Origin of the sequence: Epibacterium ulvae (assembly GCF_900102795.1) — a bacterium.
In the GTDB taxonomy this organism is placed as follows: Bacteria; Pseudomonadota; Alphaproteobacteria; order Rhodobacterales; family Rhodobacteraceae; genus Epibacterium; species Epibacterium ulvae.
Map to the genome: position 1 here is coordinate 1 of NZ_FMWG01000017.1, position 50,411 is coordinate 50,411.

Annotated in this window: 65 protein-coding genes and 1 pseudogene; 36 read left to right on the forward strand and 30 right to left on the reverse strand. The window is 52.1% G+C overall.

Annotated elements, in window-relative coordinates:
• The 6 genes from BLP79_RS17880 to BLP79_RS17910 all read right to left on the reverse strand — a co-directional run.
• Positions 1-336 (reverse strand): hypothetical protein (locus BLP79_RS17880; protein ID WP_139163235.1); only part of this gene is annotated, 336 nt, incomplete at its 3' end.
• Between the two features lie 369 nt (positions 337-705).
• Positions 706-1,110: a hypothetical protein gene (locus BLP79_RS17890; RefSeq protein WP_090221062.1), complete on the reverse strand. Its 405-nt coding sequence runs from the start codon at positions 1,108-1,110 to the stop codon at positions 706-708.
• A complete protein-coding gene (locus BLP79_RS17895; RefSeq protein WP_090221063.1) occupies positions 1,107-1,322 on the reverse strand; it encodes a hypothetical protein in 216 nt (71 codons plus the stop codon). Before BLP79_RS17895 ends, BLP79_RS17890 begins: the two co-directional genes overlap by 4 nt.
• Positions 1,323-1,343: 21 nt before the next feature.
• On the reverse strand, positions 1,344-1,778 hold the full coding sequence (locus BLP79_RS17900) for a hypothetical protein (protein WP_090221064.1): 435 nt from the start codon (positions 1,776-1,778) through the stop codon (positions 1,344-1,346).
• Positions 1,771-1,995, reverse strand: a complete 225-nt coding sequence (locus tag BLP79_RS17905; protein WP_090221065.1) for a helix-turn-helix domain-containing protein — start codon at positions 1,993-1,995, stop codon at positions 1,771-1,773. Before BLP79_RS17905 ends, BLP79_RS17900 begins: the two co-directional genes overlap by 8 nt.
• Before the next feature lie 434 nt (positions 1,996-2,429).
• Positions 2,430-3,230 carry a hypothetical protein gene (locus BLP79_RS17910; RefSeq protein WP_139163236.1) on the reverse strand — a complete coding sequence of 267 codons (801 nt, stop codon included), beginning with the start codon at positions 3,228-3,230 and terminating at the stop codon, positions 2,430-2,432.
• Between the two features lie 386 nt (positions 3,231-3,616).
• On the opposite strand from BLP79_RS17910, the gene BLP79_RS17915 reads away from it, so the two are divergent.
• The 6 genes from BLP79_RS17915 to BLP79_RS17940 all read left to right on the forward strand — a co-directional run bounded on the left by BLP79_RS17915 (position 3,617) and on the right by BLP79_RS17940 (position 7,309).
• The gene (locus tag BLP79_RS17915; protein ID WP_090221067.1) at positions 3,617-3,925 is read left to right on the forward strand and encodes a hypothetical protein; all 309 of its coding nucleotides are present in this window, start codon (positions 3,617-3,619) and stop codon (positions 3,923-3,925) included.
• A 147-nt stretch (positions 3,926-4,072) separates the two neighbouring features.
• The gene (locus tag BLP79_RS17920) at positions 4,073-4,252 is read left to right on the forward strand and encodes a hypothetical protein (protein WP_090221068.1); all 180 of its coding nucleotides are present in this window, start codon (positions 4,073-4,075) and stop codon (positions 4,250-4,252) included.
• Positions 4,221-4,799 (forward strand): hypothetical protein, encoded by a 579-nt coding sequence (locus tag BLP79_RS17925; protein ID WP_139163237.1) that lies wholly within the window; start codon positions 4,221-4,223, stop codon positions 4,797-4,799. Before BLP79_RS17920 ends, BLP79_RS17925 begins: the two co-directional genes overlap by 32 nt.
• Positions 4,799-5,176 carry a hypothetical protein gene (locus BLP79_RS17930; protein ID WP_090221070.1) on the forward strand — a complete coding sequence of 126 codons (378 nt, stop codon included), beginning with the start codon at positions 4,799-4,801 and terminating at the stop codon, positions 5,174-5,176. The genes BLP79_RS17925 and BLP79_RS17930 overlap by 1 nt, the downstream gene beginning before the upstream one ends.
• A gap of 33 nt (positions 5,177-5,209) precedes the next feature.
• On the forward strand, positions 5,210-6,595 hold the full coding sequence (locus BLP79_RS17935) for a hypothetical protein (protein ID WP_090221071.1): 1,386 nt from the start codon (positions 5,210-5,212) through the stop codon (positions 6,593-6,595).
• Between the two features lie 381 nt (positions 6,596-6,976).
• Positions 6,977-7,309 carry a hypothetical protein gene (locus BLP79_RS17940; protein ID WP_139163238.1) on the forward strand — a complete coding sequence of 111 codons (333 nt, stop codon included), beginning with the start codon at positions 6,977-6,979 and terminating at the stop codon, positions 7,307-7,309.
• A 750-nt stretch (positions 7,310-8,059) separates the two neighbouring features.
• Here the strand turns inward: BLP79_RS17940 and BLP79_RS17950 are convergent.
• Complete coding sequence (locus BLP79_RS17950; protein WP_090221074.1) at positions 8,060-8,953, reverse strand: Fic/DOC family protein; 894 nt, start codon at positions 8,951-8,953, stop codon at positions 8,060-8,062.
• 21 nt (positions 8,954-8,974) lie between these two features.
• The gene (locus tag BLP79_RS17955; protein WP_090221075.1) at positions 8,975-9,247 is read right to left on the reverse strand and encodes a hypothetical protein; all 273 of its coding nucleotides are present in this window, start codon (positions 9,245-9,247) and stop codon (positions 8,975-8,977) included.
• Positions 9,248-9,396: 149 nt separating this feature from the next.
• Here BLP79_RS17955 and BLP79_RS20310 point away from each other — a divergent pair.
• From BLP79_RS20310 to BLP79_RS18040, 17 genes and pseudogenes are all read left to right on the forward strand, one after another.
• A pseudogene (locus tag BLP79_RS20310) lies at positions 9,397-9,552 on the forward strand (recombinase family protein); the annotation flags it as partial.
• A gap of 13 nt (positions 9,553-9,565) precedes the next feature.
• Complete coding sequence (locus tag BLP79_RS20075) at positions 9,566-10,213, forward strand: recombinase family protein (RefSeq protein WP_269799332.1); 648 nt, start codon at positions 9,566-9,568, stop codon at positions 10,211-10,213.
• Positions 10,214-10,491: 278 nt separating this feature from the next.
• Positions 10,492-10,722 (forward strand): hypothetical protein, encoded by a 231-nt coding sequence (locus BLP79_RS17970; RefSeq protein ID WP_090221078.1) that lies wholly within the window; start codon positions 10,492-10,494, stop codon positions 10,720-10,722.
• Between the two features lie 5 nt (positions 10,723-10,727).
• Positions 10,728-11,420 carry an SOS response-associated peptidase gene (locus tag BLP79_RS17975; RefSeq protein WP_090221079.1) on the forward strand — a complete coding sequence of 231 codons (693 nt, stop codon included), beginning with the start codon at positions 10,728-10,730 and terminating at the stop codon, positions 11,418-11,420.
• Between the two features lie 570 nt (positions 11,421-11,990).
• Positions 11,991-12,152 (forward strand): hypothetical protein, encoded by a 162-nt coding sequence (locus BLP79_RS19760; RefSeq protein WP_157844011.1) that lies wholly within the window; start codon positions 11,991-11,993, stop codon positions 12,150-12,152.
• A gap of 647 nt (positions 12,153-12,799) precedes the next feature.
• Positions 12,800-13,129: a DUF1419 domain-containing protein gene (locus BLP79_RS17985; protein WP_090221081.1), complete on the forward strand. Its 330-nt coding sequence runs from the start codon at positions 12,800-12,802 to the stop codon at positions 13,127-13,129.
• 4 nt (positions 13,130-13,133) lie between these two features.
• Positions 13,134-13,448, forward strand: coding sequence for a hypothetical protein (locus BLP79_RS17990; RefSeq protein ID WP_090221082.1), 315 nt, complete (start codon positions 13,134-13,136; stop codon positions 13,446-13,448).
• 18 nt (positions 13,449-13,466) lie between these two features.
• On the forward strand, positions 13,467-14,315 hold the full coding sequence (locus BLP79_RS17995) for a DUF3560 domain-containing protein (RefSeq protein WP_090221083.1): 849 nt from the start codon (positions 13,467-13,469) through the stop codon (positions 14,313-14,315).
• Between the two features lie 561 nt (positions 14,316-14,876).
• Entirely contained in the window at positions 14,877-15,611 is a 735-nt protein-coding gene (locus tag BLP79_RS18000; protein WP_090221084.1) for a hypothetical protein, read from the forward strand.
• 317 nt (positions 15,612-15,928) lie between these two features.
• A complete protein-coding gene (locus tag BLP79_RS18005) occupies positions 15,929-16,300 on the forward strand; it encodes a hypothetical protein (protein WP_090221085.1) in 372 nt (123 codons plus the stop codon).
• 95 nt (positions 16,301-16,395) lie between these two features.
• Positions 16,396-17,292, forward strand: coding sequence for an ArdC family protein (locus BLP79_RS18010; protein ID WP_090221086.1), 897 nt, complete (start codon positions 16,396-16,398; stop codon positions 17,290-17,292).
• A gap of 114 nt (positions 17,293-17,406) precedes the next feature.
• Positions 17,407-17,595, forward strand: a complete 189-nt coding sequence (locus tag BLP79_RS18015) for a hypothetical protein (RefSeq protein ID WP_090221087.1) — start codon at positions 17,407-17,409, stop codon at positions 17,593-17,595.
• Positions 17,570-18,310, forward strand: coding sequence for a ParA family protein (locus BLP79_RS18020; RefSeq protein WP_090221088.1), 741 nt, complete (start codon positions 17,570-17,572; stop codon positions 18,308-18,310). Before BLP79_RS18015 ends, BLP79_RS18020 begins: the two co-directional genes overlap by 26 nt.
• 1 nt (position 18,311) lies before the next feature.
• Positions 18,312-19,277 (forward strand): ParB/RepB/Spo0J family partition protein, encoded by a 966-nt coding sequence (locus tag BLP79_RS18025; protein WP_090221089.1) that lies wholly within the window; start codon positions 18,312-18,314, stop codon positions 19,275-19,277.
• A 9-nt stretch (positions 19,278-19,286) separates the two neighbouring features.
• Positions 19,287-19,583: a hypothetical protein gene (locus BLP79_RS18030; RefSeq protein WP_090221090.1), complete on the forward strand. Its 297-nt coding sequence runs from the start codon at positions 19,287-19,289 to the stop codon at positions 19,581-19,583.
• Positions 19,584-19,865: 282 nt separating this feature from the next.
• Entirely contained in the window at positions 19,866-20,423 is a 558-nt protein-coding gene (mobC, locus tag BLP79_RS18035) for a plasmid mobilization relaxosome protein MobC (RefSeq protein ID WP_090221124.1), read from the forward strand.
• Positions 20,416-21,615: a relaxase/mobilization nuclease domain-containing protein gene (locus BLP79_RS18040; RefSeq protein WP_090221091.1), complete on the forward strand. Its 1,200-nt coding sequence runs from the start codon at positions 20,416-20,418 to the stop codon at positions 21,613-21,615. Before mobC ends, BLP79_RS18040 begins: the two co-directional genes overlap by 8 nt.
• A gap of 110 nt (positions 21,616-21,725) precedes the next feature.
• Here the strand turns inward: BLP79_RS18040 and BLP79_RS18045 are convergent, their stop codons facing one another.
• The 15 genes from BLP79_RS18045 to BLP79_RS18120 all read right to left on the reverse strand — a co-directional run bounded on the left by BLP79_RS18045 (position 21,726) and on the right by BLP79_RS18120 (position 36,382).
• Positions 21,726-22,046 carry a hypothetical protein gene (locus BLP79_RS18045; RefSeq protein WP_139163239.1) on the reverse strand — a complete coding sequence of 107 codons (321 nt, stop codon included), beginning with the start codon at positions 22,044-22,046 and terminating at the stop codon, positions 21,726-21,728.
• A gap of 18 nt (positions 22,047-22,064) precedes the next feature.
• Positions 22,065-23,867 carry an LPD7 domain-containing protein gene (locus BLP79_RS18050; RefSeq protein ID WP_090221093.1) on the reverse strand — a complete coding sequence of 601 codons (1,803 nt, stop codon included), beginning with the start codon at positions 23,865-23,867 and terminating at the stop codon, positions 22,065-22,067.
• Between the two features lie 14 nt (positions 23,868-23,881).
• A complete protein-coding gene (locus tag BLP79_RS18055; protein WP_090221094.1) occupies positions 23,882-26,014 on the reverse strand; it encodes a type IV secretory system conjugative DNA transfer family protein in 2,133 nt (710 codons plus the stop codon).
• Positions 26,004-27,038 (reverse strand): P-type DNA transfer ATPase VirB11, encoded by a 1,035-nt coding sequence (virB11, locus tag BLP79_RS18060; RefSeq protein ID WP_232716630.1) that lies wholly within the window; start codon positions 27,036-27,038, stop codon positions 26,004-26,006. Before virB11 ends, BLP79_RS18055 begins: the two co-directional genes overlap by 11 nt.
• A gap of 6 nt (positions 27,039-27,044) precedes the next feature.
• Positions 27,045-28,187: a type IV secretion system protein VirB10 gene (gene virB10, locus BLP79_RS18065; RefSeq protein WP_090221095.1), complete on the reverse strand. Its 1,143-nt coding sequence runs from the start codon at positions 28,185-28,187 to the stop codon at positions 27,045-27,047.
• Positions 28,187-29,038 (reverse strand): P-type conjugative transfer protein VirB9, encoded by an 852-nt coding sequence (virB9, locus tag BLP79_RS18070; RefSeq protein WP_090221096.1) that lies wholly within the window; start codon positions 29,036-29,038, stop codon positions 28,187-28,189. The genes virB10 and virB9 overlap by 1 nt, the downstream gene beginning before the upstream one ends.
• Positions 29,035-29,718, reverse strand: coding sequence for a VirB8 family type IV secretion system protein (locus tag BLP79_RS18075; RefSeq protein ID WP_090221097.1), 684 nt, complete (start codon positions 29,716-29,718; stop codon positions 29,035-29,037). Before BLP79_RS18075 ends, virB9 begins: the two co-directional genes overlap by 4 nt.
• Positions 29,705-29,893, reverse strand: a complete 189-nt coding sequence (locus tag BLP79_RS18080; RefSeq protein ID WP_090221098.1) for a hypothetical protein — start codon at positions 29,891-29,893, stop codon at positions 29,705-29,707. The genes BLP79_RS18075 and BLP79_RS18080 overlap by 14 nt, the downstream gene beginning before the upstream one ends.
• Before the next feature lie 499 nt (positions 29,894-30,392).
• Entirely contained in the window at positions 30,393-31,274 is an 882-nt protein-coding gene (locus BLP79_RS18090) for a TrbL/VirB6 family protein (RefSeq protein ID WP_090221100.1), read from the reverse strand.
• A 9-nt stretch (positions 31,275-31,283) separates the two neighbouring features.
• Positions 31,284-31,538 (reverse strand): EexN family lipoprotein, encoded by a 255-nt coding sequence (locus BLP79_RS20315; protein WP_090221101.1) that lies wholly within the window; start codon positions 31,536-31,538, stop codon positions 31,284-31,286.
• On the reverse strand, positions 31,528-32,235 hold the full coding sequence (locus tag BLP79_RS18100) for a TrbJ/VirB5 family protein (RefSeq protein WP_090221102.1): 708 nt from the start codon (positions 32,233-32,235) through the stop codon (positions 31,528-31,530). Before BLP79_RS18100 ends, BLP79_RS20315 begins: the two co-directional genes overlap by 11 nt.
• Positions 32,232-34,592: a VirB4 family type IV secretion/conjugal transfer ATPase gene (locus BLP79_RS18105; RefSeq protein ID WP_090221103.1), complete on the reverse strand. Its 2,361-nt coding sequence runs from the start codon at positions 34,590-34,592 to the stop codon at positions 32,232-32,234. Before BLP79_RS18105 ends, BLP79_RS18100 begins: the two co-directional genes overlap by 4 nt.
• A complete protein-coding gene (locus BLP79_RS18110) occupies positions 34,592-34,921 on the reverse strand; it encodes a VirB3 family type IV secretion system protein (RefSeq protein WP_090221104.1) in 330 nt (109 codons plus the stop codon). Before BLP79_RS18110 ends, BLP79_RS18105 begins: the two co-directional genes overlap by 1 nt.
• A gap of 5 nt (positions 34,922-34,926) precedes the next feature.
• Entirely contained in the window at positions 34,927-35,217 is a 291-nt protein-coding gene (locus BLP79_RS18115) for a TrbC/VirB2 family protein (protein ID WP_090221105.1), read from the reverse strand.
• A 13-nt stretch (positions 35,218-35,230) separates the two neighbouring features.
• Positions 35,231-36,382, reverse strand: coding sequence for a lytic transglycosylase domain-containing protein (locus tag BLP79_RS18120; protein ID WP_232716632.1), 1,152 nt, complete (start codon positions 36,380-36,382; stop codon positions 35,231-35,233).
• A 282-nt stretch (positions 36,383-36,664) separates the two neighbouring features.
• On the opposite strand from BLP79_RS18120, the gene BLP79_RS18125 reads away from it, so the two are divergent.
• The 6 genes from BLP79_RS18125 to BLP79_RS18150 all read left to right on the forward strand — a co-directional run bounded on the left by BLP79_RS18125 (position 36,665) and on the right by BLP79_RS18150 (position 42,407).
• Positions 36,665-37,429, forward strand: a complete 765-nt coding sequence (locus BLP79_RS18125) for a hypothetical protein (protein ID WP_090221106.1) — start codon at positions 36,665-36,667, stop codon at positions 37,427-37,429.
• A gap of 321 nt (positions 37,430-37,750) precedes the next feature.
• A complete protein-coding gene (gene repC / locus BLP79_RS18130; RefSeq protein ID WP_157844012.1) occupies positions 37,751-38,956 on the forward strand; it encodes a replication initiation protein RepC in 1,206 nt (401 codons plus the stop codon).
• A 17-nt stretch (positions 38,957-38,973) separates the two neighbouring features.
• A complete protein-coding gene (locus tag BLP79_RS18135) occupies positions 38,974-39,333 on the forward strand; it encodes a hypothetical protein (RefSeq protein ID WP_090221108.1) in 360 nt (119 codons plus the stop codon).
• Positions 39,330-39,881, forward strand: coding sequence for a thermonuclease family protein (locus BLP79_RS19770; RefSeq protein ID WP_157844013.1), 552 nt, complete (start codon positions 39,330-39,332; stop codon positions 39,879-39,881). Before BLP79_RS18135 ends, BLP79_RS19770 begins: the two co-directional genes overlap by 4 nt.
• Positions 39,874-40,326, forward strand: coding sequence for a DUF192 domain-containing protein (locus BLP79_RS18145; protein ID WP_157844014.1), 453 nt, complete (start codon positions 39,874-39,876; stop codon positions 40,324-40,326). Before BLP79_RS19770 ends, BLP79_RS18145 begins: the two co-directional genes overlap by 8 nt.
• 398 nt (positions 40,327-40,724) lie before the next feature.
• Positions 40,725-42,407, forward strand: coding sequence for a hypothetical protein (locus BLP79_RS18150; RefSeq protein WP_090221111.1), 1,683 nt, complete (start codon positions 40,725-40,727; stop codon positions 42,405-42,407).
• A 266-nt stretch (positions 42,408-42,673) separates the two neighbouring features.
• Here the strand turns inward: BLP79_RS18150 and BLP79_RS20080 are convergent, their stop codons facing one another.
• A complete protein-coding gene (locus tag BLP79_RS20080; protein WP_232716634.1) occupies positions 42,674-42,769 on the reverse strand; it encodes a helix-turn-helix domain-containing protein in 96 nt (31 codons plus the stop codon).
• A 227-nt stretch (positions 42,770-42,996) separates the two neighbouring features.
• On the opposite strand from BLP79_RS20080, the gene BLP79_RS18160 reads away from it, so the two are divergent.
• The 5 genes from BLP79_RS18160 to BLP79_RS18180 all read left to right on the forward strand — a co-directional run bounded on the left by BLP79_RS18160 (position 42,997) and on the right by BLP79_RS18180 (position 44,994).
• Positions 42,997-43,350 (forward strand): hypothetical protein, encoded by a 354-nt coding sequence (locus BLP79_RS18160; RefSeq protein WP_090221112.1) that lies wholly within the window; start codon positions 42,997-42,999, stop codon positions 43,348-43,350.
• 64 nt (positions 43,351-43,414) lie between these two features.
• Positions 43,415-43,696 carry a type II toxin-antitoxin system RelE/ParE family toxin gene (locus BLP79_RS18165; protein WP_090221113.1) on the forward strand — a complete coding sequence of 94 codons (282 nt, stop codon included), beginning with the start codon at positions 43,415-43,417 and terminating at the stop codon, positions 43,694-43,696.
• Positions 43,697-43,707: 11 nt separating this feature from the next.
• A complete protein-coding gene (locus BLP79_RS18170; RefSeq protein WP_090221127.1) occupies positions 43,708-44,007 on the forward strand; it encodes a HigA family addiction module antitoxin in 300 nt (99 codons plus the stop codon).
• Between the two features lie 370 nt (positions 44,008-44,377).
• Positions 44,378-44,602 (forward strand): helix-turn-helix domain-containing protein, encoded by a 225-nt coding sequence (locus tag BLP79_RS20320; protein WP_408607967.1) that lies wholly within the window; start codon positions 44,378-44,380, stop codon positions 44,600-44,602.
• Between the two features lie 89 nt (positions 44,603-44,691).
• Positions 44,692-44,994 carry a thermonuclease family protein gene (locus BLP79_RS18180; RefSeq protein ID WP_157844017.1) on the forward strand — a complete coding sequence of 101 codons (303 nt, stop codon included), beginning with the start codon at positions 44,692-44,694 and terminating at the stop codon, positions 44,992-44,994.
• Positions 44,995-45,400: 406 nt separating this feature from the next.
• Here the strand turns inward: BLP79_RS18180 and BLP79_RS20325 are convergent, their stop codons facing one another.
• The 6 genes from BLP79_RS20325 to BLP79_RS18215 form a co-directional block, all read right to left on the reverse strand.
• Positions 45,401-45,820, reverse strand: coding sequence for a GIY-YIG nuclease family protein (locus BLP79_RS20325; protein ID WP_090221117.1), 420 nt, complete (start codon positions 45,818-45,820; stop codon positions 45,401-45,403).
• Positions 45,817-46,263: a type II toxin-antitoxin system VapC family toxin gene (locus BLP79_RS18195; protein WP_090221118.1), complete on the reverse strand. Its 447-nt coding sequence runs from the start codon at positions 46,261-46,263 to the stop codon at positions 45,817-45,819. The genes BLP79_RS20325 and BLP79_RS18195 overlap by 4 nt, the downstream gene beginning before the upstream one ends.
• Entirely contained in the window at positions 46,232-46,486 is a 255-nt protein-coding gene (locus BLP79_RS18200) for a type II toxin-antitoxin system VapB family antitoxin (RefSeq protein ID WP_090221119.1), read from the reverse strand. The genes BLP79_RS18195 and BLP79_RS18200 overlap by 32 nt, the downstream gene beginning before the upstream one ends.
• 187 nt (positions 46,487-46,673) lie before the next feature.
• Positions 46,674-46,982 (reverse strand): transposase, encoded by a 309-nt coding sequence (locus tag BLP79_RS20085; RefSeq protein ID WP_090221120.1) that lies wholly within the window; start codon positions 46,980-46,982, stop codon positions 46,674-46,676.
• 115 nt (positions 46,983-47,097) lie between these two features.
• Positions 47,098-48,072 (reverse strand): serine/threonine dehydratase, encoded by a 975-nt coding sequence (locus tag BLP79_RS18210; RefSeq protein WP_090221121.1) that lies wholly within the window; start codon positions 48,070-48,072, stop codon positions 47,098-47,100.
• On the reverse strand, positions 48,069-49,007 hold the full coding sequence (locus BLP79_RS18215; RefSeq protein WP_090221122.1) for a carbon-nitrogen hydrolase family protein: 939 nt from the start codon (positions 49,005-49,007) through the stop codon (positions 48,069-48,071). Before BLP79_RS18215 ends, BLP79_RS18210 begins: the two co-directional genes overlap by 4 nt.
• Before the next feature lie 70 nt (positions 49,008-49,077).
• On the opposite strand from BLP79_RS18215, the gene BLP79_RS18220 reads away from it, so the two are divergent.
• Both BLP79_RS18220 and BLP79_RS19870 read left to right on the forward strand, forming a co-directional pair.
• Complete coding sequence (locus BLP79_RS18220) at positions 49,078-49,797, forward strand: IclR family transcriptional regulator (protein WP_090221123.1); 720 nt, start codon at positions 49,078-49,080, stop codon at positions 49,795-49,797.
• A gap of 234 nt (positions 49,798-50,031) precedes the next feature.
• Positions 50,032-50,411: hypothetical protein (locus tag BLP79_RS19870; protein ID WP_211477637.1), on the forward strand; the 380-nt coding region annotated here is incomplete at its 3' end.

Below are 50,411 nucleotides of genomic sequence, written 5' to 3' on the forward strand. Positions count from 1 at the left end.
GTATTTCCCAATCAATATAATTCTGACAAGGCGTTTGCCTTCGACACTGAGATTAGTTTGGTCACCGATTTCTTGGAGTATTTCTAGGCCGTTTTCGACTTTGGAACGGGAATCCCGAAGCGATACACTTAATTTACCAGCTATATGTTCTCGCTCATCCTGTTCTATATTTGGTTGAACCAATGTTTTAAGATCGAGTATCGTCTCATCAGAAAAGTGCAATACGTGAAGAATTTTACGTATATCCATTGCTGACTGTGTGTTCGCCCTTGCGTCTAGTTTCTCTATAAAGTTCTCAAAATAGCCCAAAACACCGAGCAAATCACCTATTGACATCACTTTCTGCACCTTTCTTGGAAACGTTGCCGGTAGGCTTCCGTCAACCGGGGCTAGTCCCCTTCTTTTTGATCGAAATTGATTTTTTCAGCATCCCGTAGGGATCGCAGAAGTTTGGGGTCCATCCAAAATACTCCGCGATGAGCAAGCCAAATCGCAGAATACGCAACAGCCCACATGCAGAAACCAATCAGAAGATCTTGCTGAGTATAGTAAGGGTGCTCAGTAACAACGTACAGAGCTCCGCCAGCTGTCAGCAACAGTAGCCATAGTCCCCCCAGTGGTATTCCAGTCTTGAAAGACATTGCTTCTATAGCCCTGAAAACAAATCCCATCACTCTGCACCCTTCTTGGAATTGCTTGGAAGCGTCATAAGACCTGCCATGGTTTAACGCCCGCTTTCATGCCTAATGGATTGTTGCGAAGAACGGTATCAACGGATTGCAACCATTTGGCATGTACTTCATCCAAAACGTGAAGCGCTTCTTTAGCATTTGCCCGATTGACGTGTGGACGTATGTTCTCAGGAATACCGCTAACACGGTTAGGATGGTTCAAAAGCTCGGCAACAAACCGCTTTGCGCGCTGCCAAGCCAGCTTTACGGCTTCGATGCCTTGGCCAGCTAAGACACTGTAGACAGAGTTATACTGTGACGGGATATCAAGGACTGTTTCCCCTGCTCGCACAGCGGATTCAATGAGCGCAGCCCATGCCAACGATTTCCAGCTAAATGGCTGGAAGATATTGCCGGGGTCTCTGTCTTGTTCGCTCACCCGTCCGCACCTTTGCTGGAAGTGTTATTTGCCCTGATCTGAGCGATGTCGGCACGTATTCTCGCAGCACTTGCCCTTGGGCGCTTCAATCTGTCGTCGCGTCCATTTTGCCAGCCGTGACGATACTCATCTGAGCGGTTAGCAAGGGTGGCAGGTAGATCGGATCGATCATCGCTCAAACCGTCCATATAGCCTTCTGTGACTTCACTCATCACTGGCACCCTTTCTGGAAGTTACTTTGCGACGACAGTCTCAAGGGAGACCGTGGCGATACTCGGATCAAGCCCGACGGAAAAAGCTCCTACAGTGCACAAAATGGCTATAACGAAATAAGGCACCACATGGTTTGTCCATCCAACTTTAGCTGTAGATGGGTTTAAACCAAGAGACTGCTCAGTATCACGCATGAAAGTCGCAGAGCGTGCATACCCCTCGTAGGAGCCGTACATGCAAAACAACACACAAATCCCCAAGACCCCCAAAGCTAGAAACAGCTCAGATGCCTTGCTGATGGGGTCTTCGCCGAATGCGAGTCCCATCGAGACAGCCAGGATCCCGGCGTAAGAAAACGGAAGTTGCCACAACCTGTTACCATGAGCTACCAACCGATCTTGCAAGATTTGCATTTGAACCTCTGTTGATGTGGTTGACGGTTGAGCTTTATCCATTGTCCGCACCTTTCTTGGAAACAACTTTCGGCCAATCATCTGGCCGATAGCCCGCAGCATATGCCTTCAATAGACGTTCTGCCGCAGGGCTAGGTTTGCGCGCCCCACGCTCTAACTCAGAAACGCGCACAGCTTTGCCATATCCCATGACAGAAGCAAGTTCGGCTTGGGTCAGGTCCAATGCCTCACGAATGGATAGAACCTGATCAGGTGTCATTAGAATGGCCACCAACCGTGATGTACACGCTCAACGATCACTAAGGCGATCCCGAGCACGGAAACACCAATCGAAATTGCTGCGATCTTGTTGCTAGTAGACATTTAACATCTCCATGCTTAAAACTAGGGGCGACCGATCCGGCGGCAACCGGACCGATCCCCCTTCAGATTACCAGTGGTGGTACATGTTCAAGACGAACAAGATCACCAGAAGGATCTGAAGAGCTAGGGCGATTTTTTGCATCATCGCTTTGCTCCTAGTTATGTGGCGGTGGCGGCCAATCCGCCCCGTCCACATATATTTTATACCGCAAAGCGTTATATTTTGCTAGCGAATTTAGTACCGCAAAGCGTTATTCTTTCGTGAATCGAGTACTCAGGCAAGAAGTCTGCGCCGGTCAATCTGCACCCTTCTTGGAAGTCATTTGTCGGTTAATTTTGCGGGTCACTTCGACATTCTCCATCCCACCAGCCATTGCCGGAGCGAATACACTCCTGCCGCAAGGGATCATCGGTCACGTCAACCTCTTCGAGTAGAAGCAGTAGGTCATCAACAAGTGCGGGAAAGTGTTTGTGCTCCATCTGTGAAAACAGATCACCGCCAGCCCAGACATTTATTCGTGTTGACAGGCCATGCCAGTCAAATCTGATGTAGCAGGAATAACTGCCATTCTCGATCTGTTTCTTATTTTCATTAAAGCACTTGGCTTGGTGAGGTACACGCTCACGCGCCCCTGCTACTGGACCTTCGTAGACGTACAGATTGCCAGCGGTAGTCACTTCATCTGGTTTACCTTCAATCGGGACTATGCGATCTTCATCATGGTAAACAGAATAAACACCGTCCCCCAAGGTGATGCGCTCACGAAAGTCAGGGTAGTTCTCTCGACCGCGCTTTGTGATGTGCTGATAATCTGCCGTCATTACACCTGTCGAAAATGCTGTGAGATTATACCGCAACCCAGGAAGGCGTTGTGCATTCATTACCGTGCGCACAGCATTGGAGGCAAATCGTGCACAGGTATGAAACACTCGGTCTCCTACCTGCACGATATTCCCGTGAGGGAAGCCTCTATCTCGCTTGTCTTCGCAATATGACGCAGTGGTATCAACTGGTGGTGGAGCGCGGAACTTATAATGGTCAACCTCCGCTGATAGAGCTGTAACCCCTGTCTGCATCATAAGGGTGAATAGACCAACGTGCTTGACTTTATTGATGATCTTGAACGACATATCGCCACCTATGGTTGAATTTAATCAGGATAATTCACGCCTTATAAGATTTCCACCTCCACAATAGATCAAAGCACTGGTTTAGGGGTCGATTTGGGGGGAGTGAAAAATAGGGCGGTAAGCAGTTTCCTTCGGTGGTGCGCCGCTGACAGTCTCAAAAACCCTTAAACACTAACGGAACTACCCAATGAGACATTGAAAGAGACGTGATTTTGCGCGTTCTCAAAATCTACACTCATTGAGACGCGCTCACCAATGCAGGACAGTTTGTGGTGGGCAGCCGTTCCAAGATCATGCGGCGATGTAGGGAAAAGAACCCTTTCTGCTCGTCAATTCTAAGGCGGTAGATTAGGCTTTCGTAGAGACTAGAAAGAAAAATCGACCTCATGCCAGACATCTATGAACTCGTCCTCTGCGACATTTCCGGTGAACATAAACCGGTGGCTGTATTTCAGTCGGAGCGCCCATTCATGCCGCTTAGCGTTGGTGAACGCTTCGACGATCATGGTTGGGATCGCCTTGATGGCGTTGGTAAAATTGGCACTCCGGAGGAACCGATCCGCTATCTTGTGTTTGCGACCAAGCACGTCGTTTTCGAGATGGATGGCAAAATGATCTATCAGTTTTGCGTTGACCTACAGCCCTATAGCGGCCCTCGATCACCGGCTTGGGGGCACCATAATCCGGTCGAGTAGAAATGCCCGTAGAATGGTGGGAAAGCCACGCATCTCTCCAGTCAGGTATGGACGGCGAATGGGCAAAGTACCATCAATCCGAGCTAGGGCCGTTTACCGCCCTATTCTGCACTGAGCCGGACTCGACCCCAAGAAGGGTGCGGATTGATGGCAATTTCGCTGCCAGAAAAGATCGCAATCTATCGCCGCAACCTTGTCCGATATGAACAAGAAGGTGATGCTGAAAAAGTCGAGGTACAGCGGCGGCTTATTGCTCGCCTCGAAAACGAACTAGCTTCCAGAAAAGGTGCGCAGGGTGCGAAAACAGCAGGATACTCCAGTTACTAAACACACTGTTTTGATTGGTGGTGTCGCCGACATGTGGGAAAAGATGTACTGGGATGTTGATCACTTCTGCGACTTACAACGCACCTATCCCGAAGAAAAACAGCCGTTGGTTTTCTCAGCAATCAACGCGTGTATTTCTAGCAAATCATTGGAAGATTGGACCAAATCGGCTTGGATGAAGGCCGCTCGAAGTGCTGGAGAAACACCTTCAGGTGAGGACTTCCAAGAGCGATTAACTGCCGCTATTCCCATCCAAGATCTTTGTGCCGATATTGCAAACACTTCCAAGCACGCTTCCTACAGAGACAGCAGGCATCCTGATGGGCATCTGAACTTAAAGTGGGACGATGGGGCTGAAATTCAGCCTGCATGCCAGATGCTCCTTAGATCGGGAGATGGCTCTCAAGTGTTGCTACTTAGCGACTTGGACAAGCTACCTCGTCAATGGTGGAGATTTTTGAGAAGTTTAGAATTGGTGGATGGAGAGCAACCCACCCCAGTTTGGCTGCAAAAGAAACTATCACGGATTTTCGGAGGTGCAGATTGATGACCAAGTGGTCTACAATATTGTTGGTCATCGGCGCGTTTGGTTTACCTTCTGGCTTCCTCGCATGTAGAGCATACAACAAATATCTTGATCGTCTAACCGAAGAAGGCATCGAGGCTGCTATGCGGCTCGCTTCCGTAGAGAGAAGCACAAAGAGCGGAACCACAAGTCTGTATCAGTCGATCATCACGTCACTGGTTCGGTTTAAGCGAGAGATTGATGATATCCCCGCACCTGCCCATGTATTTATGGCAAGCCCATTTCTTGATATCGCCAATGTCGACGAGCGTGAGTTCTTCGGGTGCGTTCAACGTCCTGTCTGGCAAGGTTTGGTCGTGGAACGTGGCATTTCAGCAAAACAGATTGTAAGATCGTGATATACGCCATTCAACACATCGAGCTGAGAATAAATGAGAATTAGTACCGCTGGTACCGCCATAGTTCGCCATTCCGAAACTGGAGAACTATTTGAGATCGGGCCAGATGAAATTGATTGGGAAGTCGTTGTGAGCGAAGAGCGGGACATGGGTCCTGATCGGCTATGGAGCGCCTCAACAAGTCGCGATGAGTTGGGAGAAATTCGCTGGGAGATGTCGGAGTATCCGGAAGGCTTTCTTGGCAATCTCGTTCCAGACCTAAACGGTCATGAACTCGTGCAGAATTTTTCCGTTAGCATCGAGCATGAACCTGACTTTGACGGCGAAGACTTCGAGGAAGACGATTTCGACCGTAAAGCGGCATCCGAAGAAATGAAAGAATGGTTCTACGCAAACTATGAAGATCCAGCCAACTCATTGCCGCACATTTCGGCGGAAGGTGGCTACCAGTGGATTTATGGAGGGCCGGAAACGCCACAAGAAGCTCTTGGTGACAACTTCTCGGGTGAATATCCAAATGAGTTCATTGAAAAGGTTGCCCAAGACATTACCGACGAAAGCGGCCTTTGGAACTGGTCGCCAACCCCTGGACCTGATTTTTACGATGATGGTGACGATATCGGTGAGGACAGTCCCTCCGAAGACGATGCCGCTGAATTAAGTCGACTTCTGCCATTGGCAGAGGAATTGGTACTAGACTCAGAAACCGGCACTTTTGATCTACAGATCAAGGAGGTTGAGAAACCTGACCTATTGGCTGCAACGCTCGCGCAGCTGGCTGACGCAATCGAGGATGTGCTCGATAATCAGTCCAATGGGCTGAACGCGAACTCCTTAGAAATCCGGAAACTGCGACGCACTCTAGAACGCTACGCAAATGACCCCCAAAGGGTCGAGATGGACCTTACGACAGTTCACCATAGCTTGACGGTACAAATTGGGACAAGCGAGTTGCCGCCGTCTGAAGAGAACCAAGCATTACTGTTAGCGTTGCAAGAAGGTGCCCAAGGCATACGTGCGACTGATCCAGAAGTTGCGGAAAACAGGAGACTGTTGCAAAAACAATTGCTCCGCGAATTGTCTCCCGAAAATCTTGAGCAAATCGCCGAAGCCGCCCCGGTTCTGGAAGCGATCACTGAAGGTGATCTTCGAGAACAAATGCTGGATGATGTATTTTTTCTTACACAGGAAATGCGCACCGGGCCACCAAGATTGCCCAGTGTAACTAGAGACGATGCAATTATCCCCGGGCGGGATGAAGCGGTGCGTGTGTTCGGAAGGTCGGCACGAATGCTGATTGCCTTACGAAAAACGCCAGAGCTCATTAACAAGATACATGCCAGCGCAGGATTCAAAGCTCTCAGTATCTTGGGGGTACTGGGAGGATTGGCCTCGCTAGGAATCAAGATGCTGTTTTGAATTTTGGTGAACTTGGCAGCATTGAAGGATGACCGCTGTGATCGGAGTGCATCTGATGTTTGATGGATGGCTGTCATTCATCGACTAGGTAATTTCGCCATTGCCAGGAATGGCCGCTATGCAGGCTACAATTGTAAAATTACGAGAGCGTGGCCAATGTCGCCTCTCTGCGGTTCCTCACCATTGGTGCAAGGTGCAGCAAATGTGACTTTGGGCTCAGAGTCAGATTTCGCCGCGCATGGCACGAAGGTCCGCAGACTGGAAAACTTCGCAAATCCCGCTTTCTACGCTGAGCCGTCATTGGACCTTACAGCTTGGTTGTGTCAGTCTGTATCAAATGACTTCCAAGAAGGGTTACTCCAGTAGAAAGGTGATATGATAATGCAAAAAAATTATTTTATGGATATGTATAATATTCTGTACAGAAGTACTCTTTTGAAGAGCTTGGCGGTAATGCTCTTAGCGATAATAATTGTACTATCTGTAATGTTGATATCGGGGGTGGTTATATTTTCAACTGTAATAGGAAATGCAATTTTTGCAGTATGGTTGTTTGACCTTGATCCAGCAAACTCTGCAGAGCTTGGATGGTCCTCAGTAGGAACTGTGGATCCAATTATAATTTTTGCCCTCATTGTCGCGGAAGTTTTGATAGCTGTGTATGTTGCGCAAGTTTCGAGAAATGTTAAATTTTATATAGATGAGAAAATCTAAAATGAATGATGATAACAAATTGAATTTCCGTCGAAATTTGCCGTGGGGTAAGTTGTGTTCGATTGTTTTTGCTATAGTTGGCGTCTTTGTAGTTTTTGGAATAAACGTAGGATGGGATCGTGTTTTACCAATCATCCTGTTTATGATGTGCTTTGGAGTTGGAGCTATCCTTCTGATGTTAGGCGCATCTCAAAAGTCGAGCCGAATGCGTTGGTGGGGGATAACGTGCCTAATTGTTGGGTACGCAATCGGCGCATCCCAACTGAGCGAAAATGTTCAATTTATTTCAAATGCGTTTGGTTTGGGTTGAGACGAGTCGATTGGGTAGCAACGTGTTGCTGCCGCACAATCTAAAATTCCAACAACGGCCCGACTACTATACTAACTGTAACGAATTGCATTTATCCGGCGCTCGGATTGCAAACATCCCTGATTTTCGTTAGCGTGATCTATCACCACCACCGCGTGTTTGCTCCGGCAAAAAGCGGGCTTTGGTCTCCCGATCCATCATGACTTCATAGGTCTTGGCAATCTTATTGAGTTGCTCCAAGCGGCGCTGTTGCAAAACTTTTTGCAGGCGGTGTGTTCATTTTGGGTGTGCCACGCATCAAACATGTCTATCTAAGAAAATAATACCCAAAAAGAACAGTCGTACTACAGGTAATCTGTTCAAAGTGAACCGTCACCAAGGGTACACCTCAAATAGACCCACACATAAAAAATTTTGCAACAGCGCCAATCAGAAAACCGTTATCTACCCCTGCCCCGATCAGGGGCTTTTTCTTGTGCCTGCTCGGGGCGCTGGATGCTGCGTGCGGCCAGCTTCTCCACCTCATATACTTTGCCGTGGAGAACTTCTCGGGCAAGCGAATGAGCTGCGTGACCACGCACGGTTTGACGATCCTTGTCCCCTACCCCAGCGTGGCGCAGCTCAGCCTCAACAAGTGCCAGCTTGCTTGCTGCCCCTTTTAGTTCTGGGTCTCGTGTCTCGGCCCATCCAGCGATCCGCGTGGCCATGTCGGTTTCGCGACCGAGCATAATGTTGCGGCTATCGGTTAAAATGCGGGTGAGATGTTCAGGATGGTCATATGTAGCAACGACAAGTGCTTTGCGGGTGAACTCTGCGTTCCGAGCGAAAAGGTCACGATCCAGAGAAAAACCGCGCTCATGGGCAAACTGCGCCATGAATGTCATTGTGGTTCTGGTGTTGCCTTCTCGGAAGGGATGGATACGCCACAACTCTGCAACATCCTTGGCAAAGGTTTCCATTTTTTCCGGTTGGTTCATGTCCCGCAAATTCGACCAGTCCCGCCCATTCATGGCCTTGAGGTGCAGAGCGGTGTGCTTCGTTATGTCATCTGCGTAGGAATAGTTGACGCTGGCTCCGTTCAACGCCGGCTCAGACTTCGACATGTCGATCAGGCGTGTTTCGCCAGCAAACGGATACACTTTATCGAAGATTCGGCGATGAATCTCCCGAAGGTGTGCATAGTCAAAGTCCCCATCAACCGGGTTCTTGCGAAGATCGTTTATTGCAGAAGCGGTTTCCCGGCGTTCGAACTTCGAGAGTTTCTCATGGTCCGTTAGACCGCGATAGTTTCGAAGGACAGATGTACCGGGATAAAGGTACGGGTCAGAAATCAATTGCTGGCGTTCCTGACCTGCTTAAGCGGCTTGGGTACGAGAGGCATCTACGTGCGCATCGCCAAGATCGTTAATTTCATCGGTCGTCAGAAAACCTTCGTCACGGCACATTGCCAAGAACAGATCGAAATCATCGAGCTTGTCGCCAGACACAGCACTGAATGCCAGTGCATCCTTATAGCCCTCCGTCATCATTGCTTCAATATACGGGCGCAACGGTGCTTGAATCTGAGTGGCGATCACTCCATTGGCCAGAACCAATGCTGTGTCGCGATCCAGTTGTACGTTAGGCATTTCAGGTTCTCCAAAAAACGATCATTTTGGACACTATGCAGAAGGACGAGCTGAAGGGCAAAAATAAAAGTCGAAAACTGCCCAAAAACCCTTCCAAAAACTATAGTGTCCATTTACTGTTTTTATACCCCTTTTTTGGAGAGCTATCAATGCCAGATCAACAGACCAGCGGAAAGATCGTAGGATATGCCCGCGTCTCAAAAACCGATCAGTCATTGAAGCAGCAAATTGCTCAGCTCCGGGCGCTTGGCTGCGATGAAATCTATACAGATCAAATGAGCGGAAAGACAGCGCGGCGCGACGGTTTGCAAGCCGCCCTTGGCCGCGCTCAGCTCGGGGGATCAGCTCATGGTCCCTGCGTTCGACCGTCTGGGGCGCAATCACCGCGATCTACTGGACATTGCGCAAGAGCTGGAAGGCAAGGGCGTGTCGCTGCGATCCTTGCGAGAGGACATAGACACGACGACACCGCTTGGCCGCATGTTCTATTCGATCTGTTCGATCTTCGCGCAGTTTGAGCGCGATCTGATTTCAGACCGAACAAAGACCGGCCTTGAAGCCGCCAAGGCTGCGGGCCGTCTCGGCGGCAGGCCGAAGGCAATGGACGCGGATATGCGAAATGTGATCGAGCAGAAGCTAGTCGGCACCAAGCTAAGTATCTCTGCCATTGCCAAAGAACACGGGATCAGCCCCAGCACGATCTACAACGCCTTTCCCGGTGGCAGGTCCGCGTTGACTGCCAAACGGTTCAAGGTCGTGTCCGATTACACCGCTGGCACCGAACGCTTGCAGGTCGTGGAAGATAATACGACCGGCGAATTTTATTGGCGGCTAATGGGCGACACGCCGCAACAGGACAGCGCGCCATATGGGCCGTATGATACTGCCGACGAGGCGGCTACATCGTTACTGGTGATGACGGTTGCCGGGGCTGCACAGTCGTCCGAAGAGACGAACGCCCCTTAAAAGAAGCTCAGCCGGAGCTATAGCCCCGGCCTCACCTTCGCGGCCCTATGGGTTCCCACCCGGTGCCGCAACTGCAAATCTACCATCCGCCTTGCTCGATTCAAGCAGAAATTGAGCGCAGCCCCCGCCTCTCACCTTCGCAAAATATCCTCGGGGTGAGCGCCGATAGGCGCGAGGGGCAGACAGCCCCTTTCTCTCTTGAATCCGGCTGAACTTGACTCTTGACCGTGAAAGAGAACAAAAAAGGAACAGTGAGTTTTAGCGAAAGGGCACCGGCTATGTCACAACGCACCAGACGCGGATTTGTCAAAACTGATGAGGTACTAGCGAAGTTGGAGGTTGGACGGCGCGGCGCGATCCAGGTTAGCACCGAGGCCAAGATTGCCAGCCCGGAATACCGCGCCGCTCAAAGTCTGACGAACGCGATTGACAATTTGGCCGAAATCCTGACCGGCGATCCTTCCTATTTTCACTTGAAACCGGCAACATCCCGGCAACAAGGGAGCTAGTTCCTATGTGCGGCAAAGCGGCGTTGAACTATACATGGCGACAGATTTACGAGCTGTACCGGCTGACTGCGCCTGAACCATCGTCTGCGCCAAATCTTCAACCCCGATACAACGTCACCCGCTATCAAACGGTGCCGGTCGTTCGTCCTACCGAAGATGGCCGGGAGCTGGTGCCGATGCTCTGGGAGTTTATCCCGTTTTGGTGGTCGAAGCCGATCAAGGAAAAGAAGTTCAGCACCTTCAACGCCAAGGGCGAGGAAATGCGGGAAAAGAAGACCTACGCCCCAGCGTGGAAGCGCGGCCAGCGCTGCATTATTCCGGTGTCTGGTTTCTATGAATGGCCGCTACCAAAGAAGAAGGGCCAGCCGCCTTACTACATCCAAGCCAAGGATAGCCCGGTATTGTCACTGGCCGGTCTCTGGGGTGAGTGGAAAGACGCCGATTCAGGCGAAAACCGTTTGTCTTGCACGATCATCACCACCACGCCAAACGCGCTTATGGATAGCATCCCGCATCACCGCTGCCCGGTTGTGATTGAGGACGCAGATTTGAACACATGGTTCACAGCAGATCAGGACACGGCCTATGGTCTTGTCCATTCACCGCCAGACGACGCTATGACCGCGTACCGGGTCAGCTCGTATGTGAACACTCGTGGGAACGAGGGGCCGGAGTGCATAGAGCCACTGGCAAGCTGATCGTGTGGCATATGAGAAAGTCACCCTCGGCCCAGCATACTCCATTCGCCTGAACGACTTGGCCCCATCAGATGTGGTTGTGACAACCTGCATGGGCTGCGGCAAAAGATGGTATGTCGCGCCGCATCGGCTTTACAACAAGTACCGGGCGCATACATGGCTTCGATACATTGCGGATTTCTTCATCTGCACCGATTGCGGGTGCAAGCGGTGCTATTGGGAAATTCATCGCGCATATCACCCAGAAGATCGGAAGGCGGAAATAGCTGGGTGATACCCAGATCCGATATCGCCACTTCCGACGATGCTGAAGCATCGCCATTTTTGACGATACCGGATTACTGCTGGGCTTCTGCTTGGTCACAGGTTTCCACATCAATCTGTCACGAAAGCGGCCTATGCGCCCCTGTTTTTTGCGCCTGCGTTTGGTCTGTCCCATTCAAAATGAGCGGCCAAGATACACGCCTCGCAGACCTGTAAACACCATGCCCTACGGGGCGCTGCGCGCGTGTTGACAGGTCAGCTTTCCCGGCGCGTCCGAGAGCCGCGAATTTTAAACAGGAGACAGACATGAAATACATTCGCAAAAGATCAAAACAGCTTCACAAACTTGCAGCTCGACGCCTCAAGGCTGTCAGAAAGCAGCTCCAAAAGATCGACCTAAGCATGAGCATCCAGATCAATCTTATCGTCATCAAGATCACGTTCAGCATCAAACGCCGGGAGCCTTAGCCCCGGCATTGCCCGCCACTCGGCGGGCGCGCAAAGCTCCGACCACAAAAGGGCGACTGTCGCCACCTTACCGAATAACCCGGATCGCATCTGACAAAGGGCGGCGACAGTCGCCCTTTTCGCTTGTCTGCGCGGGTGTCACCGTCGCGCCTAATGCGTTGCCAGGGCAACGCGCGGCTTCAAGTTACCCACACCCCGACGCTTCGATTACTGGCGATCTGCGCTTACGGGGCGCTTCGGTCAGGTCGATTTCTCCCAAGGTTGAAATAGTCCTGACTGGATAACGTGAAGCCGCCCCCCTGCCCTGCGAATACGTTGCATTGCTTTGATAGCGTGATGTTCCCGGCGCTGCCGGGACGTGACGGGGATTCGGCAGAGCCGAACGCCCGCCCCGGAGCGCCGTTCCGTCGCTTTTTAGGGGGCGCTGCCCCCCGCGCAGTTCAACAAAAATAGACAGGCTTTCGCGGCATATCCTCGCCCGCTGCGCGGTCTGCGGTATTCCACGGTCCAGTCGATTTTTATTGCCCTGCGCACCCCCCGGACTTCGCCAGTCGGTCAGGTTTTCAGGAGACGGGCTTTCAGCCCGACACCTGTAAACCAAACCAATTTCCCGACTCTCACACGTGGGACATCAAGAGGATAGCGAAATGACATTTGAGCTTATTGGCAATGGCGGCGTTCAAAATTACGACGAAACATTTGCGTTGATTAACCGGGGCTATGGTCCTGATCAGTTTAAAACAGGTCAGTGGTTCGAAACCACAGATGAGATGTTTGATTACTTTCTGGAAATCCTGCCCCCTCGCCATCTTACCGGCAGTGCTTTCATGATGTGTGAGCCATCGACTTGCACCCTTTCTAATGCCTTTGTGCAGGTGGGAAAACGTTTCTTCTGTCTGACAGTTGAACATGCCGGAGCTGTGACGTTCTCAGAAACTGTCTCCGCCTTTCGCGCCCTCATCAACGAGGGGGCGTAAGGCCGTGAAACCGAGCGTCAAACATCTTGAAGGGCGTCACCTGACAGCTACCGACAAGCGCATCATTCTTGAGTGCATCGAGTTTTTGCGGGGCAAAGACAACTACGAAATCATGCTTGGCCGCAAAGGGTCGCCCAAGCGTTATTGCCTCTGCACCGACCCGGAAATTCCCAACCGTTACGCGGTGGCCATCGAAGAATCCTACCGGACCGATTCAGGGCGTCGTGACACCCGCACAAGTAGCCATGTGGTCGAAGTCAGGGGCGTTGATCCCCTGCCCCACATCCAACTTGCCGACCAACAGCTAGAGCTTTTTTGAACCTGAGAGGACACCACTATGAACAGCTACGAACGGAAACAAGCCAACCGCCGCGACCGTTTGAATGCGGCAGCAGATCGCGCCGAAGGACGCTCTAACGAGGCATACAAGCGGGCGGATATGAGCGAGGCCGCAACCGGCATTCCGTTCGGCCAGCCTATTCTTGTCGGCCACCATTCCGAAGGACGGCACCGGGCCGCAATCAAGCGCGCCGACAATGCCATGCGTAAGAGCGTTGAGGAAGGCAAGCGCGCCTCTGAGCTGCGCGGCAAGGCCGCAGCCGTTGGAACTGGCGGCATCAGCAGCGATGACCCCGACGCCATCAATAAGTTGAAAGAGAAGTTGGCAAAGCTGGAACGGGACCAAGCCGAAATGAAGGCCGCAAACAAGGTGACGCGTAAGTGGTCGAAGAAAGGCGTTACACATGAAAGCACAGGCGATGATTTTGAAGCCTTCGCGAAGGAGCTGGCCGAGGCGGTGGGCCATCCGGTTTCGCACAAACTGGCTAAGGAACTGATGACGCCACAGTGGGGCAATGCCGGTCCTATCGGTTTCCCGCCCTACCGACTAACCAACAACAACGCGGAGATAAAGCGCCTGAAAAATCGCATTGAGCAGCTTGAAAAAGCCAGCGAAGCGGAGACGAAAGAACACGATTTTCAAGGCGTGTGTAAGGTGGTCGAGAACGTCGAGGAAAACCGGGTGCAATTCATCTTTGACGGCAAGCCGAGTGCAGAGGTTCGCGGGATCATGAAAGATCACGGGTTCCGCTGGGCACCATCGCAAGGGGCATGGCAACGCAAGTTGACGGGCAACGCCCGCTATTCGGCGCGGTTGGCGCTGCAAGCGTTGGGCGTTCAGATTTGATCTATCGGCTGGCCCTGTTACGGGCTGGCCTTTCCCCAATCTAGGGAGCTGGTGCGTTGCCAGGGCAACGCGCGGCTTCAAGTTACCCACACCCCGACGCTTCGATTGCTGGCGATCTGCGCTTACGGGGTGCTACGGTCAGGCCGATTTCTCCCAAGGTCGAAATAGACCCGACTGGATAACATGAAGCCGCCGCCCGTGGTTGGCTCTTACCCCCCTGCCCTGGGTGGCGCTGGCTGAGCTGATGCTATTCCCGGCTATGCCGGGACGGTATGGGGATTCGGTAAAAGCCGAACGCCGCATACCGGAGCGCCGTTCCGTCGCTTGATAGGGGCCTGTTCCGGCCCCCTTTTCCGAAAAAAATGGTCAGACTTTCGCGGCATATCCTCACCCGCTGCGCGGCCTCCGGTATTCCACGGTCCTGCCAATTTTTCCCTCCAAATTCCCCGCCCCTTTCTTTCATCGCATTCAGGTTTGCAGATCAGGCGCTTTTAGCGCCGGACCTGAAAACCAGATCAATTTGCCCAGAACTTTAACGTGGGACACCAAGAGGATAGCAGGATGCGCGTTTTAATCGGTTGTGAATGCAGTGGCACCGTTCGGGATGCTTTTTTGGCGGCTGGTCATGATGCGTATTCGTGCGATCTGAAACCAGATGAGAAAGGCAGTAACCGGCACTTTGTTGCAGACATTCGCGATGTATTGCGGCACCCAGAAATCTATGGCCGGTTTGATCTGGTTATCATCTGCCACCCGCCTTGCACCCGTCTTTGCAATTCCGGGGTTCGTTGGTACACCGAGCCGCCCCAGAACCCGCCGTCAAGCTGCACCGAGGCGGAGGCTGAACAATGGCCCTTCCTTGATCGGGAACAGCGCCTTGCGATGCTCTGGGAGCATCTGGACCAAGGCGCAGCGCTATTTCAGGAATGTTTGGATGCCGACGTTCCGTATGTTGCAATCGAAAACCCCGTGATGCACCGCTATGCCAAGGAGCGTATCAACTTTGGTGACGTTAAGCCCTTCTATGTCCAGCCTTGGCAGTTTGCCACTACAGAGGGCGGCCCCGACAACGAGAAGAAGCGCACCGGGTTCTGGTGTCGCAACCTGCCCAAGCTAACACCTACCGGGACGCTTGATGGCTCTACCGCGCGTGACAGCGTTCATAAGGCCAGCCCCGGCGAGGATCGGGGCGCAGAGCGCAGCCGGTTCTTTCCGGGTATGGCTGCTGCGATGGCTGATCAATGGGGCAGCTTGCCCGCGCCTCAGCCCCAACAGCTAGACCTGTTTGCAGCCTGAAATTGAATGCAAGGAGGTGGCCGGCATCGTCAATTCTGGCGATGCCGCTTTTTCATGGGGTTTCCCGCCTCTCACCTTCGCAAAATATCCTCGGGGTCTGGGGCAGACAGCCCCGGCATGATCGTGTGCGATCATTCTTGGCAGTTATCCAGTCGGGCCTATTTCGACCTTGGGAGAAATAGGCCTGACCGCAGCACCCCGTAAGCGGAGACACCAAAAATCGAAGCGTCGGGGTGTGGGTAACTGCCAAGGCGACGGTTAAGCCGGTTGCTCCGTATGGCGTTGAATTTTGGCCGGTTCTTCTTTAGCGGCTAAGTATGAGGTTTCTTTTCGTCCATGCCATTGATGAGCGGTCGCGTGTGTTTCGTGCTGTTGATAGCCGAGCCTTTGGCTGTGAGTTTGAAAGCCTTGTCGCTGCTTTGGATTGGATGGAGCAAAACGACGCTCATATAGATTGGCCCCAGAACTGGCCCATACTTACAGCCGAAATGTTGCCGCCATCGAGCGCGAAGGCCGCAAGAGCTTCAAGTGCAATGAAAGATTGGGTTGAGATTTACGAGGTTCCCGACGCTCAACCAACCATAGGCGGCGGTTCTATGGAGGCTATTGAGGCTGTTCGGAATGAGCTTGAGCTAGTCGCTTTGGCCGGAGCTATACCCCGTCAGCCGAGTTTGCGCGTAATTCAGTAGCCAGAGAAAATGTGCACCGGGAGCACATTTTGCTTTACAATAAATAAATATTTATTTATTTATTTGTGTAGAAAGCGAAACCACGGAGGCCACAAATGGCAAAGGTTCAGAAGTTCGACGCTTACGACGCAATCACATCGCAGATCATCGAAGCTATTGAGGCAGGTGTTGCGCCTTGGCGTCAGCCTTGGGCCGGTGGCTCGGGCTGTTCCGCCCTGCCCCTGCGTTCGACTGGTGAGCCGTATCGCGGGATCAATATCTTGGCTTTGTGGATCGCGGCACAGCGCACCGGTTTCAGCTCGCCCTATTGGATGACCTACCGCCAAGCTCAAGAGCTGGGCGGCAACGTGCGCAAGGGCGAGAAATCGACCACGGTTGTAAAATACGGAACATTCGAGCGGGCCAACAAAGAGACGGGCGAAGATGAGCAGATTCCGTATCTGAAAGCCTATCGCGTATTCAATGCTGATCAGTGCGACGGCCTGCCAGATCGGTACGCGGTCGAGGATCGCAGCCAGGACGAATACGGAGCTGCCTCGGTCGAAGAGCTTGAGGCGTTCTTTGCTGCGACTGGTGCCAAGGTTTCGCACGGCGGTTCTGTTGCCAGCTATGACATGATTGCCGACCGCGTACAGATGCCGCCGATTGAGGCGTTTATTTCCTCGGCACACTACTATTCAACACTTGCGCATGAGGTAGTTCACTGGACGGGTCACAAATCACGGCTGGATCGTTTCAAGAAGTTCGAGACGAAGGCCGGTTATGCGTTCGAAGAGCTGATTGCTGAAATCGGAACGTGTTTTGTTGGGGCGCAGATCGGCATCGAGCCGACGACCGAAGAAAGCGCCGCGTACATTGAGCATTGGCTGAAATCGTTGCGTGAGGACAATCACCTGATTTTCAAAGCGGCCAGCGCTGCGCAGAAGGCGGCAGATTTTGTGCTGGAAAGCGCAGCAGGTCAGCCGGAGCAGTTGCAAAGGGGCGTTGCCTGAAACGTGTTTGCCCCCGGATGGCCGGGGGTAAATGTGCACCGGGAGCACATTTACCTTGAAGTCCATGAACAGAAAGGGCACTCAAAAACAATAAATAAATAAATAGGCAAGGATATGAGCGAAGAGAATCTAAAGACCGTGACGATGAGCATGGACAGAGATTTACACAAGGCGTTGAAGGCCAGAGCCGCGCAAGATGACGTGAAAATGTACGTTATCGTTGATGAAGCCTTGAGATTATGGGGAATAAATCCCGCTGATGCAGGAGAGCAGGGCAATGAAAAAGATAGTCGTAGCAAATAACAAAGGCGGCGTCGGAAAGACCACGATTGCGAGCCAAATCACCTATTCACTTGCGGCCAAGGGTCATTCGGTTGTTGCGGTCGATCTGGACAGTCAAAGGAACCTGACCAGCTCGTTTGAAAACTCGCCGGTCATTGGTGATGCGTTGGCAATGGTCACTGATGCAAAGCCATTCAATGCCGACATAGAAGCCGGGGCGATCAACATTGTTGTGGGTCACAAAGACTTGCAAGCGCAAAACACCGATGACGTCATGGTCAATGTGAGCAACGCACTTGCAAACAGCAAAGGTGCTGACTTCTGCGTAATCGACACGCCGCCCAGCTTTGGTGAGGTTGTTTATGGCGCGCTTCTTGGTGCTGATTATCTTCTGGTTCCTATCGAGCTGAAAAAATACTCGCTGGATGGCATCGAAACGGCGCTTGAGGCGTTTATCGCTGCCCAAGAAGTCAACGGAGACCTGCAACTGTTGGGGTTCCTGCCATCGCGCTTTGACGCTGTGAAGGAGGTGGAGCGCAATGCGCTGGCCGCAGTGGCGTCAGAGTTTGAGCAAGTGGTAATCCGTCATCAAATCCGCAACCGCGTGGCCTACGTTGTGGCGCAAGAGGACGGTGTGCCGCTTTCAGAGGTGAAGACCAAGAGCGGCAAGGAAGCGCAGGCAGAGTTTGGCGAGTTCTTTGATTGGCTCTACGGCAAAGTGAACGGAGGCGCATAAGATGGCAAGGAATCTCACAAGTACGCTGAATAAACTGGCGGCATCGGGTAAGTTGGATAAGATCAACTCAAATAAAAGGGCGTCAGGTGACGGCGACGTTCTCATTGATGTTGCGATGATCGAACCCGATCCAGAGCAGCCGCGCCGCACGTTCAATCAAGATAAGCTGCAATCATTGAGCGACAACGTGAAGGTTCACGGTGTATTGCAGGCAATTACTGTTCAGCCCGCAGGCGCAGACGGCAAGCACCTTATCATCATGGGCGAGCGACGTTGGCGCGCTGCCAAATTGGCTGGATTGAAAACCATTCCTGCCAAGGTTCGCGAGGCAACGTCACAGCTACGCGCGATCCAGATCACGGAGAACGTGCAGCGCGAAGAGCTTACGACGATGGAAATTGCGTTGGCAGTCGAGCAGATGAAAAAGGACGGCATGACGCGGCCACAGATTGCGGAATCTCTGGGTTGGAGTCCGTCAGCTATTTCTAGGTTCGCGGGTGTCGTTAAGATGCCAGAGGAATTGCAAGAGCTGGCACGGCAGAACGTGCCGGTTCTGGCGCTTGCCGATCTGAACGCACAGTGGAAGAAAGACGAAACCGCTGCCCGTGGCTTTGTTCAGGCAACACCGGCAGAAGATGTGACGCGCGTAACGGTTGCAGCTCTGCGCAATGAGATTGAAGCGGGGCAGGGGCCGCAGAATGCGCCTGCCGAGCCACCCCGCAACAATCTGGAACCGGGCTTGTCCGCTTTGGCCAGTGAAGCGGGTACGGATGCTGACAAAAGCCCGCGCAAGTCGCCATCCGGTCAGGTGGCTATTCTTTGCCAGCAAGGCGAGAAGATTGGACGCATCTTGACTGATCGCAAGGCAAAAACGAATAAAGCTCTTATGGTGAGCTTTGAAAATGGCGAACGTATCGAAGAGGTCGCGCTTACAGACATTGTTCTGTTTGAGGTGGTCGAACTATGAGGTGAAACTATGGCTGTGCTGCGTTTTATGATCTGGAACTTGATGATGCTGATCCGTCGCCCGGTTCAGTTCGTTGTTCGCGTGTTCATGTTCATATCTCTGGGCGCAGCCATTGGCGCAGTTGTTGTGATCTTCACGGGCACCGGCAACGCGCAGCTTGATGAAAGTGTACCATTCATCGCGCGGCTGATGGCCCCGCTCATCTTGGCAGGCACCTACTTTATGTGGAGCGGGATTTCCTATCTCTACGATAGTGCCGTGTTCCGGTTGACCCCAGAAGGGCGCACGGTGACGCTTTTCGACTGACCCCAATCAAAACACAACGCGCGGCGTGTGGGGCAACTCACGCGCCGTTTTCGTTTTTGGGAACATCTGATTTTTAGGGAACGCCCCGCCTCTCACCTTCGACCAATATCCTCGGGGTCCGGGGCAGACAGCCCCGGCACGTTCTACGAACGTGATGCGCTTTGCGCATTCCCTCGCAAAAGGGTGCAAAAGGCAAAAGTGCTCTGGGAGCACAAATAGGGTAGAAAAACAGACTAATGCAGGATAGGCTAAGCGCCAGCAAGTATATTACTATTGATCATCATGCCCACAAAAAAGAAGCCCGCAACCGCATATCTGTCCCCCGAGCGTCATGCACAGCTAAAGGCTGTTGCAGAAGCCGAGGGCCATACGGTTTCGACCTTTGTGGGCAAGATGATTGATCTGGTTATTGGGGAAGAAGAACCGCAAGCGCCGTCAAAGAGAGAAGGTGTTAAAAGCCGCCGCGAGGGCAAGTTGACTGTCCGGCTTGGCGAACGTGTGCGCGCCTCAATAGAAGCCGAAGCGCGAACGCAGGGCGTACTACCGTCAACTTGGGCAGCTCGCATTTTGACTTCCCGCGCTCGCTCTGCGCCGCAGCCGGTGAAAGGGGAGAGAAAGGCGATCCGCTGGGGTTTTCGCCAACTCGTAGGTGCGACCACGAACCTCAATCAGATTGCCGTGGCAATGAATAGGGACGTGTTCACCGGCGGACATTATGCGCCCACGCGCCAAGAAATCGCTGAGCTGAAAACCGCTATCGAAAGCCTTGAGGATCAGTTGACACGGTACGCAGCAGGGCGCTTACGTTTTCAGATAGGGGAAGCCAAAGCGGATGAGTGACTTTAAATCTCAGTTGGGTTTTCAGGACTGTTGGTCGCCACCGGGACGCGCTCGCACTGTTCGGTCCCCCGCTGCGGGCTACTTTTCGACCGGAAAGAAACCCGACACAGGAGAGGTGAAAAAAACCGAGGCGCGGGGTGGAAGTCGCGGGACAACGATCAGCGCTGCCGACAAGGCGCGTCTGGCTCGTGTGGTCAGTAAGGCACCCGAAGTCATGGTTAAGGTTTCTCGTCCCGCCAAAACTGACAAGAGCGGCAACACCATCGTCGTGAACCGGCGCACTGAGGGAGCCAGGGTCAGCGCTCATATTGACTATATCAGCAGGAACGGAAAGCTGGACGTTGAGACCAGCGACGGCGCAATCCTGACCGGCAAGGAAGCAACCGCAGATTTGTATCGCGACTGGATGCGCAGACATGATCAAGCGAGAGCTAATGGCGATGCGACTGACCGCACCCGGATAACTACGAGCATAGTTTTTTCGATGCCTGGGAATACAAACGCGACGGCTGTAAAGGACGCTGTTCGCGTGTTGGCTCAGCAGGAGTTCGGCGGGCGTCATGATTATGCAATGGCCCTCCATACTGACACCAAGCATCCGCATGTGCATTTGACTGTTCGAACCGTGGGGTATGACGGAGTTAAGCTGAACCTTCGCAAAGCCGATCTACAGCATTTGCGCGACACTTTTGCGGAAAAACTGCGACAGCGAGGCGTAGAGGCTGAATCAACCCCGCGTCATGCGCGCGGCGTAACCCGAAAGGGTGAACGAACGCCGGTATACAAAATTCGCCAGCGCGGAATAACCCCGTATGTCGATAAGGCAAAGCAACGAGAGGTTAAGCGGGACATGCAAGACAATGGGGGCCGACTGCCAAGCCAGCCTTGGGACGGTGCCATTGTTGAGCGGCGCAATCGTGTGATGAAAACTTATAGCGCGGCTGCGGCAGTTCTCGCGGAATCGCCCGATCCTGACGACAGGGCGCTAGGGAGAGCCGTGGAGGCGTTCTCAGGGCGATTGACTGACGTATCGACCGAACGGGCCGCAATGGCGCATAGCGTCTCTGTGGCGCGCACTGAGGGCCGTTCTGATGTGCAGCGCCAGCCGTCCGTTGATCGCACCCAGGAAAAAGATCGTTCCGGCGACGACAAACGGCCCGAGCGGGGGCGCGGGCCGTCAAGGGAGCGTTGAGCTGCAGCATCGCTATTTTTGGCGAGGCCGGATTCTGGCATCGTCAGTTTCAGCGAGGTTGTTTTGCATCGAGACGCTTTCGGATCTCGCATCGCTGAAACTGGCGAGGGTTAGTCCTCAGATATGTTGCGCATAATCGCTGCGGTGCCGGTGTACGTTAAAATCAGCACCGGACTGCCTTGATCTTCCATAACGCATGTTGAAAGCCGTATGCCATATGCGAGGTTGGCCGGGGTTCCGTCTGCATTTTGGGCCGTCAGCGCAGTATCCACGATGGCTTGGTGCGCTTCTTGCAGGACGTTTTTGTTCCGATCCATGATGCTCGAAATCAAATTGCGTCTCATCGGCATGGGATGGGTGACTGTAAACTGTCCCAAAAGCTCCTGTATCTCGATAAATGGGGGGAGGGTGTCTGACGTGATTACCAGCACTGTGCTTTCCTTTCTTGTTTACCGTTCGCGGGCGCGGTCTTGCTGTTGAGTGCGTTCCCGCGCTTGTTCGGAGGGCTGAGCTGGCCCCTTGGTGGCCGCGACATTGGGCGGCGTTCGAACACGCGCTTGCTCGATGATCTGGGATACATTTTTCGTTGAAATGCCACGCGCAGCGGCTTGCTGGGCGGCGCTGACATTCGGGAGCCTTTGAACGTCATACTGCCGACCGGCACGGAGACCGTTAGCCAGCTCGTTTGCCGCATGTTCGCGGACCTGCTGGCGATCTTTTTCCGGTATTTCCTGCGCGCGCATTTCAGCTTCGATCAGGGCAAGTGTGCTGGCCGCACCGCGAAGCTGTGGGCTGTTGGCCGCGTCTTTGTGTTTAAGCCGTTCCTCAAGGCGATCCGAGGGGCGTTGCTGTTCTTGATGGTGCTTTGCGCCGTTATCGGCGTCAGGCTGTGTCGTCACGGCTGGACCCTCCTTTTTCGCTGCGGGCGGTTCGGCACTTTCAATTACTGGCTCGTCTCTCTTCTGGACGGGCACAACGCGGTTCCCTTCGCGCTCAGGGGCGCGTTCAATGTCACGCGCACCCCATTCCCGCCGAAAGGTGTCTTTGTCCTTCATGACGCCGGTTTTTGGGTCTTTCTCCTTCACGGTGACGGCTTTTTGCCCATTGTCGTAAATCGTGGCCTTGTCACCCTCTTTGAGCTGGTTCTTGTCGAGCATGTCAGGCAAGCCGACACCCCAGAGTTTATGAGACCGGCCATCGGCAAGCTCCAAGGCAACGTAAGGGGTTGGTGACGCGCCTTCGCGATCACGATAGGGCGCGGTGCCAATGTCGGTAATTTTGCCCTCAAGACCGTCCTTGTAGTTGATCATTGGCACAACATTGCTCTGGGCCTTAGCCTGGTTCTCAGACTGCGGAGCTGCGCCAGTTTGACGGCTACCGGCCCCCCGGTCCTGATCAATGCGTTCAATGACCCTTTCACCGATCAATTCGGCACGGCGCGCGGCCTCTGCCCGGTCTTTGTCGTTCGGTCTGTAACCTTTGACTTCGATACCCTGAGCTGTGCCTTCAATCCACATTTCCCGGCGAAACTCTTCCGGCCCTTTCACCTTCATAGACGACCAACCGCGATGCGCCGCCAGCTCGATCATGTCCATTGCGGTGCTGCGATCAGCGTTCTTTGTGTGAAGGCTGTCACCACGATCCGAGATTGCAGGTCGTTTGTCATCGTAAGAACGGAACATTTCTTGCCGGTTGGTCTCGCGCGTCAAGATAAAGCGCTCTTCGAAGCTCATAGGCAGCGCAAACTTTTCATCCCGCGACTGTTCCGGCTGAGGTTTTTCCGGCTCTGCCGAACCTTCAGGAGCATTGTCGATTGCGGGTGACATGACGGGCTGTGCCTCTTTGCCAGTTTCTTTGCCGTCTGCCTTGCGCTCGTTGTCCGTACCCCGGCTTTCTGGCTCTTTCAGCTCGATAGGCGCACCGTCAATAGCAGGGCTATTGTTCGCGCGGGCTTGCTCCGCGATCCGATCATGATACGCGCTCCAAAACTGCACATCGGATTCACGAGGATTATCCGCCCGAACCGTATCAAGGGAGGGCACCTGTTTGTAATACTCGTCACCGATGCGACCGATGTTTGCCAAGGTTCTTGCGCTGTTGTCTCTCGATTCAATGATGCGTGGCGCAAGTTTTGCATCGGCGTCGGCAAAGGCTTTTCCAGCTTCGCCCGCAGTCGCATAGCTGTGCTTGTCGTCGGAGTGTGCGTAGGACAGTTCGAAGTTGTGATTGCTTTGGTTTTGTGTGTCAGCCATGACTACCTCTCAATCTATGCAATGGCAGGGCGTGGAAGATCGACGCCAAGGGACGTAAGCAGCTCCTTTGCACCATCCTGCGACGTGAGCTTTCCCGACTTTTTCAGCGCGGCCAGCTTCTCGCGCGCACTCGAATGATCGAGCTTCAAACGCTCCGGCATGATGCCGCCCGGGTTTGTAATCTCTTCGGTGGTCATTTCGACGCTCGCAGGCTGTCCGGCTGCTACGTTCTCGTCTCTGTACGCTGCCAGGGCCGTGATCCGGGCGAGTTCATCACGAACAGCGGCCAGCTCTTCGCGGGTCTCAGCCTGTTCTTTCCTCAGCACAAGGTTTTCGGCTTCGACCTTAGAAATCTTGCCGTCCAAGGCGTCGGGGGCGATTGACGGGATTTCTGGCGGTGCAATCTTCGACCGCTCCAAAAAGACCTCTTCGGCATAGAACCGCAGCTTGTTTGCCATCACAGGCGGTTGCCCCGCGATAATGACAAGTGCCTTTGACTGATCCATCGCCAACAGCTCTTGCGGCATCATCAGAGATCGTTTTTGTTCGCTGGTGCTGATGGTCGTGCCCTTGTTGTTGGAGAGGTGCTTTGATCGCGATTCACTCTTGCTTTCCATCGCCATCGTGCCGAACCGCTCAGACAAGTTGCGCGCCTCTTTTAGACTTTTCGGAGTGAAAACCACTTCGACACCGGCGTTGTCCATGTACGCCGCCGCTCCATCAGTACCGTAAATGTCGGAGAGCTGGGCGGGCGTCTGGATGATGGTCAGCACCTTCAAGCCGTAACCGGCAAAGTAACCGATACCACGCTTGAAGGACGGCAGTTCGCCCACGGCTGCGAACTCATCCATGCAGAGCAAGACCTTGTGTTTCAGCTCCGGGTTATTCTCGGGCAACTCTTGCATGTTCGCATCAACGCAGGATTGAAAGAACAGGTTGAGCAAGGGGCCGAGTCGACCGAGATTGTTGGGCGTGATGCCAACATAGATCGACATGCGGCGCTTACGAAGGTCTGCAAAGTCGAAATCCGATTCCGATGTGGCCCGGTCAAGCATTGGGTTGGCGAACAGGCCGAGGTTGGCCGTGATAGTGGATTTGACGCTTTCAAAGGTGTTCTCGGACTTCGATATGAAATCCGTAAGCGCGGCCTCAGTCTGCCACGAAAGGGGCCGTCCATCGTCCTTGCGCTTTTTGATCCGATCCTTGAACGTCTTAACAACATCACCGCTTAACGTGAGCTGGCGGAAAATCTCACCCAGGGTAAACGGCAAATCCGGCGTTTCAGCCAGATAACCGCCGACACCGACAAAAGCGGTCTGTGCCGCACGATCAAAGAACGGGTCTTTCGACTGCACCGGAATGAACAGATCAGCCAAGCGCTGCAAATCTTCAATCTGAAAATCGCCGCCCCGACGCACCGTTGAAAGCGGGTTCCATCGGTGCGTTCTGCCGTTCGGTTCAAGCGGATCGAACAGATACACGTCCTGACCGCCGCTCTGGCGGAAGCCAGCCGTCAGCGTCCAGTTTTCTTTCTTAATGTCGAGAACCACCGCCGATCCGGGCCAGTTCAACAGGTTCGGCACAACGACACCCACACCCTTACCAGAGCGTGTAGGCGCGTACAGGAACATGTGTTCCGGCCCGCCATACGTCAGCAGGTTCTTGGGCGTCAGATGGCCCTTGCGAGCGATTTTGACCGCACCACCGTCCTCTACGTGCCGCCCCATCTTATCGACAGGCTTTCCGTAGTTCCGAGAGGGCAGGGGGCCAGTAAAACCGGCGATCAGCCCATTTTTGGAGCGCAGCCCCGCCGACTTAATATCCTTGTCCTCAGCAAAGCGCGCTTTGCCGTGCAGGTCTTGCTTAGGCTTGTTCATCAAAAAGGCGATGATCATACCCAGGGCAGGTACGATCCCAGCATAGCCAGCAATCTTGATCCACCTGCCAGTTTCGCCGTCAAAGCCCCTAGTGATGACCAGCTTAGGATACAGAGCCATACTCGCTATCGGATCGTAAGCAAGCCCCAGCCCGCGACTGAGGACATACCCCGAAATCATCAGAAAGCCGACAGCGGCGACAATCACACACGCGCCGATAAAAGTACCTTTCGCGGCAGGCGACAACTCAGGCCATTTTTCAAGTATCATGCTTGGCTCCTTCGAATTTGCGGGTTGGGTCGAAGAAAATTTCGCTGATGCGGAACCGGCCATCGCTACGCTTGACCTGCACAACCACATCAACCATCTGAAACAGCATTTCCTTAATCTCAGAGCGTTTCAGATCACGTCCGGCCTCGCTTTCCTTGACCAGCAAGGCGAGCTGTTCAAAGGCCAGCATGGCGGAATCTGCGTGGATGGTCGTGATCGAGCCAGAATGCCCGGTGTTGACGTTTCGCAGATAATAGAATGCTTCGGCGTCTCGCAGCTCTTGCAAGAAGATCCGATCAGGCCGCATCCGCAACGAGCTTTCAAGAAGCTGACGAGCTGATAGCTTTGCCTGCCCCTGTCCATCCTTCGAATAGATGAGGCGCACGTTGTTGCGCTGAGGTATGACCAGCTCAACCGTATCTTCAATGGTCAGGAGGCGTTCGTTTTCCGGTATCTCAGGTATAAGAGCCTTTGAAAATGTGGTTTTCCCTGATCCAGTTGAGCCGGATACCAAGATGTTTTTCTTGTTCCGAACAGCGCATTTCAAAAACGCCTTCCAAGACTGTTTTGCATGAAGATCGAGCAGCTTCCGATCCACATCAGACAGCGAGTTGGTCTCGGTAAGAATGTCCTCAAACATTCCCATGTCCTCGTAGTCCTCAAGGGAAAATGTGCGCTCAGCGGGTTTGCGGATCGTGATGCTGACAGTGCCTTGAGGGACAGCCGGAGGTATCACAATCTGGATGCGTTCACCGCCCGGTAGACTGCCCGACAAAATGGGCCGCGTGGCGTCGATAGACTGCTTTGTGAAGGTCGCGGCAGTCGTAGCCAGGCTTTTCAGGTGGTCGAAGGTGAGCGCCGCGATCTGCTCAACCTTCCAGCCGTCATAGGTTTCAACGAAAAGCTCTTGCGGCCTGTTTATGCACAGCTCAATAACGTCTGGCCGGTCTAGGTATTCTTGGATAGGGGCCAAGAAGGAAGCAAGCCCCGCTGGGGCTTGCCGGGGCATGTTTCCATCGTGCATGTTCCGTTACCTCGTTTTCAGTCGGTAGACGTTTGAGAAATCCAGATCGCGGGCGACCATAACGGCGACCTCTTCGCCTTGGTTCTTACGCAAGATGATCGGGACGTTGATCGTGCTTTGCAGCTCCGTTTGAGCAAGACTGCTTACGCCATCGGTCGTGTTTTCAGTGGTGTCTGCGCTGCTTTGGTTGGCGACGTATCCCGCAAGAGCATCGTCGATGATCGACAACATGATAGTGCCGCCAAAACGGGTCCAGAACTGCGTATCAATGTCGCCATCAAAGCCAGCGCGGCCGAGACTATCCGTTCCGCCAGAGTCCAGCGTGACGACAACCCCATTCGGCGTTTCGGCCCGCGTCCAGATCACAAAGAGGCGTTTTGTGCCTCGTTGCAGCCCGCCACGGTATTGCCCGACAATGCGGGTCCCTTTTTCCAAAAGGATGACGGTTCCGGTTGTCGAATAAATGTCATCATTCACCGTACACCGTACCATCCCCGGCTGAGAGGAATCCATTGCGGTGTCAAGCGAACATGGAATTATGGTGCCTTGCGTAATGGTTAGGTGAGGATTAGCCAGAACAGTAGCTAACGAAGTCTCAAGTTTGGTGGCCTGTAAATTTGTGGACAAGCCAGAGTTTTCTTGGCTTTGGCCGCTAGCGGGCGATCCAAACAGTCCATTGCCTTCGGTCGATGTCGCACCAGATTGCGGCACTGAATTGCGAGAGCCTTCAAACGCCATCAGCGGTGCACGTTTTGAGCTTTCAAATAACAGTTCAGCCTCAGTTGGTTCAGCTGGTAATTCAGCTTGTTCGATCCTGATCCGTTCAATTGGTCCGACAGGTCGTTCTTCTACCGGAGCAGCTGCAGAGGGAGCCAGATCCTGCTGGGGGGCAATAATATCGGCAGGCTGGAACTGTCCGCCCGATCTGATACGACGTGTACTTTCGGCAACTTCTTCGACGGGCTGTTCTTCATCAGTCGGCCATTGCAGAAACGCGAGAACACCAAGAAACGCGATGCCAGCCGCGACACCGAGCTTCTTACCCATCTCAACACCGCCGGCCTTGCCTTGGCTTTCAGCAATAGAGGTAATCCCGCGCTCACCGTCTAGTGTTTGCCCATCGGCGGGGCTGTCTTGATCAATTGTCATTAGTTGCTCCCTCCAATGACTTCCCGTTCTACGCGGTGGCTGGTTGTGCTGGTGCTGATAGAGGTGTGACCTTTTCCGACGCCCATATTGTAGATTGCCGTGACCTCGCGTCCGAGGCGCAGACGAATTTCATTGGAAACGCCGTGCACAATGATCTCATTCCCGTGGACGGTCGTATTCGCCAAGCGCTCTTCTCCATCAGTGCCAACCAAGAAAACCGACGGCAGGCGGGTGCTGCGTTTGAAGGTCAGAACGGTCAAGTCGCCGTTGTCAAAGACTTTGGCTGGTTGCTGGCTCCTGGAACCAGCGGCCAGGTACTGCCAGTTCTTTGTGCCCGAATGCGCTACAGACGCAGACAGGCGCGAGCGGGCCGCTTGTTCCTGCGCAGCCTGACGCTGTGCGGCCCGCTCAACCCGACGAGCTTCGGCTTCATCGCGCGGGTAACGGAACCGAATTTGAAAATACACGTCACGATTATTGACCGTAATTTCGCCTTCGCGCGTGATCAGCTCAAATGAATAAGTCCGAGTTGTTCCATCCGCGCGGACTGTGGCAACTTGCACGTTTGATGGTGGGTGAAGCTCCCGAGGTTTCAAATAGAGGATGTTGTTTCGTGGCTTGAATTCCCAAGCAACATTGTCTCCTGCGGCCACATCCAAGATTTCCTCGGATTGGTCGAACACGATCTGAACCGTTGTACGAACCGTACCAATGACGCGTACAACGTCCCACTCATTGTAGTTTACTGACCGAACCCGGCTGTCAGAACTGCTGGGGCTAGGTATGTCCAAAGCAAATGCTGGTGTTGCTGCCAGAAAGGCAGCAGTAACGATTGTGGTTATGCTTTTCATTGCACCACCTCCGGGTCTGTTCGGTAGTTAGGGATGACGAAACCGAGCGGGTTAATTAGCCGGTCTTGCGAGCTGATTTCAGCCGCACTGTCAAACTCATAGTTGATAGTTGCGACCCATTGGCTGCGCCGCTCTAAGTCCTCATCCCCGTGCTTTGTGACCAGATAATAGCGAACCTGCGCTAACCCATCATCGAGAAATGAGACAGAGCGTATCTCAACTTCTGCCTTTGTTTTTCTACCATAGACATACTGTGGGCTGTCAGGGTTTGAGGCGTTGAAATGGGCGGAGAATTCAGCCTGTTCCTCTGTACCGGACATAAGCATTACATGATTGAAGATCACATTACGGGCTGCATATGAATAGCCCTCACGAGTGCGGACATAGAGGGCTAGGAAATACTTCGCTATAGCTTCTTCATAGGCTTCTTGCCCATCCGTCAGCGCGGTCATGACCTCTGGAACGCCGGTCGCCTGATCCACGCGGATCACGAACGGTTCTACCGATTTCAATGGAGCCAATGCAGCAATGGCAAAAACACCAGCACAGGCGATCAGCCCAGAAACACCAGCGACTGCCCAAGCTAGCCGTTTTGAGCGCTGAGCTGCAAGTAGCCTATCTTGGTCAAAGGACCGAGACTCATCCAAGTATTTCCTTAGCTCTTTATCAGTCTGGATCATTGTTCGCCCCATTTCCCTTGACGCCAATCTCAGCTTGCTTGCGTTGCAGCGCCTCTTGGTAGTCCCATTGCGTGGGGTTCAGCGGACGTACCACAGAACCTCGAACATCTGGCAAAGGCGTAGTGGTAGCGCATCCCGCTACGCCGAGCAGGGCGGCTAAGATATATTTTTTCATTGGATTACCTTGATGTACGAATTGCAGCGCTGGATTTGTCTGGCGCTAAAAATCTTAATGTTTCGTCCGCATCGCTATGGTAGAGGCTGGATGAGTTAGTTCCATTGCGTGTTGCATCCAAAACCTTGCTTGAACCTTTGCCCTCACACGTTCATTCATTTTGGCGATTACGAAAGCAGCTTCTGGAACACTTCGATCTGTGAGCGATTTAAGCTCTTGCGACGTCGCTAGTGATTGGACCAGCGGCACCAGAAAGACCTGAGTGACTACCAGAAAGGTCACTATGATGAATGCTGGCAGCTTCATGCCTTGTGTGAAATTGTACGAACCAAGCGCACGTCTCGTCTAAGGTCTTATATTCACCGCTGTAAGCTGAATGGTAAACGCAGCACTCATTAGAATGCATGCTTCCATGTACGCGATACTGAGACCAATGAGCCCGTTTCTTCGCGCATTCTCGTCCATGCATGAGCAGCGAGTTTGATGTGTGTTATGTTGATCATCGTCTTGTTGCGCTCCCACCAGGGTTACCGCCGCCACCGCTCGGAGGCTTGCCCAAACTCCGCTCTACAGCGCGCTGTAACATGCCAGTTGAGGCTTGTGCGCCTGCCGACAATCCAGCAGCTACGGAAGGTATCAGTAGGAAGAAAATTACTCCGCAGGTCAGGCCGATCAGAAAGACAAAGTATGCACCAGTTGCATCTACACCATTGGTCTGAGCTGCTATATTGGCAATTAACCCGACCATCACAACTGCGAGCACGATCACTAACAATTTCACGAGTGCAAAGTTTAGTATCTGTCCAAGCCACGCAAAGAACCAACCACGTGTAGTATCGAACAATGCAAAACAAATGAAGAGTGGACCAACAGCCGCCATAAGAGACAAAAAGAACGTTGTGGCTAGTGATGCTGCCAGCGAAATGCCAGCAAATAATAAAGCATAGCCCATAATGAAGTAATACACGACTTCCCCAATTAACGCACCTGTCCATCCTTCAGCAGCGTGCCGTTCCGCTGCTGCTGACGCGAAAATGTCAGCTTGTCGCATTACCGAGTCACCCGGCACGGTTCCTGATCCGCCAGTGATGCTGTTGACGAACTCAGGGATGCCTTGATTGATGGTGCTACTGACCCATTGGGTATACTCACCAGCGGATGTGACCAAGTTCCAAATGATAGCTAGTTTGATGCCGCGAATAGCGAAATCCAAGATTGGTTCCTGTATGGCTCCTTTCATAATAGCGATGCCGTACAAGATAAGGTACAGGAGCATTGCCGCTGTAAGTGGTGCTGCCAGCGCTCCTGACATGTTGGCCGCTATTGCATCAGTTTGCTGGGTAAATGCACCAATGAGGCTATCATAAAGTTGTTGGATCATTTTACACCTCTAGTCAGTAGAACTGAAAAGCTCCTGAACCGATTGGCTTCTGGTTTTGCGATTTTCCGCCCTTTCGGCCTCAGCGGCATTGACACAATTTGATTCTAATTGCGCACCATCGGTTGTCTCGCACTTTGAAAGTGTTGCCGCCCGCTCGTTCGGGTTGTTGACAAAAAACTCTGCTGTCTTGTTCTCTTCACCTTTACAGGCGCTTAGAAAGGCGACTGAGCCCAACGCAAAGAAGATTAGGGTTCTATTGATCACTAAACATACTCCTGATCGTATCGCTTCTTGCTGTTCGGTTTCGCTCTCGGATTTCTAGATTGCGTTGATCTTCAACTCGCATTTGCGCCTGTTGAAGCATTGCCAATCCTTGAATACGGTTTGTATCGTTTTGGAGCATGGCTGACTCGATCTGCATACGCGCAGTGAGTGCATCGATTTCTTTCTGGGTGGAAGCTCCACCAATCGCCTGACGCAAGCGTTCTAGGCCCGCTAAGCGGCTGTCTGCTGCCTGAACAATACGATCACCGATCGCGGCATCCCGAGCTGACTGCGCGCCTATTCTGTCTAGTTCTTGTCGGTAGAAGTCATCAGCCGTTACATCATCGGTTGTAACGTGCGTATGGTCAAGAACACCCTGTGCAGCACTGGACAGATCGCCAAGTGCATCAATGTTTACCTCCAGGGAGCTAGCAATCTGCATGGCCTCTGGTCCCAGCAATTCACGCACCCTCGGGTCATTCAGAGCTGAGGCAATATCGTGCATGTTAGTGAGGCCGTTGACAGCATCGTAAAGCCGCTTCGCCTCTTCCAGTTCCTGGACCATCTGCGCGATTTCTTGTGCAAATTCTTGTCTGGCATTTGCAATGGCGGCGGCATCAACAACTGGCACGCCTTGTGCGAACGCAGGCTGTGTGAAGGCAATCGCAGAAAGCAGTAAAGTGGCCTTGAGTTTCATGACAGTTCCTTTCGTTTCGTGTGAAAAATGGGAAGCCACTGAGATGGATCAGGATATTGCGCCCTGATGGTGTTCATCAGGTTGGTTTCTTCTGTGCGACCGGAAAGAACAGCAAGGGCGTTGTCCTGGCCACGCAAATCGAGTTCACACACAACCGAGTTGCCGCCTTGCTTGATCAGAAATTGCCCAATCGACAGCTCGTTGCGGACAATCTGATATTCGCGCTGTGTGAGGCCAAATTCCTGCCTCAGCTCGTTTTCGTTGGCTTTTTCGTTAGCAAAGAAAATCTGGCTTGCGCATTGCTCGATAACGGTTCTTGCGATTGGGCTACTCACAACGTCAGAGGTTGACTGTGTGCCAGCAATCACGATGCCATTTTGCTTTCGGATAACCTTGAGCTTATCTTTGACGAAATCCACAAAGAAATCGTCAGCTAGGGCTTTCCAAAACTCATCAATGACAATGGCGATGCGCTGGCCGTTGATGAGCTGTTCTACCCGGTGCATGAGGTACATCATCATCGGGTTGCGAATAGTCGGATCGTCCAAGAACGATGTAATATCAAAGCCAATCAGCTCGTCATCAAAGCCGATTTCATCTTGGTCATTGTCGAACACCCAGGACAAACGGCCTTCATCGGCCCACCTGTCCAGCCGATTGCCAATGTCATCTGAGCCGCCTGAGCCGAAGCCGATCAGCTCGCGTAGTACGGAAACCGAGCGTTGGTCTTGCGGCACATTTCTGAGGCCCGAAATAGCCGCCTCAATCCGGGCGTTGTCATCCGCCGTAAACGGGTGGTACGGATCGGCAAGCATGGCTTTGGTCAGCGCCACAAGAAAGGCTTGGTTAGCGGGTGTCAGATCGAGCGCTTTGAACGGAGCGCAGCCGGTGCGTTCACCAGTCTGTAATGCAAGATATGTGCCGTCAGTCGCGCGCACGAAGATTTCACCGCCGCGATCCTTATCAAACAGAACCCGCTTGACCTTGAGCTTTTCAAGCTGAGAAAGAGCATAGTTGATGACCACTGTTTTACCGGACCCTGACGGCCCGTAGATCGCGGTGTGCCCAAGATCACCAACATGGAAATTCAGATAAAACGAGCTGTCAGCGCTGGTTTTCAGCTTTGCGACTGCCTTACCCCAATGGTTCCCGTCGCGGTGCCCTGTCGGGTAATTGTGGAGTGGTGAAAAAGCCGTGAAATTCCGGCTAGTCATCGGAGCTGGCCGAAGGCGCTTAGAGTGGTTGCCGGGGAGCTGCGCCCAGAACGCGCTTTCGATGCCCAAATCTTCGCGGGCGACAATAGCGCCTGAGTTCGCAAGTAGGTTACTTGCATCCGAAACATGACTGCGCAGCGTTTTCAGATCATCAGCGAACACCAGCAAAGACATGTTGTGTTCGCCCATGACATAGTTGCCGGACATAAGCTCATCACGCGCGTCTTTCAGCTCGTCGGCTTGTGAAACAGCATCGTCGCCCGCATTCCGCATCCGTCCCTCTTTTAGCTTCATGCTCTTGATCGCCTCGGATCGGGCGATGCAACGGAACGACTGCGACAGGATAAACCTAAACGGGGCTGTTAAGAGATCGCCCAGCATGGTTGGACGGGTCCGAGAGGGATACTCATTGACGCCGAACATGGCGCCGAACGTGCTATCTGCCGGGTGGCGGATTTCTAGCGCCTCACGACCGAAAATGACCCGATCCGTGTAGATGGCCGACCCAATAGCTCCATGCACGAGGGGCATCAACTGATAGCGGCCAGTGACGAGTTGGCGCAAAACACTCATCGGCTCCGAGCAGACATAGCCTTGTTCGCTTTTTACGAGACCGAGCCGCCGTACCCCATAACGCGAAAGGTTTTTGGCAAGGACACCGGTTCTATCTTCGAGCTGTTCAAGCAAAGCCTGATCAGCTTCAATCTGGCTCTTTCTGGCTCGTTTTACGCCGGTCGCCAATCGTGATGCAGCTAGGCCTCGCGGCTGCATGTATATGGTGACGTAAATATCGTTGCGATAAAGGCGCTTTCCTTGAATTTGCTCGCGATAGGTCTTGTCCAGCCAGCCGCTAAATTCAGACGAAAACTCGCCATCGGGATAGGCTTGATCCTCGCTTCGGATGATGTGTGTATAGATCATGACATTCTCATCCGCAATGTTGCGGATGTGGTGGTTTAAGCCGTTATGCAGCGAGTTGATGCCGCTCGTATCTGCGGTACGGAACGATGCGCCATCAATCTTGAGCATCTGAAAAGCACCGCGGTTTGTGGTGATAATCGTATGGTCATCGGCATGACGGACGAACGGCAAGTAATCTGTGGCCGTAATTTCCCGTTTTAACAGGCGGCTGCAATGGCTCATCAGTCGATTTCCTCAATTTTGTAAGCTCTTTGAAGCCGGAGCGGAGATGGCGAAGAACCACCCCAATGGGAGCGGTTCCTGCATTTCGCACCTGTATCGAAAAACCTGAAAAGTATTCGAAAGGCGTTCTGATCGCGCTTAACGATGAAGTGTGAAATCACGATCAGAGGAACAGTAAGGACCAAGTAGAAGATGGAATCCCCTATAATCATGGCGAGACCACCGACGAACACGGAGATAAATGCAGCTTCAAGTGGCACCCCGAAAATCATCGCCGGACGTGTCAGGGCTAAATACAGCTTATCTTGGTTCAACTTTTCCTCTTCCATCGCGCTTACGCTGTAATCAGGTCGAGAATTTCGACTGCGGCGAAGATTACGATAATCCCCACGATCACCTGACCGGTACGGCGCATGTCGATGACGTTGAACATGTAAAGCGCGCCCACAATCATGATCGCAATCAAGGCCAAGGGGCGGCGCGCGTTGTTGAACTCAGCGAGGACATTGTTCAGGAAGTCGGTAAACCCCTGTGCAGCGGCAGGCTCAGAGAAGCCAAACAGAAACACCAGTGCAATAGTTAATGGTGCCCTCATCATGTTAGTAACTGCTACGATAGATTTCATGAGGTTGTTCCTTTCAATTGAACACGAGAGCGGACGAGTTTGAGCCTGTTGCGAACACGTCCCATGTCGGGATTGTGTCCTCAGGAGTAGAAGACGATGCAGGTTTTGGTTGGGTGGTGACGAGCGTTTCAATATCTCCGCCCATCACGCGTTCAACGTAGCCGTTTGTAAATCCGCGCGTGAATGTTCCAGTATTATAGGCTGATAGAGCTTGGTGCAGCGCGGTCTGGGGATCTGAACCTTGCTTACGTGCGCGGTCATATCCATCCCTCAAAACCGCTTCTGCAGCTGTCAGGTTCGTGCATGAATCAAAGACGGTTTCAACTGTCAGGTTCAGCCATTCCAGATTGGCGTTATTGATTTGCCCTAAGCCCATGTCGATTGAATGACCTTGAGCGATCAACTTGCGCGCGACCTGTGTCGCTTCTTCACGGTTTTTGGGGCTGTAGCTCTTACGGTTCGCTCCGTTTACGCCTATGGCGAACCGTTTAAAGCCACTTTCAGCTCTTACGATTTTCGCCATGATTTCAGGAGCAACCGAGGGAGCGCAGTTTTCAGCTAGTACGAAAAATGCCTCGGGAGTTATTTTTTCAGCGAAAGCGGTTGAGTGAGAAGAAACAACAACACAGCTACTAGCTGCTAGTAGCTTAATCCACTTCGGGGTTCGCCAGTGATCCAGTAGGTGCCTTAATGCGCCTTTCCCTGCCCTGTTTAACGGTGGAAATCCTGTTATCTTCGTGGACCATGATTTCGCTTCCCTCACCGAATTCTCGGTGATGTTTGAACAACCTAAGCTAAATAGTGAACAGTCGCTTGTTGCGGCCACCCCCATAACCACTCGGGAAGATGTAGGTACATTTGTATCGAAATCTGTTTTATATTCGATAAGCTCGTCAAACCTAATCTTTGGGTTGTAAACTTCGTGTCCTAATTGGTTCAGAGGTTGAAATGTAGAGTCCTGTTTCTTCTTCGAAAAGGCGTACATGATACGCGAGCAGGGCGTCTGCGGATTTGAAAATGCGCTGTTGTCCTGTTTTGACCGAAAGAATGGGTTGCTCATCTCTATCGGGGTAAATGCCCCATAGCTCCCAATGCCAACCTTTTTCGACTGCGACTGGGCGATACTCGAGACATCCGCCTTTTTCGAGGAATAGTGGTACAGCATTACTTATAATCACACGTTGGTTCCACATTGCCTTACCTGTCGTTCGTTGTTGACAGGTGGTGGCTACATTCAAAACAGAAAACTTTCCAAGATAAAAGCTCTTTTTGAAAAAGTTCACATTTTAAAATAGTGGCTAATTTTTGTAGGGTTAGTATTTTACTTTGTATCTTTTCTGATAAATGCGTACTATGTTAAGTGGTATTTTGAAAGGTTTCTCCCGTTAACTTTTTGTTAAGGGATCGTCAAGGAAGCAATTCTCCATATGATTGTATGAGGTGTAATATGAATTTTTTTAAGTGCTTGAAAACACTGGCCGTAAGTACTGCTTTGAGTTTGCCAATATCGACATTTACACCAATAAAAACAGAAGCTTACCAGATTGATTGCGCTATCCTAATTTGCTTAGCTGGTGGTTGGCCATCGTCAGAGGAATGTAGTGCTGCGCGTGCTGAATTTATCCGGCGTATCACGCCATATCCAGTCGAACCTCCATTGCAGATCTGGCGCTGCCCTATGGGAGCGTCCTTTGAACCAACAGAACAAGATACGGGACGTATGCGGCTTCTCAGAGTAATGATGGGTAGAGAAACGCCGCATACACCCGATCAGAGCAAGGTAGCCACCACCACGGTGCCTAGCACTCCAGATACCTTGCTCGATGCGCAGCCCGCCGTTTTTCACAGAAGCGGCGGGACTGCTGCGCCCTTACCTGATAGTTTCCTTCAAAAGATCATGCAAGATGAGGGGCGGGGCGCTGATATTGATATAAGCGGTGCCGAATTTGACTATGTTCGGTCCATTAAGGTGTATCAAATCGACTATCGAACCCGTCTCAACGGTGATGGTGATTGTGATACCTCTGATAGAAGCCGCATTGGCCTCTATGGTGTTCAAGGTGATTATTCTTGGCGTCGCTTCGGTGCGAGAAGCGTGCCGAGCTATATTGCACGCGTGCATTCATGCCCAAGGACAGGACGTGTTCGAGGGGTTGGCGTCGAGTGGCGCGACTATAAAGGTAATCTTGGCTATGAATGGGTCAGATATTAACTAACGCAAATGTTGTGGGCCACTCACAATCTATCACGAGAGATTGCGTTGGTCCATAACGTTCTGTTAGTATCTTTCATAATTCATCCCGGAATCAAACAGGAACAGTCAAACTCGACTAAAAAAGAAAACCCCCGCAAGGCGGACCTTACGAGGGGGATCAAATAGAACCAAAAGAGCGCCAACTCTTAACGGCTAAAAACATTGCTTAGCTTAGGTTTTATCATCCTCCTTACAGTGCAGGCAAGCAAAAAACGCATTCGTGCGAACAGAAAAATTATGTCTGGGTGTCCGTCTCGCTTGATGACAAGTGAGAACAGAATGAACGAGCAGTATTACCCCGCCCTGCCGCAAGGTTGGGAGCGTAGCCAGGTGGAGGCGCTATTGATCGAAATAGCCCCGGCCTTGAAACTTGGGTCAAAACGCTTGACCGCCCTTCTTTACATGATGGGACGGACGAAGCCGAAAGATTGGACTTCTAGCAGTTCAGAGCCGGTCTATTTTGCGCCGCAGACTGAGACAGCTCTAGCATTGGGCAAGACAGATCGCGCATTGCGAAACGACGAACGCGCTCTTGCCAAGGACCATATGCTTATAGACTTACGTTTGAAGGCGAACGGATCGCGGTCCTTCTATGGTCGGTGCGGCATAGTCTTTTCTCGCCTCATCGACATGGTTCCCGCGCTGATCGAGCTGAGGGACAGCTTGAGAGCAGAACGCGAGCGTGTGCGTGAGCTGGTGCAGCTCCGTAGCACTTTCCTGCGCCATATGAAAAAGCGGATTGAAGGAGCATCGCCAGAACTAACCAACAGCACAGATTTCTGGGCCGCGACACAAGCTTTTGAGAACTGGCCCCATACCTCAAAGTTAAGAGGTATGGCATTCAAGGACCTTGAGGCACATATAGACGACTGTCGTGCGCTTTGTCGGCATATCGATGATCTGTACGAAAAGTGTCCTGATTCTTCCGGTCGAGCGGAAGAAAACTTCCGTTCCTTTATACAAGAGGACATTAACGAAAATAATCCTGTAATATGTAATGCAAACATCCACAAAAGGACCTCGGGCAAGCCCTCGGACATTAAATTAAGTGGCTCCGGGCCTATCGGCCCAGAGCATTGCTTAGAAAAAAAGTATGAAGTCGATAGCGAGGCGATCAAGTCCAAGTTTGCCCAAGGATTGAATCCGCACCAACTTTATGAGCTTGCCAGCTCAACCATGCGTTCACGCATCGAGCATCACCGTGGGGATCGTTCGATGGTACGCGAATTGGATGTGATCGAAGCGGCACACGACATGTTGCCCTATCTCGGTATCAATTATCACGCATGGCAGGAAGCAGTGCACCACATGACCAATCTTGGTGCCGCGATTTGCGTATTGTTGCTGGATGCGAACCAAGATCACCCGAAAAACCCGGTTCTAAAACCAGGCGGTGCGTTACGTGGCATGACCAAAAGGTTTCGCGCCGGAAAACTGAACGTGGTTGGTAGCTTGCTGGGCCTGTCCCGGCGCAGGGGTTTTTAAAGGAGGCACATTGCACAATGCGTTTAGCACTTGTTTTTCTGGTCATCGCAACCGTCGAAGCGTCAGCTCATGAAAGCTGCATAGAGCCTTATCGCCCGGATGCTGAGTTTCTGGCAGATGCTGGATACGACGCGCAGGAAATGCGGGAAGAGTTCCGCATCTATTTTTCTGAGGTGGAGGACTACTTGAACTGCCTGAACAATTCCGCAGCCAGGATTCGGCCGGAGGCGACCGCCGCCGCACAGGATTACAATCGTGTTCTGGGTAAACACCCCGTCGAGTCTAGGCAACCTGTTGAGCAAGAGCCTGTCTCGCAACTCGAGCTGAGCGACAGCGGAACGCTGTTCTTGGATTACAATGCGGGGTGGCTGAAATGATCAAGTGGGGCTTAACATTTAAGGCCGGTGGTGCATGTCTGGCGCTCATGGCCGGTTTGCTGTTTGTAACGCCAAACCTTGAACGCCTTGCAGGCGGCAAGGCATATGGCCCCTTTGTGCCCAACATCATTGACGGTGATACCCTGGGCAATGGAACTGAACGGTTCCGGTTGGTGGGCGTGGATGCCTGCGAAATTGGTCAGCCCATTCAGTTTCCAGATCAAGACGGTGAGCTGAATTGCGGATACTTTGCACGTGCTTTTGTTAAGGAATTTATCGGCAATCAGGAAGTTGTTTGCTTCGATCAAGGCGTACGGAGCTATGATAGGATCGTAGCACGATGCTTCGTCGATGCGGCCTGGCCGACGATGCAGACAGACATTGGTGCCTTCGCGATTTATTCCGGCTGGGCTGTTCCGACCGAACACGCGGGGGACCTGTTCAAGATGCGTTATCTCATGGAGTACATGTCGGCCCAATTGGCGCGGCGTGGTGCATGGAACGGGTCAAGCGTACTTCCTGCAGTTTGGCGCGCTGCGAATGGATAGGTACATTCTGGTCACTGTGCTGGCTATAGTCAGTTCAGCAACAAACTTGACCGCTTGCCCGTCAGAGCAAGTGGTTATTGAAACCAGCAAAGGCGCTGTAATCGTGGAAGTTGAGATTGCCGACAACGCCATAGAACGGGCTCAAGGTCTGTCAGGTCGTGATAGTTTAGAACCCGGCAACGGTATGCTTTTTCTGTACAAAAGCCCTCACCGGGCATGGTTTTGGATGAAGGGCGCCAAGATTGCTCTGGATATTATTTTTATTGATCCAGAGGGCACAATTTCAGCGATCAAGCGAAACGTTCAACCGGGAACCTATTGGCCGATTTCAGGCGGGGCTAACACCCTGTCAGTTCTTGAGATTAATGGAGGTGAAGCTGATATCTTTGACATTCAAGCCGGAGATCATGTGTACCCGCTTACGCTAAATTGTGACTTTCCCTAGATGCTCAAGCCGCCCCGAAGCTGCACCCTTCTTGGCCCAACCGCCCCGAACGTGCACAGATAGGGGTTATGAGGAACACAAGGGGAATAAATAGTGTTGTGGCCGTTGACTGCACAACGTACTTACTGACACACTGCGGACCTTGCTGCACCTGCTTGGTTTCCGCTGCGGCTGCGCGGGGTCCTGGAGGACGGGCGGAGAGCGGTCGTTCGCTGCGATAGGTTCATGTGTCCGTTAAGGTGAACCCTTCCTGCTATTTTCGTGCGTCCGCTTCGGTGGAGGCTTGGAACTCAGTATAGGCCGTGCAGCCAGACCTCAGCAAAGCCCACTCGGATCTGGCGATTTTCTTGTCCACAGATTACGAAGATTGAACTGAATAATTCTCTCGGAGGTGGCAATTGGCGGGAGCTCTTAAAGAACTTGAAGATTTTGAAGCTTATGCAGATGCAGAGATCACCAAACTTGCTCTGTGGGGCCAGCCGGTACGCAGCATACTCTCCCTGATATACTTATCGGCTGACGGGCAGTACGTGGGAACGCGCTTCAAGCGGAATGGTCAACGCGATGACGAAGTCGGAACAGCGATGATCACTCGGATGTCTTATGTCTTTCGGCTTTTTCCAAAGTGCCCGCGCGTCACCGGCGCAGACATTGATGACGCTCTAAGCGTTGTCGATGAAAAATTCGGACAAGACATCAAGCAGTTGCTTGGGTATGCTCACTTCTGCGAAGTCATGCCGCTGGCGCGGCGTGGATTTTTCTCTGTAGATCGCCTGCCATCAGCGTTCAAACTGAGCCACCCAAGCAAAGATTTCATGCGGCATGAAGAAAACGACATTCTGATGTCCGAGATGGTCTTACCGCATGACCTTGCACCGCCTCCATATCCTATTGAGAACTGCAAACGTATGGTGAAAGCGTGGCCAAACCTTCCCGGGGATGCACTGAGTGAAGTCCTGAAGGGGGCCTTTGATCACTATATAGGAAACGTTTTTGAGCTTCCACTTCTGAGCGACGATGCCTTCGAAGAGGCGTTTGAATTCTCTAGGGAAGATTTCATCCGTTTTCGCGCTGCGCTGATGGCCTACGCCGATTTTTGCTTGGGTATGGCAGATGCTGCAGAGTTGCTTTCGGCACGCGCGTTCACGCGCCCACGACGGCTTAAACTTCAAAAAGAGGTCCGCGAATGGGCGTCGCCCCTTCTTAATCGAAATCACATCATTGGGATGGCGACCGGTCTGTCCGGGGTCAAGCCCGACACTGCGGAACGCATTGCAGACGTGTTTACCATCGACCTGGACAAACTTGAAGGAACAGGCGCGGGTGAGGGGTTCTTTCCACCTTTCCTCAGATTAAGTGATGCGCTTCTATTTTCTCCGCATGCTGTAAAAAGAACAATGCCCGAGAGGAATCTTCTCTACACAATTGCTCGAACTGACAAGACGAAGCTCAATAACGTCGTCTCCAGTCATCTTGAGCCTGCTCTTCTCGAAGATGCTGCCCAATTCCTTGAATCGCTGCCCGGTGTCGAAGTACGAAAAAATGTGAACTGGGAAAAAGGGGAACTGGATCTTCTTGCATATCACGAAGCTTCTAACTCGGCCTTTCAGGTACAGGCCAAGGCAGGTGTGCCGCCGCAGGGAGCTCGAATGGTGGCTCAGGTCGAGACCCGAACGCTTGAAGCAGTAACGCAGATCAGGCGTTTTCTTGAACTTCGCGCCGAAGAGAGGGATACGATTTGTTCGACCGCCATTGGGCGTAAGGTTTCGGGCGTAGTCTGGAGTAGTGGCGTATTAGTTCGAACATGCCTTGGAACAGAAAGGGCGTGGGATGCTTTAGGAGATTGCGTGCCTCTAAATCTTGTTTTGCTGCGCTCAGCTATAGGCGGTCTTTCTAAAGTCACAGATTTCACATTTGCAAGCATCGGTGAGGCTGTTGAGGCCGAATTGGCGAGCCTACGTGCCGCTGCGGTTCGCGGTTGGGAGCGGAAGAGCTTTACTCTGTTCGGCGAGAAAATCGAACTTCCTCTGCTCAATCTTGATTACGCAAAAATAGTGGCCTTTCGAGATGGGGCGACCTGAATTAACCGAACTCAGCCCATGGTGACATGTGTACAGCGCGGCTCGTAACGCGATCTTCGTCATCGAACGGGAGCTACCGTGCGCTGTCGCTTGCCGTGCTAATAGAAGTGAGCGCGGACCGGACCTTCGACGTGGGTCAATCCAATGTCGTCTGTGGGCCGGTCGAGACAATGCGTGCCCTGCTGCACTTGCGAAGTTGTTCTCCCTGGCCGTAGTCGCTTTGGGCTCACTCGTTGAATCCGCCGCGCCCTGAACGAACGGCGGCTTCAGGTTTCGGCATCAGCGAGCGCCCTGTAGACCGTCATCCTTGAAACCCCTAGATTTCGGGCGATCTGGGCTTTGGGAGTGCCCTCGCGCGCCAATCTTCGGATTTCCCCTCATCATCAACGGATTTTCGCCGCCCCTTGTAGACGCCTTTGCCCTTAGCGGCTTCGATTCCTGCTCGCTGCCTGCTGCGGATGAACTTCAGCTCCATGTCGGCCACCCTTTCTGGAATTGATCATCTGCTTTCATCAGAGGCTTTGCGCCCAGCTTGGTAGGCATGTTCAAGTGCGCGTGCGAACTCGCCACCTAGGTCGCTGTTGTAGCCGTGTTGCTTGCGTTCCCTGCTGCCAACCAAGGCAATTCTGGAAAACTCTTTGAAGATCTTCTTTCTGGTTTCTTTGTCTGCTTCTTCGACGGGGACCGTCGAAACAAATGCATGCTGATGTTCCTGGCTAAACCAGTTCTCGCGTTTTGTGATCCTCCATTCGCGCCAGCGCTTACAAGCCCTGACTTAGCCCGCGAATATCGTGAAGAGTTTAAACAAGACTTTGAGCGATATTTCTCAGAAGCTCAGGCTTATCTCTTGTGCATTGAGGAAGAAAAAGCGTCTGTTATGGAGGAAGTTAGGCAAACCGTACAACGCTACGACCGGTTTTTGAACGACAGTGAAAAATGGTAAGTTTTGTACTCAATGTGGATACTTTTTTCTTGCTATTTGTACTCATATTGGGTACATTACTCCTATGATTAAGAGCATATATGGCAAGACGATCAAGAAGCTGATCGAAGGTAAAGCAGGTAAAGGGTTTCCCCCTGATCTGGTGAGACGGGCAGAACGAAAGATTGCTCAGCTAGACGCTGCACAGTCCTTGAATGATCTGCGGATACCGCCATCAAACCAGCTCGAAATTTTGGTTGGTGATCGAAAAGGGCAATATTCTATTCGGATCAACCAGCAATGGCGGCTTTGTTTTCGTTGGGACGGCAACGACGCTTATGATGCAGAAATCGTAGACTATCATTGATGGAGAACGACATGGTTATTCTTAGAAATCCGGTTCACCCCGGAGAGGTCTTGAAAGAGGATTTTCTGGATGAATACGATATGAGCGCTGGAAAGCTCGCACAGAATCTTAAAGTGTCACGTAATCGGATTGAAAGACTTGTTCGGGCAGAGCGAGGAATGTCGCCAGATACCGCGATGCGCTTGTCAAAACTGTTCGGGACTACACCAGAGTTCTGGCTCAACCTACAACGCGGATATGACTTGGCTATGGCTGCTCAGGACCCAGCGCTTGCTGATGATCTGAATGAAATTTTACCGCTGGCCAGCTAGTCACAACATATAATCATGATAAAGTAGCTTTTAAAGCTACTTTATCCTTGCGAATTGTAGCTCTATGAGCTATTTTAAATTTGTGGACGGGGCGGATATTCCGCCACCGCCACTTAACCAAGGAGGAAAGGATGAAACTTCAAATCATCGCAATCCTTCTTCAGCTCCTGTTTGGGATCTTGTTTACAATAAACATGATCCATCACTGGTAAGCTGAAGGCCCTACCTCGGCTGCAACCGGGGTAGGTGCCTTGGCAATATAGCATTGGAGGTGTTAAATGTCTACTTCACGCAAGCTCTACTATGTGTCGATTGCCCTTTCCATTGTGGGTATTGGCCTTGTCGTCATCGAGCGGGCACATCATGGTTGGTGGCCCTTTTGAGCGGGTTTGATTTAAGTCCTGATGAAATCAAAGCGGCGCGCAAAAAGCTTGGTCTATCTCAAGAGCAAATGGCTTTATACACTGGCTATGCAAGTAAGTTTCGCATTTCAGAGATTGAGCGTGGAGTAAAGCCAGCCAGTGCAGCATGTTGCCGACTGATCGTTGCATATCTGGCGGGGTATCGGCCTGCGGATTGGCCAAGCACATGTTGAAGTCTTTTTCCTTTTGGGCCTGCCTTGCTGCAAGCTGCGCTATAAGTTCAGCGTCTTTCAGTGCGCCAGTGCGGCCCCAAGACGTTTATGTGATTGATGGTGATACCATTGACGTTGAGGGGCAAAGATACCGCTTGGTTGGGTTCGATACCCCAGAAACTTGGAAGCCCAAATGTAATTTTGAATTGCAATTGGGCAAGCAGGCAACTGCGAGATTGCGCACTTTAGTTACATCTGGCCAAATCCTAGAAATTAATATTTTACCGGGAAAAGATAAGTATGGGAGAGGGCTGGCCAAGCTTTTGGTTGGGGGAGCCGATGTAGGAGATATTCTGCGTGATGAAGGTTTAGCCAGGTCATATACCGGTGGTAAACGACAGGAGTGGTGCTGAGATTTATAATCGGGGTTATGGTAAAAATTGGAAAACGCCCAATGCATATAATCGTCAAGATTTTTTTATTGTGAATTTATCACTGCGAACTCCAACTGTCCAAAAGCTGCTTTATCGGTTAGCACAGTTTTGCTAATTCACGGTGCGCGGAATTGAGCTCGTCCCGGTACGTTATCGCTTTGGCGACAGTTCCAACGATTACACCCATTAGAACGAAGATCTGCAGTGTATGTGGTCCTGTTCCAACATCAAAGAAATCTGCGACCGTGCACAAAAAGATGAGTATCACTGAAAGCAGCGCCCCAGTCGCGAAGACAACTCTAGCTTTTTTGAACCTGCGTATATCGTCTTGTAGCTTTTCAATTCTATAATTCATATTGATGAAACAACTTTCTTTTGACTGTTGTTATGAACGAGAAAACGTCCCTAATGCCTTGAACTTACGAGGAAGTACCCCTTTCGGCCAAGACAGTTTGAGCTTTGATATTAGCATAATCCTCTGGGACGATCTAAACAGATTTGTAGCAATATCTTCAATCGTTTCTTTTGGGCGCAAGTGAAACCATTCCGTGCCAAGGTGACTGCGTTTACGAAATGGATTACGCCGTAAACGTCTCAACAAGAGCGCTTCACATTTCCTAGCCCAAGGCATTGATACAGTTGAAACAATTTTCATGTCTTTGCCAGAAAACCTGTTAAGCTCAGCGCGGCGTTCTGTCGTTTTTCGTGTTGTAAAACCTACTTTGAAGAGATCAGGATTTTGACGTGATTGCATTAAATATACCGTCCCACGCGGGCATTTCTTAAATCTAAACCAAGGTATCATGCTAAATCGGTGTGTTTGAAATCGTTACCCTTATACAGCAAAGGCTGGTGGTGGGCTTTGGCGCAAGCGTATGACAATGCATCGCCTAGGTTCAGCTTTGCTGGGTGCCCTGCGACTTTGCCATACTTGGCTAACGCACCACAGGCGGCTTTGCCTGTGCTTTCCGTAATATGGACTTCCCGAATTTTCGCAGAGTGGAAGAACTCTGCCACGAGCTGACCAGCGACGTCAAAGTCCTCGGTGGTCATATGCGTTTCGCCACGTTGCTCTTTGCGTGTTCTCGCAAGTGCAAGTGTTGCCTCCATACGCACGATTGGCGATGCGATCAGCTTCCCCTCACGCAAACCCATGGCCTTCAATAACGCTTGGGATTCTGGCTCACCTTTGATCACAGCGACCACAGCACTGGCGTCAATGAACATCAGGTTCGTCCCACGCTTCATCCATCAAGCCCTTGTCGTCCACACCATCTGCTACAATGCCGTGTTGAGCAGCTTTTTCTTGGATCTTTGCAACCTTATCGGAGAGGCTTTCCTTGGCGCTGTGAGCCTCAATAAACGCTTGCAATGCTTCCTTAACCAAAGCTGTTTTGTTCGTCCTGCCAGTTATTTTGAGAGCCTTATTGGCCAAATCGTTGACTTGATCATCTCGTATGTAGAGGGCCATTGTATATCTCCATATTATATACTGAATATACAATATGGGATATACATCTGCAAGAGGATGAATATCCCCTTGTCATGGTTTTGCGGCAGGTTCTCCACGCTTTCGCCGACAGGCTGATAATAAAGCCGCGACCGCGACAGCTGCAACAGTTCGCACTGTTTACGAAGGCTCAACTTGTGATCCCGACTCACCACTTTTTGCCTCGCGTCCCGAGCAGTTGATGCGAGGCTTCGGCTAAAAAATCCCGTTCCACCAACAACTGGCCAATCTTCGAATGCAGCTTGTCGACATCGGCGGCGCTAACCTGCTCTGGGCCTGCACCACGGCGCGTAAATGCCGTCGCCATGTTCCCTATCGCGGCGCGTTTCCAAGTCCCGATTTGGGTCGGATGCACGCCGTACTTCTTCGACAGTTCAGCAAGCGTCATCTCCTCGCGGATCGCTTCAAGCGCAACCTTGGCCTTAAATTCAGGTGAATGGTTCTTTCGTTTCTTCATCTTGGATCACGTCCTTCGTCATGCGATCCAACTTAAACGCTGGCCCAAATTTCCGCGACCACCTCTGCCATGCTCAAGCCGGTGAGCAAGAACAACACGTAGAGATGAGGGTCGATCATTTTTTATCCACATCGCGATCCGATGCAGGCGATCCGGATGCGGCCTGGATCTGCCCTAAATCTACATTCGCACCGCAGATCAGTACCCCGATTTTCTGCCCTTCGATCCGTTCGTCGGGAAGAGACCTAAGATATGCAATCGGCACAGCCGCAGCCGGTTCGACGACGAGGCGGAGTTCATTCCACAAGTCTCGTTGTGCCTGTCGGATATCATCTTCAGATACCAGACCTGAGACGATGTAGCTTTGCTTTAGGATTTCAAAACCAACTTCACCAACTCGCCGACACCCCAACGCATCAGCGGCAATGCCGCCGGTTTCCACATCAATCGGTTTGCCCGCAGACAAGGCGAAGTTCAGAGATGGCGCGAGTTCGGGTTCAGCACAAAAGATCGGTATACGGCCCTCGAACCATGAAGCTAATCCCGCCGCCAATCCGCCGCCGCCAACCGAAAGCGCAATCGCGTCCAACTCAGGAACTTGCGCCTCACACTCAAGACCAATTGTTCCTTGCCCCAAAATTGTTTCAGGAGTTTCGAAGGCCTCAATCATCTGAAGGTTATCCGTTTTTGAGAATTCGAACGCAGCCGCCCTTGCTTCCACATAGGTGTCACCTTCGACAGTAACTTTGGCCCCCAGAGCCTGAAGCCGGGACACCTTAGCAGGGGAAGCGATCGTCGGCACAAATATCTGGGCAGGCACCCCTAGGCGGTTTGCTATTGTAGCAACAGCAATTCCATGGTTTCCGCCTGAGGCTGCGACCAGACCACCGTTGTTGCGCTTCCTTGCAGACAAAGCCGCATTTGCAGCACCTCTGATTTTGAAAGACCCCGAAATCTGGTGGTTTTCCAACTTCAGACAGAGCGTAGAGTTGATCCCCAAAGCACCTGGCTCCAGTTGGAGAACCGGGGTAAGGCGAATGTTGCTGGAAATACGGTCCGCAGCATCGCGGATTGCGGCTCGATTGATCATGATGGGGCTCCATAGACAACGGATTTTTGAGCACGCGTATCAAGGTGTAGTTGAAACAAGTCCGGTCGCGCATAGTGCCCGGTTACGTCAAAATCGAACTTTCCGCGTGTAATCTGATCCATATCAAGATCTGCCGTAAGGAGACCTTCTGCATCCAGTAGCGGCTCCGCCAGGAAGTTGCCAAAAGGGTCAATGATGCAGCTTCGACCGCGACAAATCCAATCGTCTGAGGCAGCGTCAACAAAATGATCGGCGACACCTTCGGGAATGTCTCGATGCATGAGCGCTTGGCACGCAGATAGAACGAAACAGCGCCCTTCGATTGCAATATGACGCATGGAGGCGATCCAACATTCACGCTCATCCAGCGTTGGTGCACAGTAAATCTGAGGGTTCAGGCCATATGTCGCCGCCCTGAGCAATGGCATATAGTTTTCCCAGCAGATGACCGAAGCAACACGACCGGCATCGGTATCGTATGCTCGCAAATCTGATAGGTCACCAAACCCCCAGGTTAACCTTTCCGCTCCGGTCGGCATTAACTTGCGACGGCGACCAAGGTAACGGCCCGTTTCATCGAAATGAGCAACAGTGCAGTACAAAGTGCCACCGTCCCTCTCTATGATGCCGATCACGATTGCGATGCTGTTTTCTCTTGCGATTTTTGAGAGCTGGTCGGTGACAGGACCAGGCATCTCACAGGCACTTTCATAATACCTTCGGTACAGTTCACGGCCCTCTTGAGTTCGACCACCAACATATGAACCGAAAAGAGAACCCTTGGGGTATGCTGCAATCATTGCCTCTGGAAACAACACCAGCTTTGCGTCTTGTTGGCTGGCGCGTTTTGACCATTCGGCGACCCTCTCAAGGGAGCGGTTTACATCGAAAAGTACGGGTGCCGTCTGTGCGATAGCCACGCGGGTAGTTGTCATTTGCTTAACCCTATTGTATTAGTAATGGACGAATCTGTATCAATTTAGAGCATACTTACGAGGAGGCGAAGTGGACAAGCCCAAAATTGCCCAAGGCACGACGATTTCGAGCGTCGATCATGCGATCAAACTCATTGAAGTGTTGGCTGAAAGAGGCAGTGCTACCGTTTCAGAAATTGCACAGGAAACCAGCCTGCCGAGACCGACCATCTACCGCTTGCTGAATACGTTGGCGCAACGGGACATCACGGGTTCAGAGCAAAAAAAACACCATTTAACCCTACGACTGTATGAGCTGGCGGTGACAGCGCGATCCACGGATCGGCTGCTGATGCGGGCTCACCCCATCCTTGAACGCATTGTTTCAGCCACCGGTTTGACGGCACATTTTGCTGTTCTCGACGACGATGCGGCTGCTTTCGTTGCCAAGAAAGACGGTCCAGGGGCCAGAACAATGGCCAGCCGCGTCGGTTGGCGTGGTCCTTTGCATTGTACTGCGGTTGGGAAAGCTCTGATGGCCGAAACCCGGATACCTGAAAACTTAAAGCTGCCAAAGCACACAGAAAGAACGATTGTCGATTTTGATGCCTTGGTTAGCGCACTGGATACAATACGCCGCCAAGGATTTTCTGTTGATGACGAAGAACTGCTCACGGGCCTGAGATGTGTTGCTGTTGCTTGGCGCGATGGTGAAACCCTGCTCGGCGCAATTTCCGTTTCAGGGCGGACAGAAGAAATTGGAAAACCCAATGAAACGGCAAGAATTCTTATGGAACTGTTGGAGAATTGAAACCGGAATACCGTCTACACCGCAATTCAAGAGGAAAGCTGCCGTTCGCTCACCTTGCAGCATTTGTAATTCTGGGCTCAGAGTCAGATTTCGCCGCGCATGGGACGAAGGTCCGCAGACCGGAAAAGTGCCAAACTTTGAAAATCCCGTTTTCTGCGCTGAGTTGACATTGAACCTTCCAATGTAGCTGTGTCACTCTGACTCAAAGCAGTTCCAAGAAGGGTGCAGAAAGTGATGTCAATAGGTGATTTGCTCGGTGTTTTGGGCTATTTTGAGAATTTGATAGAGAAACTAGACGCAAGGGCGAACACACAGTCAGCAATGGATATACGTAAAATTCTTCACGTATTGCACTTTTCTGATGAGACGATACTCGATCTTAAAACATTGGTTCAACCAAATATAGAACAGGATGAGCGAGAACATATAGCTGGTAAATTAAGTGTATCGCTTCGGGATTCCCGTTCCAAAGTCGAAAACGGCCTAGAAATACTCCAAGAAATCGGTGACCAAACTAATCTCAGTGTCGAAGGCAAACGCCTTGTCAGAATTATATTGATTGGGAAATACGACATACGATCCGCCGTCGCATCTCAATTGATGCGGTGCGTAAC

Coding starts and splice junctions, on each gene's coding strand:
- BLP79_RS18115 (WP_090221105.1), bottom strand. CDS start 35,217: ATGAAATCTATCGTAGCAGTTACTAACATGATGAGGGCACCATTAACT.
- BLP79_RS18025 (WP_090221089.1), top strand. CDS start 18,312: ATGGCAAGGAATCTCACAAGTACGCTGAATAAACTGGCGGCATCGGGT.
- BLP79_RS18030 (WP_090221090.1), top strand. CDS start 19,287: ATGGCTGTGCTGCGTTTTATGATCTGGAACTTGATGATGCTGATCCGT.
- BLP79_RS18105 (WP_090221103.1), bottom strand. CDS start 34,592: ATGAGCCATTGCAGCCGCCTGTTAAAACGGGAAATTACGGCCACAGAT.
- BLP79_RS19760 (WP_157844011.1), top strand. CDS start 11,991: ATGAAATACATTCGCAAAAGATCAAAACAGCTTCACAAACTTGCAGCT.
- BLP79_RS18100 (WP_090221102.1), bottom strand. CDS start 32,235: ATGAAACTCAAGGCCACTTTACTGCTTTCTGCGATTGCCTTCACACAG.
- BLP79_RS17910 (WP_139163236.1), bottom strand. CDS start 3,230: ATGTCGTTCAAGATCATCAATAAAGTCAAGCACGTTGGTCTATTCACC.
- BLP79_RS17970 (WP_090221078.1), top strand. CDS start 10,492: ATGTCACAACGCACCAGACGCGGATTTGTCAAAACTGATGAGGTACTA.
- BLP79_RS17915 (WP_090221067.1), top strand. CDS start 3,617: ATGCCAGACATCTATGAACTCGTCCTCTGCGACATTTCCGGTGAACAT.
- BLP79_RS20325 (WP_090221117.1), bottom strand. CDS start 45,820: ATGATACCTTGGTTTAGATTTAAGAAATGCCCGCGTGGGACGGTATAT.
- BLP79_RS17955 (WP_090221075.1), bottom strand. CDS start 9,247: ATGCCTAACGTACAACTGGATCGCGACACAGCATTGGTTCTGGCCAAT.
- BLP79_RS17975 (WP_090221079.1), top strand. CDS start 10,728: ATGTGCGGCAAAGCGGCGTTGAACTATACATGGCGACAGATTTACGAG.
- BLP79_RS20085 (WP_090221120.1), bottom strand. CDS start 46,982: ATGAAGAAACGAAAGAACCATTCACCTGAATTTAAGGCCAAGGTTGCG.
- BLP79_RS18050 (WP_090221093.1), bottom strand. CDS start 23,867: ATGGCTGACACACAAAACCAAAGCAATCACAACTTCGAACTGTCCTAC.
- BLP79_RS18000 (WP_090221084.1), top strand. CDS start 14,877: ATGCGCGTTTTAATCGGTTGTGAATGCAGTGGCACCGTTCGGGATGCT.
- BLP79_RS18165 (WP_090221113.1), top strand. CDS start 43,415: ATGATTAAGAGCATATATGGCAAGACGATCAAGAAGCTGATCGAAGGT.
- BLP79_RS18195 (WP_090221118.1), bottom strand. CDS start 46,263: ATGAAGCGTGGGACGAACCTGATGTTCATTGACGCCAGTGCTGTGGTC.
- BLP79_RS18120 (WP_232716632.1), bottom strand. CDS start 36,382: ATGCTGTACCACTATTCCTCGAAAAAGGCGGATGTCTCGAGTATCGCC.
- BLP79_RS18075 (WP_090221097.1), bottom strand. CDS start 29,718: ATGATCCAGACTGATAAAGAGCTAAGGAAATACTTGGATGAGTCTCGG.
- BLP79_RS18055 (WP_090221094.1), bottom strand. CDS start 26,014: ATGATACTTGAAAAATGGCCTGAGTTGTCGCCTGCCGCGAAAGGTACT.
- BLP79_RS18010 (WP_090221086.1), top strand. CDS start 16,396: ATGGCAAAGGTTCAGAAGTTCGACGCTTACGACGCAATCACATCGCAG.
- BLP79_RS18200 (WP_090221119.1), bottom strand. CDS start 46,486: ATGGCCCTCTACATACGAGATGATCAAGTCAACGATTTGGCCAATAAG.
- BLP79_RS18015 (WP_090221087.1), top strand. CDS start 17,407: ATGAGCGAAGAGAATCTAAAGACCGTGACGATGAGCATGGACAGAGAT.
- BLP79_RS18020 (WP_090221088.1), top strand. CDS start 17,570: ATGAAAAAGATAGTCGTAGCAAATAACAAAGGCGGCGTCGGAAAGACC.
- BLP79_RS18215 (WP_090221122.1), bottom strand. CDS start 49,007: ATGACAACTACCCGCGTGGCTATCGCACAGACGGCACCCGTACTTTTC.
- BLP79_RS17940 (WP_139163238.1), top strand. CDS start 6,977: ATGCAAAAAAATTATTTTATGGATATGTATAATATTCTGTACAGAAGT.
- BLP79_RS18005 (WP_090221085.1), top strand. CDS start 15,929: ATGAGGTTTCTTTTCGTCCATGCCATTGATGAGCGGTCGCGTGTGTTT.
- BLP79_RS18210 (WP_090221121.1), bottom strand. CDS start 48,072: ATGATCAATCGAGCCGCAATCCGCGATGCTGCGGACCGTATTTCCAGC.
- BLP79_RS18125 (WP_090221106.1), top strand. CDS start 36,665: ATGAATTTTTTTAAGTGCTTGAAAACACTGGCCGTAAGTACTGCTTTG.
- BLP79_RS18110 (WP_090221104.1), bottom strand. CDS start 34,921: ATGGAAGAGGAAAAGTTGAACCAAGATAAGCTGTATTTAGCCCTGACA.
- BLP79_RS17935 (WP_090221071.1), top strand. CDS start 5,210: ATGAGAATTAGTACCGCTGGTACCGCCATAGTTCGCCATTCCGAAACT.
- BLP79_RS17920 (WP_090221068.1), top strand. CDS start 4,073: ATGGCAATTTCGCTGCCAGAAAAGATCGCAATCTATCGCCGCAACCTT.
- BLP79_RS18080 (WP_090221098.1), bottom strand. CDS start 29,893: ATGAAAAAATATATCTTAGCCGCCCTGCTCGGCGTAGCGGGATGCGCT.
- BLP79_RS17995 (WP_090221083.1), top strand. CDS start 13,467: ATGAACAGCTACGAACGGAAACAAGCCAACCGCCGCGACCGTTTGAAT.
- BLP79_RS18040 (WP_090221091.1), top strand. CDS start 20,416: ATGAGTGACTTTAAATCTCAGTTGGGTTTTCAGGACTGTTGGTCGCCA.
- BLP79_RS18135 (WP_090221108.1), top strand. CDS start 38,974: ATGCGTTTAGCACTTGTTTTTCTGGTCATCGCAACCGTCGAAGCGTCA.
- virB9 (WP_090221096.1), bottom strand. CDS start 29,038: ATGAAAAGCATAACCACAATCGTTACTGCTGCCTTTCTGGCAGCAACA.
- BLP79_RS17900 (WP_090221064.1), bottom strand. CDS start 1,778: ATGGATAAAGCTCAACCGTCAACCACATCAACAGAGGTTCAAATGCAA.
- BLP79_RS17895 (WP_090221063.1), bottom strand. CDS start 1,322: ATGAGTGAAGTCACAGAAGGCTATATGGACGGTTTGAGCGATGATCGA.
- BLP79_RS17905 (WP_090221065.1), bottom strand. CDS start 1,995: ATGACACCTGATCAGGTTCTATCCATTCGTGAGGCATTGGACCTGACC.
- virB10 (WP_090221095.1), bottom strand. CDS start 28,187: ATGACAATTGATCAAGACAGCCCCGCCGATGGGCAAACACTAGACGGT.
- mobC (WP_090221124.1), top strand. CDS start 19,866: ATGCCCACAAAAAAGAAGCCCGCAACCGCATATCTGTCCCCCGAGCGT.
- BLP79_RS19770 (WP_157844013.1), top strand. CDS start 39,330: ATGATCAAGTGGGGCTTAACATTTAAGGCCGGTGGTGCATGTCTGGCG.
- BLP79_RS17985 (WP_090221081.1), top strand. CDS start 12,800: ATGACATTTGAGCTTATTGGCAATGGCGGCGTTCAAAATTACGACGAA.
- repC (WP_157844012.1), top strand. CDS start 37,751: ATGAACGAGCAGTATTACCCCGCCCTGCCGCAAGGTTGGGAGCGTAGC.
- BLP79_RS18090 (WP_090221100.1), bottom strand. CDS start 31,274: ATGATCCAACAACTTTATGATAGCCTCATTGGTGCATTTACCCAGCAA.
- BLP79_RS18145 (WP_157844014.1), top strand. CDS start 39,874: ATGGATAGGTACATTCTGGTCACTGTGCTGGCTATAGTCAGTTCAGCA.
- BLP79_RS18170 (WP_090221127.1), top strand. CDS start 43,708: ATGGTTATTCTTAGAAATCCGGTTCACCCCGGAGAGGTCTTGAAAGAG.
- virB11 (WP_232716630.1), bottom strand. CDS start 27,038: ATGCACGATGGAAACATGCCCCGGCAAGCCCCAGCGGGGCTTGCTTCC.
- BLP79_RS17930 (WP_090221070.1), top strand. CDS start 4,799: ATGACCAAGTGGTCTACAATATTGTTGGTCATCGGCGCGTTTGGTTTA.